Annotated in this window: 48 protein-coding genes (2 of these 48 cut by a window edge); 36 read left to right on the top strand and 12 right to left on the bottom strand. The window is 72.5% G+C overall.

The window, feature by feature from the left end:
• A protein-coding gene (locus AC07F3_RS07225; RefSeq protein WP_479111308.1) for a sensor histidine kinase crosses the window boundary here: on the top strand, positions 1 to 1,195 show its 3' portion. The gene continues 1,289 nt to the left of window position 1, outside the view; the window shows 1,195 of its 2,484 coding nt (coding positions 1,290-2,484); its start codon lies off the left edge, out of view; it ends in the stop codon at positions 1,193 to 1,195.
• Here the strand turns inward: AC07F3_RS07225 and AC07F3_RS07230 are convergent.
• A complete protein-coding gene (locus tag AC07F3_RS07230; protein ID WP_053726109.1) occupies positions 1,128 to 1,742 on the bottom strand; it encodes a response regulator transcription factor in 615 nt (204 codons plus the stop codon). The genes AC07F3_RS07225 and AC07F3_RS07230 overlap by 68 nt on opposite strands.
• 351 nt (positions 1,743 to 2,093) lie before the next feature.
• Between AC07F3_RS07230 and AC07F3_RS07235 the strand changes: the two genes are divergently transcribed.
• From AC07F3_RS07235 to AC07F3_RS07250, 4 genes are all read left to right on the top strand, one after another.
• Positions 2,094 to 2,429: a DUF6059 family protein gene (locus tag AC07F3_RS07235; protein WP_479111310.1), complete on the top strand. Its 336-nt coding sequence runs from the start codon at positions 2,094 to 2,096 to the stop codon at positions 2,427 to 2,429.
• Positions 2,430 to 2,530: 101 nt separating this feature from the next.
• Positions 2,531 to 4,246 carry a fatty acyl-AMP ligase gene (locus tag AC07F3_RS07240; RefSeq protein WP_479111312.1) on the top strand — a complete coding sequence of 572 codons (1,716 nt, stop codon included), beginning with the start codon at positions 2,531 to 2,533 and terminating at the stop codon, positions 4,244 to 4,246.
• 4 nt (positions 4,247 to 4,250) lie between these two features.
• Positions 4,251 to 5,984 (top strand): acyl-CoA dehydrogenase, encoded by a 1,734-nt coding sequence (locus AC07F3_RS07245; protein ID WP_479111314.1) that lies wholly within the window; start codon positions 4,251 to 4,253, stop codon positions 5,982 to 5,984.
• A complete protein-coding gene (locus AC07F3_RS07250; protein ID WP_479111316.1) occupies positions 5,981 to 6,817 on the top strand; it encodes a 4'-phosphopantetheinyl transferase family protein in 837 nt (278 codons plus the stop codon). Before AC07F3_RS07245 ends, AC07F3_RS07250 begins: the two co-directional genes overlap by 4 nt.
• Before the next feature lie 191 nt (positions 6,818 to 7,008).
• Here AC07F3_RS07250 and rpsT read toward each other — a convergent pair whose 3' ends face one another.
• Positions 7,009 to 7,275, bottom strand: a complete 267-nt coding sequence (gene rpsT, locus AC07F3_RS07255; protein ID WP_114035358.1) for a 30S ribosomal protein S20 — start codon at positions 7,273 to 7,275, stop codon at positions 7,009 to 7,011.
• Positions 7,276 to 7,501: 226 nt separating this feature from the next.
• On the opposite strand from rpsT, the gene lepA reads away from it, so the two are divergent.
• Positions 7,502 to 9,367: a translation elongation factor 4 gene (lepA, locus tag AC07F3_RS07260; protein WP_479111318.1), complete on the top strand. Its 1,866-nt coding sequence runs from the start codon at positions 7,502 to 7,504 to the stop codon at positions 9,365 to 9,367.
• Between the two features lie 236 nt (positions 9,368 to 9,603).
• A complete protein-coding gene (locus tag AC07F3_RS07265) occupies positions 9,604 to 11,487 on the top strand; it encodes an AMP-dependent synthetase/ligase (RefSeq protein ID WP_479111320.1) in 1,884 nt (627 codons plus the stop codon).
• Positions 11,488 to 11,493: 6 nt separating this feature from the next.
• Here AC07F3_RS07265 and AC07F3_RS07270 read toward each other — a convergent pair whose 3' ends face one another.
• A complete protein-coding gene (locus AC07F3_RS07270) occupies positions 11,494 to 12,081 on the bottom strand; it encodes a response regulator (RefSeq protein ID WP_479111322.1) in 588 nt (195 codons plus the stop codon).
• Between the two features lie 11 nt (positions 12,082 to 12,092).
• The gene (locus tag AC07F3_RS07275; protein WP_479111915.1) at positions 12,093 to 16,175 is read right to left on the bottom strand and encodes a HAMP domain-containing protein; all 4,083 of its coding nucleotides are present in this window, start codon (positions 16,173 to 16,175) and stop codon (positions 12,093 to 12,095) included.
• A gap of 210 nt (positions 16,176 to 16,385) precedes the next feature.
• Here AC07F3_RS07275 and AC07F3_RS07280 point away from each other — a divergent pair, with 210 nt between their 5' ends.
• Positions 16,386 to 18,344, top strand: a complete 1,959-nt coding sequence (locus AC07F3_RS07280) for a SpoIIE family protein phosphatase (RefSeq protein ID WP_479111917.1) — start codon at positions 16,386 to 16,388, stop codon at positions 18,342 to 18,344.
• Between the two features lie 52 nt (positions 18,345 to 18,396).
• Positions 18,397 to 19,629, top strand: coding sequence for a radical SAM family heme chaperone HemW (gene hemW / locus AC07F3_RS07285; protein WP_479111324.1), 1,233 nt, complete (start codon positions 18,397 to 18,399; stop codon positions 19,627 to 19,629).
• Positions 19,630 to 20,035: 406 nt separating this feature from the next.
• Here hemW and AC07F3_RS07290 read toward each other — a convergent pair whose 3' ends face one another.
• Together AC07F3_RS07290 and AC07F3_RS07295 are read right to left on the bottom strand one after the other, a co-directional pair.
• Positions 20,036 to 20,854: a DUF3097 domain-containing protein gene (locus AC07F3_RS07290; RefSeq protein WP_479111326.1), complete on the bottom strand. Its 819-nt coding sequence runs from the start codon at positions 20,852 to 20,854 to the stop codon at positions 20,036 to 20,038.
• A 197-nt stretch (positions 20,855 to 21,051) separates the two neighbouring features.
• The gene (locus AC07F3_RS07295) at positions 21,052 to 21,774 is read right to left on the bottom strand and encodes an MBL fold metallo-hydrolase (protein ID WP_479111327.1); all 723 of its coding nucleotides are present in this window, start codon (positions 21,772 to 21,774) and stop codon (positions 21,052 to 21,054) included.
• A 155-nt stretch (positions 21,775 to 21,929) separates the two neighbouring features.
• On the opposite strand from AC07F3_RS07295, the gene hrcA reads away from it, so the two are divergent.
• The 8 genes from hrcA to AC07F3_RS07335 all read left to right on the top strand — a co-directional run bounded on the left by hrcA (position 21,930) and on the right by AC07F3_RS07335 (position 29,155).
• On the top strand, positions 21,930 to 22,949 hold the full coding sequence (gene hrcA, locus AC07F3_RS07300) for a heat-inducible transcriptional repressor HrcA (RefSeq protein WP_479111329.1): 1,020 nt from the start codon (positions 21,930 to 21,932) through the stop codon (positions 22,947 to 22,949).
• The gene (gene dnaJ / locus AC07F3_RS07305) at positions 22,950 to 24,086 is read left to right on the top strand and encodes a molecular chaperone DnaJ (protein ID WP_114035367.1); all 1,137 of its coding nucleotides are present in this window, start codon (positions 22,950 to 22,952) and stop codon (positions 24,084 to 24,086) included.
• Positions 24,087 to 24,273: 187 nt separating this feature from the next.
• Positions 24,274 to 25,365 (top strand): nitronate monooxygenase, encoded by a 1,092-nt coding sequence (locus AC07F3_RS07310; RefSeq protein ID WP_479111331.1) that lies wholly within the window; start codon positions 24,274 to 24,276, stop codon positions 25,363 to 25,365.
• Positions 25,362 to 26,105 (top strand): 16S rRNA (uracil(1498)-N(3))-methyltransferase, encoded by a 744-nt coding sequence (locus AC07F3_RS07315; protein ID WP_479111333.1) that lies wholly within the window; start codon positions 25,362 to 25,364, stop codon positions 26,103 to 26,105. Before AC07F3_RS07310 ends, AC07F3_RS07315 begins: the two co-directional genes overlap by 4 nt.
• A 74-nt stretch (positions 26,106 to 26,179) precedes the next feature.
• On the top strand, positions 26,180 to 26,719 hold the full coding sequence (locus tag AC07F3_RS07320) for a hypothetical protein (protein WP_479111335.1): 540 nt from the start codon (positions 26,180 to 26,182) through the stop codon (positions 26,717 to 26,719).
• Between the two features lie 103 nt (positions 26,720 to 26,822).
• Positions 26,823 to 27,182 (top strand): histidine triad nucleotide-binding protein, encoded by a 360-nt coding sequence (locus AC07F3_RS07325; protein WP_479111337.1) that lies wholly within the window; start codon positions 26,823 to 26,825, stop codon positions 27,180 to 27,182.
• 24 nt (positions 27,183 to 27,206) lie between these two features.
• The gene (locus AC07F3_RS07330; protein WP_479111339.1) at positions 27,207 to 28,118 is read left to right on the top strand and encodes a ribonuclease Z; all 912 of its coding nucleotides are present in this window, start codon (positions 27,207 to 27,209) and stop codon (positions 28,116 to 28,118) included.
• Between the two features lie 23 nt (positions 28,119 to 28,141).
• On the top strand, positions 28,142 to 29,155 hold the full coding sequence (locus AC07F3_RS07335) for an adenosine deaminase (RefSeq protein ID WP_479111341.1): 1,014 nt from the start codon (positions 28,142 to 28,144) through the stop codon (positions 29,153 to 29,155).
• Positions 29,156 to 29,602: 447 nt separating this feature from the next.
• Here the strand turns inward: AC07F3_RS07335 and AC07F3_RS07340 are convergent, their stop codons facing one another.
• Positions 29,603 to 30,910, bottom strand: a complete 1,308-nt coding sequence (locus tag AC07F3_RS07340; RefSeq protein WP_479111343.1) for an MFS transporter — start codon at positions 30,908 to 30,910, stop codon at positions 29,603 to 29,605.
• Positions 30,911 to 31,288: 378 nt separating this feature from the next.
• On the opposite strand from AC07F3_RS07340, the gene AC07F3_RS07345 reads away from it, so the two are divergent.
• The 6 genes from AC07F3_RS07345 (at position 31,289) to AC07F3_RS07370 (ending at position 37,384) form a co-directional block, all read left to right on the top strand.
• Complete coding sequence (locus tag AC07F3_RS07345; protein WP_479111345.1) at positions 31,289 to 32,584, top strand: enolase C-terminal domain-like protein; 1,296 nt, start codon at positions 31,289 to 31,291, stop codon at positions 32,582 to 32,584.
• 231 nt (positions 32,585 to 32,815) lie between these two features.
• Positions 32,816 to 33,916, top strand: a complete 1,101-nt coding sequence (locus AC07F3_RS07350; protein ID WP_479111919.1) for a PfkB family carbohydrate kinase — start codon at positions 32,816 to 32,818, stop codon at positions 33,914 to 33,916.
• 274 nt (positions 33,917 to 34,190) lie between these two features.
• Complete coding sequence (locus AC07F3_RS07355; RefSeq protein ID WP_479111346.1) at positions 34,191 to 35,228, top strand: PhoH family protein; 1,038 nt, start codon at positions 34,191 to 34,193, stop codon at positions 35,226 to 35,228.
• 13 nt (positions 35,229 to 35,241) lie between these two features.
• Positions 35,242 to 35,739 (top strand): rRNA maturation RNase YbeY, encoded by a 498-nt coding sequence (gene ybeY, locus AC07F3_RS07360; RefSeq protein WP_114035375.1) that lies wholly within the window; start codon positions 35,242 to 35,244, stop codon positions 35,737 to 35,739.
• Complete coding sequence (locus tag AC07F3_RS07365; protein ID WP_479111349.1) at positions 35,736 to 37,034, top strand: hemolysin family protein; 1,299 nt, start codon at positions 35,736 to 35,738, stop codon at positions 37,032 to 37,034. The genes ybeY and AC07F3_RS07365 overlap by 4 nt, the downstream gene beginning before the upstream one ends.
• The gene (locus AC07F3_RS07370; RefSeq protein ID WP_479111351.1) at positions 37,031 to 37,384 is read left to right on the top strand and encodes an MmcQ/YjbR family DNA-binding protein; all 354 of its coding nucleotides are present in this window, start codon (positions 37,031 to 37,033) and stop codon (positions 37,382 to 37,384) included. Before AC07F3_RS07365 ends, AC07F3_RS07370 begins: the two co-directional genes overlap by 4 nt.
• Positions 37,385 to 37,388: 4 nt before the next feature.
• On the opposite strand, the gene AC07F3_RS07375 is transcribed toward AC07F3_RS07370, so the two are convergent.
• Positions 37,389 to 38,810, bottom strand: coding sequence for an MFS transporter (locus AC07F3_RS07375; RefSeq protein ID WP_479111353.1), 1,422 nt, complete (start codon positions 38,808 to 38,810; stop codon positions 37,389 to 37,391).
• 138 nt (positions 38,811 to 38,948) lie between these two features.
• Here AC07F3_RS07375 and AC07F3_RS07380 point away from each other — a divergent pair, with 138 nt between their 5' ends.
• The 7 genes from AC07F3_RS07380 (at position 38,949) to era (ending at position 46,155) form a co-directional block, all read left to right on the top strand.
• Positions 38,949 to 39,770 (top strand): helix-turn-helix transcriptional regulator, encoded by an 822-nt coding sequence (locus tag AC07F3_RS07380; RefSeq protein WP_479111921.1) that lies wholly within the window; start codon positions 38,949 to 38,951, stop codon positions 39,768 to 39,770.
• A gap of 215 nt (positions 39,771 to 39,985) precedes the next feature.
• Entirely contained in the window at positions 39,986 to 40,330 is a 345-nt protein-coding gene (locus AC07F3_RS07385) for a cytidine deaminase (protein WP_479111355.1), read from the top strand.
• A gap of 801 nt (positions 40,331 to 41,131) precedes the next feature.
• On the top strand, positions 41,132 to 41,617 hold the full coding sequence (locus AC07F3_RS07390; protein ID WP_479111357.1) for a hypothetical protein: 486 nt from the start codon (positions 41,132 to 41,134) through the stop codon (positions 41,615 to 41,617).
• 340 nt (positions 41,618 to 41,957) lie between these two features.
• A complete protein-coding gene (locus AC07F3_RS07395) occupies positions 41,958 to 43,277 on the top strand; it encodes a beta-xylosidase (RefSeq protein WP_479111358.1) in 1,320 nt (439 codons plus the stop codon).
• 62 nt (positions 43,278 to 43,339) lie between these two features.
• The gene (locus AC07F3_RS07400; protein WP_479111360.1) at positions 43,340 to 44,287 is read left to right on the top strand and encodes a DUF916 domain-containing protein; all 948 of its coding nucleotides are present in this window, start codon (positions 43,340 to 43,342) and stop codon (positions 44,285 to 44,287) included.
• 28 nt (positions 44,288 to 44,315) lie between these two features.
• A complete protein-coding gene (locus AC07F3_RS07405) occupies positions 44,316 to 45,101 on the top strand; it encodes a hypothetical protein (RefSeq protein WP_479111362.1) in 786 nt (261 codons plus the stop codon).
• Between the two features lie 100 nt (positions 45,102 to 45,201).
• The gene (gene era / locus AC07F3_RS07410) at positions 45,202 to 46,155 is read left to right on the top strand and encodes a GTPase Era (RefSeq protein WP_479111363.1); all 954 of its coding nucleotides are present in this window, start codon (positions 45,202 to 45,204) and stop codon (positions 46,153 to 46,155) included.
• Positions 46,156 to 46,209: 54 nt separating this feature from the next.
• Here the strand turns inward: era and AC07F3_RS07415 are convergent, their stop codons facing one another.
• From AC07F3_RS07415 to AC07F3_RS07425, 3 genes are read right to left on the bottom strand one after another with little or no spacing between them, the layout of a single operon-like run.
• Positions 46,210 to 47,028 (bottom strand): GNAT family N-acetyltransferase, encoded by an 819-nt coding sequence (locus AC07F3_RS07415; protein ID WP_479111365.1) that lies wholly within the window; start codon positions 47,026 to 47,028, stop codon positions 46,210 to 46,212.
• A gap of 54 nt (positions 47,029 to 47,082) precedes the next feature.
• A complete protein-coding gene (locus AC07F3_RS07420) occupies positions 47,083 to 47,349 on the bottom strand; it encodes a protealysin inhibitor emfourin (RefSeq protein ID WP_479111367.1) in 267 nt (88 codons plus the stop codon).
• A 46-nt stretch (positions 47,350 to 47,395) separates the two neighbouring features.
• The gene (locus tag AC07F3_RS07425) at positions 47,396 to 48,460 is read right to left on the bottom strand and encodes a M4 family metallopeptidase (protein ID WP_479111369.1); all 1,065 of its coding nucleotides are present in this window, start codon (positions 48,458 to 48,460) and stop codon (positions 47,396 to 47,398) included.
• Between the two features lie 366 nt (positions 48,461 to 48,826).
• Here AC07F3_RS07425 and leuA point away from each other — a divergent pair, with 366 nt between their 5' ends.
• Both leuA and AC07F3_RS07435 read left to right on the top strand, forming a co-directional pair.
• Positions 48,827 to 50,584, top strand: a complete 1,758-nt coding sequence (leuA, locus tag AC07F3_RS07430; RefSeq protein ID WP_479111371.1) for a 2-isopropylmalate synthase — start codon at positions 48,827 to 48,829, stop codon at positions 50,582 to 50,584.
• 711 nt (positions 50,585 to 51,295) lie between these two features.
• Positions 51,296 to 52,033, top strand: coding sequence for a TerB family tellurite resistance protein (locus AC07F3_RS07435; RefSeq protein ID WP_479111373.1), 738 nt, complete (start codon positions 51,296 to 51,298; stop codon positions 52,031 to 52,033).
• 16 nt (positions 52,034 to 52,049) lie between these two features.
• Here AC07F3_RS07435 and AC07F3_RS07440 read toward each other — a convergent pair whose 3' ends face one another.
• A complete protein-coding gene (locus AC07F3_RS07440) occupies positions 52,050 to 52,502 on the bottom strand; it encodes a hypothetical protein (RefSeq protein WP_479111375.1) in 453 nt (150 codons plus the stop codon).
• Positions 52,503 to 53,097: 595 nt separating this feature from the next.
• On the opposite strand from AC07F3_RS07440, the gene AC07F3_RS07445 reads away from it, so the two are divergent.
• The 4 genes from AC07F3_RS07445 to AC07F3_RS07460 all read left to right on the top strand — a co-directional run.
• A complete protein-coding gene (locus tag AC07F3_RS07445) occupies positions 53,098 to 53,319 on the top strand; it encodes a hypothetical protein (protein WP_479111377.1) in 222 nt (73 codons plus the stop codon).
• 183 nt (positions 53,320 to 53,502) lie between these two features.
• The gene (locus tag AC07F3_RS07450; RefSeq protein ID WP_479111379.1) at positions 53,503 to 55,680 is read left to right on the top strand and encodes an MMPL family transporter; all 2,178 of its coding nucleotides are present in this window, start codon (positions 53,503 to 53,505) and stop codon (positions 55,678 to 55,680) included.
• 16 nt (positions 55,681 to 55,696) lie between these two features.
• On the top strand, positions 55,697 to 56,884 hold the full coding sequence (locus tag AC07F3_RS07455) for a sensor histidine kinase (protein WP_479111381.1): 1,188 nt from the start codon (positions 55,697 to 55,699) through the stop codon (positions 56,882 to 56,884).
• Positions 56,881 to 57,497: the 5' portion of a response regulator gene (locus AC07F3_RS07460; RefSeq protein WP_479111383.1), read on the top strand. 79 nt of this gene lie beyond the right edge of the window; only the first 617 of its 696 coding nucleotides appear in the window; it begins with the start codon at positions 56,881 to 56,883; the stop codon falls past the right edge of the window. The genes AC07F3_RS07455 and AC07F3_RS07460 overlap by 4 nt, the downstream gene beginning before the upstream one ends.

A 57,497-nucleotide genomic window follows, 5' to 3' on the forward strand; every position in this document is an offset into this window, starting at 1 on the left:
CTCGGCCGAAGGCTGGTCCTACGCGCCCTACGCGCACGGGCTGTGCACCGTCGAACTCTGTCTGCTCGGCTGCCTCGCGCTCCAGCTCGCCGAGTCCTTCCACCGGCGCTTCGCCTGGGGGGCGCGCTGGACGGGACGGCTGCGGTACGGGGCGCTGGGGGCGCAGGCGCTGCTCCAGTTCGTGCCGTTCCTGGTGTACGGCAGGGCGTGGGCGGGCATTCCCGGCTTCCTCGCCGGATCGGCGCTGCTCGCGCTGCCGGCGGTGGCGGGCTGGCCGGTCCTGGTGCTGGTCACCGTGGCGAGCGACGCCGCGCAGTACGCGGTCGGGGTCTCGGCGCAGGACGTGATCTACGAGACCGCGTACACCCCGATCTGCGCCGTGGTCGTCTTCGGGCTGACCAGGATGGCCCAGCTGGCCTGCGAACTCCACCGCTCCCGCGCCGGGATCGCCCGCCTGGCCGTCACCACCGAGCGCCTGCGGTTCGCCCGTGACCTGCACGATCTGCTCGGGTTCAGCCTGTCCGCGATCACGCTCAAGTGCGAGCTGGTACGGCGGCTCGGGCCGGACCGGCCGGAGCAGGCGCGGCAGGAGCTGACCGAGGTGCTCGGCATCGTCCGGGACGCGCTCGGCGATGTGCGGACGGTGGCGGGCGGCAGTCGGAGCATGTGTCTGAGCGCGGAGGCCGAGCACGCCATGGCCGTGCTCTGCGGTGTGGGCATCCACGCCACCGTCCGGCTCGACTGCGGTGAGCTGCCCGGCGACGTGGAGACCGTGTTCGCCACGCTGGTGCGCGAGGGCCTGACGAACATGCTGCGGCACGGCCGGCCGAAGTGGTGCGAGATCACCGCCGAGCGGACGGCGGGCGCGGTGCGGCTGAGTCTCGTCAACGACGGGGCGGACCGGCCGGGCGATCCTTTTCTCGCCTCGCGGCTCGGCGGGGGCAGCGGGATCGGCAATCTGACGTCGCGGATCGAGGCGGTCAACGGGCGGCTCACGGCGGGCCCGCGGCCGGACGGCCGGTTCGAGCTCAGGGCCGAGGTCGAGCTCCGGGCGGCCCGGGGGCAGGGCGGAACGCCCTGCGGAAACGTTTCGGCCGGGGCTGATGCGGCAGCCCCGGGCCCGGTCGTCAGACCGAGTGCAGCCAGCCGGCCTCGCGGGCGATGCGGATCGCGTCGACACGGTTACGCGCGTTGAGTTTGCTGACGGCCGACGTCAGGTAGTTGCGTACGGTGCCGGACGAGAGGTGGAGGCGGGACGCGATCTGGCCGGCCTCCATGCCCTCGGAGGCCAGCTGGAGCACCTCCCGCTCGCGGTCGGTGAGCGGCGACGGGCCCGAGTCGAGCGTGGCGAGCGCCAGTTGCGGGTCGATGACGCGCTCGCCCGCCGCCACCTGGCGGATCGCGGCGCAGAGGCTGTCGGGGTCGGAGTCCTTCGGCAGGAAACCGGAGACGTGGGCGGCCAGCGCCCGTCTGAGGTTCCCGGGTCTGCCCAGGCTGGTCAGGATGAGCGTGCGGCACTCCGGTACCGAGGTGTGCAGTCCGGCGGCGGCGGTGATTCCGTCGGTGCCGGGCAGGTCGATGTCGAGGACGGCGACATCCGGCCGCATCGCCATCGCGGTCGGCACGATGTCCGTGCCCGACGACAGCTCGGCGACCACTTCCAGGTCGGACTCCAGTTCAATGAGCGACACCAATGCCTTGCGCAGCATATGCATGTCTTCGGCAATCAGAACTCGCACCATGGTGCCCCCCGTTGTGCTGGATCATGAGTCGGTCGCACGGGCATGCCCGCCGGATCCTGCCCCGAACGCGCCACAAGACGCTGCCCGTGGTGGTCGATCGGATCCGCCGGTCACGTCCTAGCGATTATGCAATAGGCCGTGGCCGCCACCGGAGGCCGAGACCAATTAGGCACATGCCGTTTCAGGACCGGTACGTGTGGTTCCGCACCCGCGCCTTTCAGCCAGAACCCGACCACGGCTCAAGTGGCCGCTCCCATCCTCCCTCCACCCAGGCGCCGTCCGGCGGCCAGGGGGAAGGGAGAGGTGACGTGAACATGAACGGACACCCCAGCTCGGAAGGTGTTCTCTGACATGGCCGTCCGGAAGAACCCCGACGTACCGGACGGCCCGGACGGCTCCGCCGGCCGCCGCAAGGGCACATGGCGCCGCCTCATCGGCCGTTGTCTGCGACCGGTGGGCGAGGCGCTCATGGTCCACGGTGGCGTTGACATGTATCTGACCGCCGCCGACGGGAACAGGGCCCGGCGGCGCTCGCTCGACAGCGGGTTCCGCCTCATGCTGCGCACCGACGCGGACGGCCCGCCCCCGGGCCACCCCGAACGGCTGCGCCCCGACGTCCCGCTCACCCGCCAGGAACTCCTGCTCCTGCAGGACCTGTTGAACGAGGCGCCCGGACACAGAAGGTGAGCGGCGGCGCCGCCCAGAACAGTTGATCTTCGAGTGCAGGTCGAGGGGCCGAGCGGAGAGTAGGAGGACCAACCATCCGTCCGAGCACCAGGGAGCAGAGGATGACCCCAGCCACGAGCTTCACGCAGGCACTGGCGGCGCGGTTCGCCGACCGAGCCGCACGGACCGCTCTGCTCTGCCTGGACGGTGACGGCGACGCCGACCGGCTCACCTACCGGGACCTCGACGTACGGGCCAGATCCGTCGCGGCCGCGCTGCTGCGCCGCCGCGCGGCCGGCGCGCCCGTGCTGATCTCCATGGACGGCGGCCCGCACACCGTCGCCGCCCTCGTGGGCTGCCTGTACGCGGGCGCCGTCGCCGTGCCGGTGCCGCCGCCGGACGGCTCGCGCGCCGCCGCCGAGCGCACCGCCGCGATCGCCGCCGAGACGGACGCCGCCGTCATGCTCACCGAGTCCGCGCACGCCCCCGAACTGTCCCGCCGCCTCGCGGACGCCGGACGCTCCTCGGTGGTGTGCCTGGCCGTCGACTGCCTGCCCGACGACGGCGCGGACTGGCGGCCGCCCGCCCTCGACGGCTCCGACCTCGCGCTCCTCCAGTACACCTCCGGGTCCACCGCCGCCCCGCGCGGTGTCCAGGTCACCCACGCCAACCTCCTCGCCACCATGGAGAGTCTGCGCACCGCGCTCGGCACCGACGAGGACGCCCGCATCGGCGGCTGGCTCCCGCTCCACCACGACCTCGGCCTGATCGGCCAGCTCCTGCACCCGCTCTGGCTCGGCGCCACCGCCGTCCTGATGCCCGGGCGCCGGTTCGCCACGGCCCCCCTGAGCTGGCTGCGCGAGGTGGCCCGGCACCGCGTCACCGTCACCGCCGCCCCCGACTCCGCGTACGTCCGCTGCCTGGCCGAAGCCACCGACGAGGACCTCGCGGGCCTGGACCTGAGCGCGCTCGCCACCGCCGTCAACGCCTCCGAGCCGGTCTCCGCCGTCACCCTGTCCTCCTTCGCCCACCGCTTCGCCGCCGCGGGCCTGCGCCCCGGCGCGCTCGCCGCCGGGTACGGCCTCGCCGAGGCCACCCTCCTGGTCAGCCTCGCCGACCGGCTCCCGCCCGCACCGGCCACCGTCTCCGCCGAGGCCCTGGAGCGCGGCGAGCTGAGCCCGCCGGTGCCCGGCCACCCGGTGCGCACCCTGGCCGGCTGCGGACCCGCGCGGGGCGTCACCGTACGCATCGTCGACCCGGAGAGCTCGGCCGTGCTGCCCGAGGGGGCCGTCGGCGAGATCTGGGTGCGCGGCGAGGCCGTCGCCGACGGCTACTGGCGCCGCCCCCTGGAGACCGCCGCCGCCTTCGGCCACGCCACCGCCTGCGGCGAGTACGGCTTCCTGCGCACCGGCGACCTCGGCGCGCTGCGCGACGGCGAGCTCTACCTCACCGGCCGCATCAAGGACGCCCTCCTCGTCGACGGCCGCACCCTGCACCCGCAGGAGGCCGAGCGCCAACTCGCCCAGTCCGGCGCCCCGTTCGGCTCGGCCGTGGTGCTGGCCGCGCCCGCCGAGCACGAGGAGATCGTCGCCATCCAGGAGATCCGCGGCGCCGGCTGGAGCCGCGGCCAGCTCGCCGACCTCGCCGAGCGGGTCCGCGGCTGCCTGCACCAGGAGTTCGGCGCCTCGCTCGGCGGCGTGGTCCTGGTCCGCCCCGGCACCGTGCGCCGCACCACCAGCGGCAAGGTCCGCCGCTCGCTCATGCGCGAGCTCTACCTGCGCGGCGAACTGCGCCCGCTGTACGCCTCGGCGCCGCCGTACGCCGCAGAAGGAGGCTGAGCCCATGCCCACCGCCACCGTCCGAGCCGCCGGCCCGGACGTACGCCAGCGCGCCGAGCGGCTCGAATTCCGCTTCGGCGACCCCTGCGACCCGGCCAACCCGCTGGGCTTCCGCGCCCTGCTCGCCGCCGACGGGGACAGCGAACTCCTCGCCGCCGCCGAGGAGTTGCTGGACGAGGAGGGGTTCGGCGCCGAATTGGTGCCGGTCTCCCTCGGCGGCCGGCTGCGCGACGCCGACCAGCTGATGCGTCTGCTGCGCCCGGTCTTCCGCCGCGACGTCGCGCTCGCCTTCGGCTACGGCATCACCTCGCTGTTCGCGGCCGCCCCGGTGTTCGCCGCCGGGTCGCCCGCCCAGCGCGAGCGCGTGGCCGGGCTGCTCGTGTCGGGGGGCCGCGCGGCCATCGTGCACCGCTCGCTCGCCCACGGCACCGCGATGCTGCGCGGCGAACTCACCGCCATGGAGTACTCCGGCGGCTTCGTCCTGGACGGCCGCAAGGACGTCGTCATCAACGCCGAACGCGCGGGCGCCGTCGTCGCCTACGTCCGCACCGACCCCGCCCCGGGCCCGGCGTCCCACTCGGTGTTCCTGCTCGACCCGGACCAACTCCCGCCGGACGGCGTGCGGTTGCTCAAGCGCACCCCCACCACGGGCATGCGCGGCTGCCGCTTCGCCGGGTACGAGTTCGACGAGTGCGAGGTGCCGGGCGCGGCGCTGGTCGGCGAACTCGGCGCGGGCGTCCGCCTTTCGCTGCGCACCTTCCAGCTCAACCGCACCCTCATCACCGGCGCCGTCATCGCCTCCGTGGACACCGTGCTGCGCGCCGCCGTGCGGTCCGCGCTCGCGGGCGGCACCCTCGGCAGGCGCCAGCGCGGGGTGCTCGCCGGGGTGTTCGCCGATCTGCTCGCGGGCGACGCCATGGCCACCGCCGTGCTGCGCGCCCTGTCCCTGCTGCCCGGAGCCGCCCATCTGGCCGCGGCCGAGCTCAAATACCTCGTACCGGACCTGCTGCGGGACGACCTGGAGGAGCTCGCCACCGTGCTCGGGGCCGGCGGCTACAGCCGCGACACCGACCAGGGCATGCTCAGCAAGCTGCTCCGCGACCTGCCGGCCGCCGGGCTCGGACACGCCGGGACCGCCTCCTGCCAGGCCGTGGTGATCCCCCAACTCCCCATGCTGGCGCGGCACTTCTGGGGAACCGAGGCGGAGCCGCCCGCCGCCCTGTTCGACCTCGGTGAACCGGTGCCGCACCTCGACATCGGCGGCCTCGAAGTCGCGGGCGGCGGCGACTTCCTGGCCGCGTCCCTCACCGCGTCGGCCGGACGCCTCGCGGGGTCGGCGGCCGAGGGCCCGTACGGCGAGGTGCTCGCCGCGATGGCCGCCGCCTTCCACGCCGACCTGCTCGCCGTGCGCGAGGCCTGCCTCCTGATCGAGCCCGGCGACCGGGCCGCGCTCGCGAGCCCCGCCACCGCCGCCCTCGCCGACCGGCACTCCGTGCTCTCGGCCGCCGGGGCGGCGCTGGCCGCCTGGGAGCGCCACCGTCACGGCGCCGGATTCCTCGCCGACCCCGCCTGGCTGGCGCTCGCGCTGCACCGCTACGGGCGCAGGCTCGGCCTCACCCTTCCTCCGCTGCCACCGGACTGCGTCGACCGGGTGGCGGAGGAGCTGCTGGCGCGATTCCGGGCCGGCCGCAGTTTCGATCTTCACGACGCGCCTCTGGCGGAAGCAGGTACCCCATGAGCCCTCTCAAAAGGACGGGCATCGCCGAACCCCTTCTGATGCCGGGACCCGACAGCCCATGGAGCCGGGTGCGGCAGGCCATGGCATGGCACGGCCATGTCGTGGTGCACGCCAACTGGCGGGACTGGCTGCCGGCGGCCATCGCCGACCCCCAGCTGCGCCCGCTGCTCGGCGCCCGGGACTGGCAGCGGCTCAACAACCTCCAGGACCCGGAGGCCCGCGACCGCTTCGCCGCCTCCCGGCTCCTGGTCAAGCACACGGCGGGCGCGGCCCTCCAGACCCCGCCCGAGACCGTCGAGCTGGCCTCCAAGGCGGGCGGGCGCCCCTATCTGCGCGGCTGCGACCAGATCGAGGTCAGCCTCAGCCACACCCGGGACCTCCTGGTGGTGGGCCTCAACCGGCGCGGCCGGGTCGGCGTCGACACCGAGCTCGCCGACCGCCGCATCCAGTACTCCGCGGTCCAGCGCCATCTGTGCACCCCCGCCGAGCGCCGCTGGCTCGGCGATCTCGACGAGGCCGAGCAGCAGCGCCGCCTGGTGCGCACCTGGACCCTGAAGGAGGCGTACACCAAGGCGCTCGGCCAGGGCATGCGGATGGGCTTCACCCAGTTCGGCTTCGACGCGGAGGGCACCAGCCTGCTCACCCCGCAGGGCGGGCCCGCCTCGCACGGCGAGTGGGCGTTCGCCACCTTCGAGCTGGACGGCGGCTATCTGGTGGGGGTGGCCTGCCACGACGCGGGGCTGCGCGACGAGGGCGACACCGCGGTCTCCACGATGCTCGACGAGGGCTTCCTCGGCGAGGTCGTCGAGCTGGTCGGCCGCGCCCCGCACTGAGCGGCCCCGGGCAGCACGAAGGCCCCGTTCCGTCCTGGGGAAGGATGGAACGGGGCCTTCGCGTTGCTTCTGGATAGCGCCGCGCCCGCGTGGCGAACGCGTCCGCGCGCGGCACTGAGCTGCCGTCGGGGAGCGGTAGAGGGGCCGCTGGGTCCCGTCGGGCGGGTCGATCAGATGAAGCGGGTTACGTCTTAGCCCTGGAGGGCGGCAACCTTGCGCGCCAGCGCCGACTTCTTGTTGGCGGCGGCGTTCTTGTGGATGACACCCTTGCTGACGGCCTTGTCGAGCTTCTTGGAGGCCTCGCGAGCGGCCACGGTGGCCTTCTCGAGGTCGCCGGCCGTGACAGCCTCGCGAGCCTTGCGGATCGCGGTCTTGAGCGAGGACTTGACGGCCTTGTTGCGCAGGCGCGCCTTCTCGTTCGTCTTGTTCCGCTTGATCTGGGACTTGATGTTCGCCACGAAAGAGCCTTTGCAGGTTCGATGATTCGATCTTAGGTCGCGCCCCGCCGCCACAAGGGTGACGAGACACAGCTGTCCACGGTACCAGCCGCCCCCCGACCAGCCCAAACCGAGCACAGGCCCGCGGGCGTGGGACCATAGAGGCTGCTACTTACGTATCGAACCGTCGTCGACCCGAGACGAGGCGCCGCGATTCGACCGCGCGTCTCAAGAATCAGGACCCTGCGTGCCCGCGACTCCTCCCCACGTGCCCGAGCCGAGCCGTACCGACCCGGCGCTGATCCGCAACTTCTGCATCATCGCGCACATCGACCACGGCAAGTCGACCCTTGCCGACCGGATGCTCCAGCTGACCGGCGTGGTCGAGCAGCGGCAGATGCGCGCTCAGTACCTCGACCGCATGGACATCGAGCGCGAGCGCGGCATCACGATCAAGTCCCAGGCGGTCCGTCTGCCGTGGGCCCCCACCGAGGGCCCCGGCCAGGGCCGGGCCCACATCCTGAACATGATCGACACCCCGGGTCACGTGGACTTCACGTACGAGGTGTCGCGCTCGCTGGCCGCCTGCGAGGGCACGGTCCTGCTGGTGGACGCCGCCCAGGGCATCGAGGCGCAGACCCTGGCCAACCTGTACCTGGCCATGGAGAACGACCTCACCATCGTCCCGGTCCTCAACAAGATCGACCTGCCGGCCGCGCAGCCCGAGAAGTTCTCCGAGGAGCTCGCGAACCTCATCGGCTGCCAGCCGGAGGACGTGCTGAAGGTCTCGGCGAAGACCGGCGTCGGCGTGGACGCGCTCCTGGACCGGGTGGTCCGCGACGTGCCCGCCCCGGTCGGCGTCGCCGACGCGCCCGCCCGCGCGATGATCTTCGACTCGGTGTACGACTCCTACCGCGGCGTCGTCACGTACGTCCGTGTCGTCGACGGCCAGCTCAACAAGCGCGAGCGCATCCGCATGATGTCGACCGGCGCCACGCACGAGCTCTTGGAGATCGGCGTCTCGTCCCCCGAGATGACCCCGGCCGACGGCATCGGCGTCGGCGAGGTGGGCTACATCATCACCGGCGTGAAGGACGTCCGTCAGTCCAAGGTCGGTGACACCATCACCAGCCTGCACAACGGGGCCACCGAGGCGCTGGGCGGCTACAAGGACCCGAAGCCGATGGTCTTCTCCGGTCTGTATCCGCTGGACGGCTCGGACTACCCCGACCTGCGCGAGGCCCTCGACAAGCTCCAGCTCAACGACGCCGCCCTGGTGTACGAGCCCGAGACCTCTGCGGCCCTCGGCTTCGGCTTCCGCGTCGGCTTCCTCGGCCTGCTGCACCTGGACGTGATCCGCGAGCGCCTGGAGCGTGAGTTCGGCCTCGACCTGATCGCCACCGCGCCGAACGTGGTCTACCGGGTCGTCCTGGAGGACGGCAAGGAGGTCACGGTCACCAACCCGAGCGAGTTCCCCGAGGGCAAGATCTCGGACGTGTACGAGCCGGTCGTGCGGGCCACGATCCTCGCGCCCAGCGAGTTCATCGGCTCGATCATGGAGCTCTGCCAGACCCGCCGCGGCACCCTGCTCGGCATGGACTACCTCTCCGAGGACCGCGTCGAGATCCGCTACACGCTGCCGCTCGCGGAGATCGTCTTCGACTTCTTCGACCAGCTGAAGTCCAAGACGCGCGGCTACGCCTCGCTCGACTACGAGCCCACCGGCGAGCAGGCCGCCAGCCTGGTCAAGGTGGACATCCTGCTGCACGGCGACAAGGTGGACGCCTTCTCCGCCGTCTGCCACAAGGACGCGGCCTACGCCTACGGCGTCCGCCTGGTCGCCAAGCTGCGCGAGCTCATCCCGCGGCAGGCCTTCGAGGTGCCGGTGCAGGCCGCCATCGGCTCCCGGGTCATCGCCCGCGAGACGATCCGCGCCATCCGCAAGGACGTCCTCGCCAAGTGCTACGGCGGCGACATCTCCCGCAAGCGCAAGCTCCTCGAGAAGCAGAAGGAGGGCAAGAAGCGGATGAAGATGGTGGGCTCCGTCGAGGTCCCCCAGGAAGCCTTCATCGCGGTGCTCTCCAGCGACGAGTCGGGCGGCAAGAAGAAGTAGTACGCAGAGGATCACCGGTCCTCCGCACCACCGACACCAACGGACCCCCACGCCTTCGCGCGGGGGTCCGTTCGTTATGAAACCACTCTCCGTTGCCCCTTACGCGCCGGGCGGCGGCGCTCTACTCTGATCACGGCCCGATGGTTACTCGCCAGTTAAACAAGCGTCGGACAGCCAGAGCACTCGGACAACCAGCCAGTCGCGCAGCCTTGCCGCAGGCCAGCCCGGAGGACGTCGTGAGCGACACACAGACCTTGATCGAGAATCGGCCGCCGTCCGTGGCGACCCTCTTCGTCCAGCGCGTGGACGCCACGCCGGACGCGGAGGCCTACCGCTACCCGGTACCGGCCGCGGGCCAGGCCCCCGACGAGTGGAAGTCGCTGAGCTGGGCCCAGGCCGCCGAGCGGGTCTACGCGATCGCCGCGGGCCTGGTCGACCTCGGGGTGCGCCCCGAGGAGCGGGTCGCGCTCGCCTCCTCCACCCGCGTCGAGTGGATCCTGGCCGACCTCGGCGTGATGTGCGCGGGCGCCGCCACGACCACGATCTACCCCTCCACCAACGCCGAGGAGTCGGCGTTCATCCTGGCCGACTCCGAGAGCCGCGTCCTGATCGCCGAGGACGCCGCCCAGCTGGCCAAGGCCCGCGAGCGCCGCGCCGAGCTGCCCGACCTCAGGCACGTCGTGGTCATCGATCCGGCCGGCGCCGAGCCCGCCGAGGGCGACCCGGAGGGCTGGGTGCTCAGTCTCGCCGAGGTCGAGGCGCGCGGCGCCGCCCATCTGGAGAAGAACCCCGAGGCGGTCCGGGAGCGGATCGCGGCCATCACCGCCGACCAGCTCGCCACCCTCATCTACACCTCCGGCACCACGGGCAGGCCCAAGGGCGTACGGCTGCCGCACGACAACTGGTCGTACATGGCCAAGGCGACCGTCGCGACCGGGCTGATCACCAGCGAGGACGTGCAGTACCTCTGGCTGCCGCTCGCGCACGTCTTCGGCAAGGTGCTGACCTCCGGCCAGATCGAGGTCGGCCACGTGACGGCCGTCGACGGCCGGATCGACAAGATCATCGAGAATCTGCCGGTGGTCCAGCCCACCTACATGGCCGCGGTGCCCCGCATCTTCGAGAAGGTCTACAACGGCGTCGCGGGCAAGGCACGCGAGGGCGGCGGGGCCAAGTACAAGATCTTCCAGTGGGCGGCCGGGGTGGCCCGCGAGTACGCCAAGGTCAGCCAGGACAACTTCCGCCGCACCGGCCGCCCCGGGGCGCCGTTCGCGCTCGCCGCCAGGCACAAGGTGGCCGACGCGCTGGTCTTCAGCAAGATCCGCGAGGCGTTCGGCGGACGCCTGCGGGCCTGCGTCTCCGGCTCGGCGGCGCTCGCGCCCGAGATCGGCTTCTTCTTCGCCGGCGCCGGCATCCACATCCTGGAGGGCTACGGCCTCACCGAGTCCTCGGCCGCCTCCTTCGTCAACCCGGGCGAGGCCTACCGCACCGGCACGGTCGGCAAGCCGCTGCCCGGCACCGAGGTGCGGATCGCGGACGACGGCGAGATCCTGCTGCGCGGCCCCGGCATCATGCAGGGCTACCACCGGCTGCCGGAGAAGACCGCCGAGGTCCTGGAGTCCGACGGCTGGTTCCACACCGGTGACATCGGCGAGCTGTCCGCGGACGGCTACCTGCGGATCACCGACCGCAAGAAGGACCTCATCAAGACCTCCGGCGGCAAGTACATCGCGCCCGCCGAGGTCGAGGGCCAGTTCAAGGCGGTCTGCCCGTTCGTCTCCAACATCCTGGTGCACGGCGCCGACCGGAACTTCTGCACCGCCCTGATCTCGCTCGACGAGCCCACCATCCTCGGCTGGGCCAAGGAGCAGGGCATCGCCGGCGGGTACGCCGAGATCGTGGCGTCCCCGAAGACCGTGGAGATGGTCGACGGCTACGTCAAGCGGCTCAACGAGGGCCTCCAGCGCTGGCAGACGATCAAGAAGTTCCGGCTGCTGCCGCGCGATCTCGACGTGGAGCACGGCGAGCTGACGCCCAGCCTCAAGCTGAAGCGCCCGGTCGTCGAGCGCGAGTACCGGGACCTGATCGAGGAGATGTACGCGGGCTCCCGCGAGGCCTGAGTAGAGCTAGGGGATGCCGCGGGCCCGTCTCAGGGCCCGCAGGGCCTCCTCCAGGCGGCCCATCCGGTCGCGCAGCTCCGCCACCTCGGCGAGCCCGCCCCGGGCCAGCTCGTCCTCGATCGCGCCGAGCCGCTCGGCGATCAGGTCGAACTGCTTGTGCTCGGCGGCCAGCATCCGCTCCAACTGCCGGTTCTTGCGGTGCAGTTCGAGGAACACGTTCACCTTGGCGCGCAGCACCCACGGGTCGAAGGGCTTGGTGAGGAAGTCCGCCGCGCCCGTGGCGTACCCGCGGAACGCGTAGCCGTCATCGCCGTCCGTGCCGGTCAGGAAGATGATCGGCACGTCCTTCGTCTGGTCGAGCCGCTTGATGTTGGACGCCGTCTCGAAGCCGTCCATGCCCGGCATCCGCACGTCGAGCAGCACCACCGCGAACCGCTGCCGCAGCAGCGCCTTCATCGCCTCCTCGCCCGAACGCGCCCTGACCAGCGGCTCGTTGAGGGAGCCGAGGACGGCCTCCAGGGCCATCAGGTTGTCCTCCATGTCGTCGACGAGGAGGATGCTCGCCCGGTCTCCGGGCGCTGCCTCTGCGCTCATTGCCGGTCGCCTCACGCGTTCGGTGGCGCAGCCGCGGACTCCCCGGTGCCGCTGGACTGCTCCGGGACGGACGGGGTGGATTCGGCCTGATCCGGCCGGGCCTCGGGGTCCAGCAGGCCGCAGACGACGCCGAGGAGCAGGTCCACGTCGACGGGCTTGGGCACGTACTCGTTGGCGCCCCGGGCGATCGACTTCTCGCGGTCGCCCGGCATCGCCTTCGCGGTCAGCGCGACGATCGGCAGATCGGTCCACAGCGGGCTGCGCCGGATCGCCTCGATCGTCTCGTAGCCGTCCATCTCCGGCATCATGATGTCCATCAGGACCAGCTCGACATCGGGATTGCGCTCCAGGGTCTCGATGCCCTCGCGCCCGTTCTCCGCGTACAGGACCGGCATGCCGACCCGGCCGAGGACGTGGGTGAGGGCGAAGACGTTGCGGATGTCGTCGTCCACGATCAGCACCCGCCGGCCGGGCAGGACCTGACCGGCCCGGCCCAGCTTCCACTCCTCGAGCCGTGTGCTGGTGGGCCAGCCGTCGTCCTGGTCGGGCAGCAGGACGTGTGTGTCCGAGAGCCGGTGGGAGGAGCCGAGGGTGACGTCCGGGAGGTGCTGCTCGGCCTCGCTCGGCAGGTGCCCGGGGTATCCGGGGTAGAGGACGGGCACGTACAGGGTGAAGGTGGAGCCGCGGCCCGGCTCGCTCTCGGCGATGATGCGGCCGCCGAGCAGCCCGGCGATCTCGCGGCTGATGGACAGGCCGAGGCCGGTGCCGCCGTACTTGCGGTTGGTGGTGCCGTCGGCCTGCTGGAACGCCTCGAAGATCACCGGGAGCTTCTCGGCGGCGATGCCGATGCCGGTGTCGCGGACGGCGAAGGCGAGCAGGTCGTCGGCGCCGTGCAGCACCCCGTCCTCCGGGTCCCGCAGGCGGCTGACGCGCAGCTCGACGCGGCCCGACGAGGTGAACTTGATCGCGTTCGACAGCAGGTTGCGCAGGATCTGCTGGATGCGCTGCTCGTCGGAGTACATCTCGCGCGGCACGTCCTCGCCCACCACCACCTCGAAGGCGAGCCCGCGGTCGAGGGTGAGGGGGCGGAAGGTGGCGTGGACGTAGTCGAGGAGCTTGATGAGGGGGAGCTTCTTGGGGCGGACGTCCATGCGGCCCGCCTCGATCTTCGACAGGTCCAGGATGTCGTTGATCAGCTGGAGGAGGTCCGAGCCCGAGCGGTGGATCGTCGTCGCGAACTGCACCTCCTGGTCGGACAGGTGGGCGTCGGGGTTGTCGGAGAGGAGCCGGGCGAGGATGAGCAGCGAGTTGAGCGGGGTGCGCAGCTCGTGCGACATGTTCGCCAGGAACTCCGACTTGTACTGGGAGCTGGTCGCCAACAGGGCCGCCTTCTCCTCCAGTTCGGCGTTCGAGCGCTGCAACTCCGCCTGCTGGCGCTGGAGTTCGTCCGAGCGCTCCTGGAGCTGGACCGCCAGGCGCTGCGACTCGCTCAGGAGCGACTCCGTGCGGGAGTTGGCGATGATGGTGTTGATCGCGACGCCGATCGTGTTCACGAACTGGTCGAAGAAAGCCAGGTGGACGTCGGAGAAGCGGGAGAAGGAGGCGAGCTCGATCACGCCGAGCAGCTTGTCCTCGAAGAGGATCGGGATGATGACGACGCTGGCGGGGGAGGCCTCGCCGAGCCCCGAGTTGATCTTGATGTAGTCCGGCGGCGCCTCTTCGAGCAGGATCCGCTTCTTCTCCAGGGCCGCTTGGCGGACCAGGCCGTGGCCCGGCATGCCCGTCGTGTCCACGGTCGCGCCCTGCGCCGAGCCGTACCCCGCGATGAAGGCGAGGCCCTTGGCGGAGCTGGTGATGCGCGAGGGCGCGCCCTCGTTGTCGGGGTCGGCCAGGAAGAAGGCGCCGTACTGGGCGTTCACCAGCGGCGTGAGCTCGCGCAGGATCAGGTCGGCGACCTCCATCAGGTCCCGGTGGCCCTGCATCAGCCCGGCCAGCCGGGCGAGGTTGGACTCCAGCCAGTCCTTGGCGCGGGTCGTCTCGCGCAGGTTGGACACCATCAGATTGATGTTGTCCTTCAGCTCGGAGACCTCGCCCCGGGTCTCCACGGTGATCGAGCGCGACATGTCGCCCTGCGCCACGGCCGAGGCGACCTCGGCGATCGCGCGGACCTGGGTGGTCAGGTTCAGGGCGAGCTCGTTGACGTTCGTCGTCAGGCGCTTCCACGTCCCGTACACGCCCTCGACCCGCGCCTGGCCGCCGAGCTGGCCCTCGCTGCCGACCTCGCGGGCCACGCGGGTGACCTCCGAGGAGAACGAGGACAGCGTGTCCACCATCGTGTTGATGGTGGTCTTCAGCTCCAGGATCTCGCCGCGCGCGTCCACGTCGATCTTCTTCGACAGGTCGCCCTGGGCCACCGCCGTGGCCACCTGGGCGATGTTGCGGACCTGTGAAGTCAGGTTGTCCGCCATGTAGTTGACGTTGTCGGTGAGGTCCTTCCACACCCCGGAGACGCCAAGGACCTGGGCGCGGCCGCCGAGCCGCCCGTCGGTGCCGACCTCGCGGGCCACCCGGGTGACCTCGTCGGCGAACGCGCGCAGCTGCTCCACCATCGTGTTGACGGTGTCCTTCAGCTCCAGGATCTCGCCCCGGGCGTCCACCGTGATCTTCTTCGACAGGTCGCCGTTGGCGACGGCGGTGGTGACCTGGGCGATGTTGCGGACCTGGGAGGTCAGGTTGGAGGCCATGAAGTTGACGTTGTCCGTGAGGTCCATCCACACCCCCGACACGCCCCGCACCTGGGCCTGGCCGCCGAGGTTGCCCTCGGTGCCGACCTCGCGGGCGACGCGGGTGACCTCGTCGGCGAAGGCGGAGAGCTGGTCGACCATCGTGTTGATGGTCGACTTCAGCTCCAGGATCTCGCCCTTCGCCTCCACGGTGATCTTCTTGCCGAGGTCGCCCTGCGCGACGGCCGTCGACACGAGCGCGATGTTGCGGACCTGTGAAGTCAGGTTGTCCGCCATGAAGTTGACGTTCTCCGTGAGGTCCTTCCAGACCCCGGACACCCCGCGCACCTGGGCCCGGCCGCCGAGGTTGCCCTCGGTGCCGACCTCGCGGGCGACGCGGGTGACCTCGTCCGCGAAGGCGGAGAGCTGGTCGACCATCGTGTTGATCGTCGACTTCAGCTCCAGGATCTCGCCCTGAGCGTCGACGGTGATCTTCTGGGAGAGGTCGCCGTTGGCGACGGCGGTGGTGACCTGGGCGATGTTGCGGACCTGGGAGGTCAGGTTGGAGGCCATGAAGTTGACGTTGTCCGTGAGGTCCTTCCAGACCCCGGACACCCCGCGCACCTGGGCGCGGCCACCGAGCCGCCCCTCGGTGCCGACCTCGCGGGCCACGCGGGTGACCTCGTCGGCGAACGCGGACAGCTGGTCCACCATCGTGTTCACGGTCAGCTTCAGTTCGAGCAGCTCGCCGGTCGCCTCGACCGTGACCGTACGGGTCAGATCGCCGCGGGCCACCGCCGTGGTCACGGCCGCGATGTCACGGACCTGGGCGGTCAGCCGGGAGGCCATGGTGTTCACGGCCTCGGTGACGTCGCGCCAACTGCCGCTTAGGCCCTGCACCTTGGCCCGTCCACCGAGCCTCCCCTCGGTGCCGACCTCGCGGGCCACCCGGGTCACCTCGCCCGTGAACAGCGAGAGCTGGTCGACCATCTTGTTGACGGCCCGCCCGAGCCGGCGCAGATCACCGCGCAACTGCCGGTTGCCGTCGTGCAGATCGACCCGCTGGGTCAGATCGCCGCCCGCCACCGCGTCCAGGACCCGCGTCGCGTTCGCCGCCGGCACCACCAGGGCGTCGAGCAGGGTGTTGGCGTGGCCGATGTCGGCGGTCCAGGCGCCCTGCCCGGGGCTGGCCGCGAGCCGCTCGTCGAGCCTGCCGTGCCGGACCACCTCGCGGCGCACCCGCATCAGCTCGTCGGTGAAGTGCTGGTTGCGCACCGCCACCTGGTTGAAGAGCGCGGCCAGTTCGGCCGGCATGCCCTCGTGGACCTCTTGGAGCCGGACCCGGAAGTCGCCGTCGCGCAGGGCCGTCATGGCCGCGAGCAGGGGCCGGAGCTCCGCCGCCCGCACCCATCCGACCTCGTCCGTCGGCATAGCACTGTCTCTGTTCATGCGGGCCCACTTCGGTGACTCGGTGCTTATGGGCCCGCTCAGTCTGTCACTCTGTCGGTGTCGTGAGCGGCGCATTCGCGAGAACCGGTCAGGAGCGACACCGTGGCACCCTCACCAGCGCAGCGGGAGAGCATGAACGGCCTGTATCCCCCGACTTCCTACGACCCGGCCGAGACGGCGAAGGCGCCCCCGGGCGACGCCCCCGCCCCCGTCCCGGCGAACCCCCCGGCGGCGCGCGGCGCCCTTCCGAGCGCGCGTACCAGCCTGCCGGGCAACCCCCTCGCGCCGGGAGCCGCCCGACGGTTCATACGGGCCGCGCTGGCCGACTGGGCCGGGATCCGCCCGCCCGGAGAGCCCCAACTCGCCGAGTTCACCGAGCAGTTCGCGTACGAGGCGTCCGTCGTCGTCAACGAGCTGGTCACCAACGCCGTCGTCCACGCGGGCACCACCGTCGACGTCCTGTGCCGACTGGAGAGCGGCGAGGAGCCGGAACCCGCCGCCCTCGTCATCGAGGTCTCCGACCACCATCCCTCACGCGCGGTACGCAGCGAACCGCAGTCGGCCCGGGACGAGGGGGCCGCCTACGAGTACGGGCGCGGACTCCAGGTCGTCGCCGCCCTCGCCGAATGCTGGGGCATCACCTACCGCACCGGGCTCAAGACCGTCTGGGCCCGCCTCACCGTGGACGAGCAGGAGCCACCCGAACAGGTCGGCGCCCACCGTGACGAACTCCTCCAACGCGGCCTGCGCGTCGCCGAGATCCTCGCGCCGTCCCCGTACCGCACGCCGCGCCGGCACGACCGCGACTGGGTCAACCGGGGCGCCCTCTCCTTCCTCGCCGAGGCCTCGGACCTCCTCGCCGGGCAGTTCGACGAGGACATGATCGCGGCCCTCGCCGGACAGCTCCTGGTGCCGCGGCTCGCCGAATGGTGCGCGATCTGGCTCGACGAGGACGCGGGCGGGCCCCTGGCCGCGCCCCGCCTGGCCCGGGTCTGGCACGCGCGCGAGTCCGCCATCGAACCCCTGCGGGCCGCCGTCGAGAAGGAGCCGCCCCGGCTGCCCGCCTCCGCGCGCGGCGGCCCGGTCCCGATGCCGTGGCCCCGGGCGCCCGAACTCGGTGGCGACGGCACGGCCCTGGCCTACCGCCTCGTGGCGGGCGGCAGCGAGATGGGCGTCCTGCTGCTCGGCCGGGCCGGCCTCGTGCGGCTGCCCGACGAGGTCACCGGCCTGATCGAGGACTTCCTGCGCCGGGTGGCCCTCGCTATCGGCGCGGCCCGCCAGTACACCCGGCAGGCCACCATCAGCAGGGTGCTCCAGCGCGGGCTGCTGCCCACCCGGGTCGCCGAGATCCCCGGCATCGACAGCGCCTTCGTCTACCAGCCGAGCAACGAGGCGCTGGCGGGCGGCGACTTCTACGACGTCTTCCCCGGCGCCGACGGACGCTGGTGCTTCGCGCTCGGCGACGTCCAGGGCAGCGGCCCCGAGGCCGCCGTCGTCACCGGCCTCGCCCGGCCCTGGCTGCGACTGCTGGCCCGCGAGGGGTACGCGGTGCACGAGGTGCTGGACCGGCTCAACCAGCTGCTCGTCGACGACGCCACCGAAGCGGCCGAGGCCGCGGTCCGGCTCGCCACCGCGGACCCGGCCACCGGCACCGGGGCGCCGGACGACTCCCAGGCCCGCTTCCTCTCCCTGCTGTACGGGGAACTCGTGCCGGACGACGCCGGCGGCTCGGTGCGCTGCACCCTGGCCAGCGCCGGGCACCCGCTGCCGCTGCTCCTGCGGCCGGACGGCTCGGTCCGGCCGGCGGCCGACCCGCAGATCCTGCTCGGCGTGGTCGAGGGCGTGCGCTACGAGAGCGAGAGCCTGCGCCTGCTCCCCGGCGACACCCTGCTGTGCGTGACCGACGGGGTGACCGAGCGGCGCTCGGGGCCGCGCATGTTCGACGACGCCGACGGCCTCGCCACCGAGCTGGCCGGCTGCGTGGGCCTGACCGCGTCCGGGGTGGCCGCACGGATCAAGCAGGCGGTGCACGACTTCGGGGACACCCCGCCCGCCGACGACCTCGCCCTGCTCGTGCTCCGGGCGAGCTGAGGGCGGACCGGGCCCGGTAGGGGGAGCGCCGGGCGTGCCGGACAATGGGGGCATGCCTTCCGTACTGCCCGATGGTGAGCCCATGCCCGAGGACGGGTCGCTGCCCCGTGCTGCCCTGGAGGGCGCGGGGGACCGGCCGCTCGGGTTCTACCTGCACGTTCCGTACTGCGCGACGCGCTGCGGCTACTGCGACTTCAACACGTACACGGCGAGCGAGCTGGTGGGCAAGGGCGGTGTCCTGGCCTCCCGCGACAACTACGCGGACATGGTCGTCGAGGAGATCCGGCTGGCCCGCAAGGTGCTTGGCGAGGACCCGCGCCCGGTGCGGACCGTCTTCGTCGGCGGCGGCACGCCGACCCTGCTCGCCGCGGCCGACCTGGTGCGCATGCTGGCGGCGGTGCGCGACGAGTTCGGGCTCGCCGAGGACGCGGAGGTCACCACCGAGGCCAACCCGGAGTCGGTGGACCCCGCCTATCTCGCCGAGCTCCGGGCGGGCGGCTTCAACCGGGTCTCCTTCGGCATGCAGAGCGCCCGGCAGCACGTCCTGAAGGTCCTCGACCGCACGCACACGCCGGGCCGCCCCGAGGCGTGCGTCGCCGAGGCGCGCGCGGCGGGCTTCGACCACGTCAACCTGGACCTGATCTACGGCACCCCGGGCGAGAGCGACGACGACTGGCGGGCCTCGCTCGACGCGGCCGTCGGCGCCGGGCCCGACCACATCAGCGCGTACGCCCTGATCGTCGAGGAGGGCACCCAGCTCGCCCGCCGCATCCGGCGCGGCGAGGTGCCGATGACGGACGACGACGAGCACGCGGACCGGTACCTCATCGCGGACGAGGTGCTGGGCGCGGCCGGGTACTCCTGGTACGAGGTCTCGAACTGGTCCACCACCGAGGCCGGACGCTGCCTGCACAACGAGCTGTACTGGCGCGGGGCGGACTGGTGGGGCGCCGGGCCGGGGGCGCACAGCCACGTCGGCGGGGTGCGGTGGTGGAACGTGAAGCACCCCGGCGCCTACGCGGCTGCCCTGGCCTCCGGCCGCTCGCCCGGGGCGGGTCGGGAGGTCCTGGCGGGGGAGGACCGCCGGGTGGAGCGGATCCTGCTGGAGCTCCGCCTGCGCGAGGGCTGCCCGCTGGACCTGCTGCACCCCGCGGGCCTCGCGGCGGCCCGCCGCGCCGCGGAGGACGGCCTCCTGGACGCGCCCTCCTTCGCCTCGGGGCGGGCCGTGCTGACCCTGCGGGGGCGGTTGCTGGCGGACGCGGTCGTACGAGCCCTGGTCGACTGAGGCCCACCACTCCGCCAACCGCGGGGCCCCGCGCCCCCTCCACCCCGGGGGCCGTGCACGCCCGCTCACGCAGTTCCCCGCGCCCCTTAACCCCGTTCTGTCCGCGGGCCGTGCGTGGCTGGTCGCGCAGTTCCCCGCGCCCCTAAAACCCGCTCTTCTCCGCAGGCCGTGCGGGGTTGCTCGCGCAGTTCCTCGCGCCCCCAACCCCGATGCCGTCCGTCGACCGTGCCTGGTTGCTCGCGCAGTTCCCCGCGCCCCTAACAGCACTGGTGCTGGCCTGCATGGGCATCTTTAGCCCGTCCGGCGTTTGAGGACGAGCGCCGTTCAGGCGCGAACGGGGTCTGGGGCGGAGCCCCAGGAGCGCACTTCAACCCCCGGAGGGTCTCGGGGAGGGGCGGGGTGGGGGCTACGGCACGGTCACGAAGTCGATCAACCGCTCCACCGACCCCAGCAACGACGCGTCGAGATCCCGGTACGACGACACCCCGGACAGGATGCGCGCCCACGCCGCCCCCGTGTTCTCCGGCCACCCCAGCGCCCGGCACACCCCCGTCTTCCAGTCCTGCCCCCGCGGCACGACCGGCCACGCCGGGATCCCCACGGACGCCGGTTTCACGGCCTCCCACACGTCGATGTAGGGGTGTCCGACGACCAGCACGTCGGGGTGGGTGACGGACGCCGCGATGCGGGACTCCTTGGAGCCCGGGACCAGGTGGTCGACCAGGACGCCGAGCCGCGCGTCCGGCCCGGGGGAGAACTCGGCGACGATCGCCGGAAGGTCGTCGATGCCCTCCAGGTATTCGACGACCACGCCCTCGATGCGCAGGTCGTCGCCCCACACCTTCTCGACGAGCTCGGCGTCGTGGCGCCCCTCGACGTAGATCCGCCCCGCCCGGGCGACCCGGGCCCGCGCGCCCGGCACGGCGACCGACCCGGAGGCCGTGCGGGTGGGGCGTACGGGCGCCGACGCGGAGGGGCGTACGAGCGTGACCACCTTGCCCTCCAGGAGGAACCCGCGCGGCGCGAGCGGGAAGACCCGATGCTTGCCGAAGCGGTCCTCCAGGGTGACCGTCGGGCCCTCGGCCGTCTTCTCGCAGCGGATCACGGCTCCGCAGAATCCCGTGGAGACCTCCTCGACGACGAGGTCCGTCTCGGCAGGCACCTCGGGAACAGGCGCCTGCTTCTTCTTCCAGGGCGGGGTGAGGTCAGGGCTGTAGCTGCGCATGGGCCTCATTATTGGGGTCGGCCGGGGGTCCGGGGGTTGACCCCCGGGGGATGCAGCCAGGGCGGGGTGAGGTCAGGGCTGTAGCTGCGCATGGGGCTCATTATTGGGGTCGGCCGGGGGTCCGGGGGCGGCTCCCGGGGGATGCGGTCAGGGTGGCGGGGGCAGCCCGGGGGTGAGGGCCCCCGGAAGCGTGGCTGTTACGACTGGCCGAAGCGCGCGGCGAGTTGGTCCCGCTGGGCGCGGACGAACGCCGTGTCCACCACCGCCCCGTGCCCCGGCACGTACACCGCGTCCTCGCCGCCGAGCGAGAGCAGCCGGTCCAGGGCGGCGGGCCAGCGCGACACCACCGCGTCGGAGCCAGCCTGCGGCTCGCCCGACTCCTCGACCAGGTCGCCGCAGAAGACGATCTCGGGCGAGCCGCCGCTCGCCGGGACCAGGAGCGCGAGGTCGTGGCCGCTGTGCCCGGGGCCGACGTTGGCGAGCAGCACCTGACGGCCGCCCAGGTCCAGCGTCCACTCGCCGCTCACCGCGTGGTGCGGCACCACCAAGAGATCGGCCGCCTCGGCGGCCTCCCCGGCGGGCACCCCGTGGCTCACCGCGTCCGAGCGCAGCTCGTCGCCCCCCAGGGCCCGCTCGATGCCGACCGCCCCGTACACCTCGGCGCCGGAGAAGGCGGCCGTGCCCAGAACGTGGTCGAAGTGGGGATGGCTGAGCGCGATGTGGGTCACACGGCGGCCGAAGAGGGCCTCCGCCTGAGAGCGGAGTTCGGCGCCCTCGCGGAGCGTCGCGCCGGTGTCGTACAAGAGGAGCGAGCCCGCGCCGGCCACCAGCGCGGCCGTGGCGTCCCAGCGCGGCAGGCGCCTGCGCCCCACCCCGTCACCCAGCCGCTCCCAGCCGAACTCTTCCCAACTGACGTCCATGACGCGACGCTATCCGCAATCGACCGGCGTCGCCGCACGGTAGCGTGGTCGGCCGCCCTTGCTAGGGGCGTACCGGTCGGCCGTACACTGGCCGGGGGATTGCTGGCACTCGAACACAGTGAGTGCCAAGAAGACGGCTACTGGAGGTGTGCGCGATGCTCAGTGAACGCAGGCTCGAGGTGCTGCGCGCCATCGTCCAGGACTACGTCGGCACCGAGGAGCCGGTGGGGTCCAAGGCCCTCACCGAGCGGCACGCGCTGGGGGTCTCCCCGGCCACCGTGCGCAACGACATGGCGGTGCTGGAGGAGGAGGGCTTCATCGCCCAGCCCCACACCAGCGCCGGCCGCATCCCGACCGACAAGGGCTACCGGCTCTTCGTCGACCGGCTCGCGGGCGTCAAGCCCCTGTCGTCGCCGGAGCGCCGGGCGATCCAGAACTTCCTGGACAGCGCGGTCGACCTGGACGACGTCGTGGCCCGTACGGTGCGGCTGCTGGCGCAGCTGACCCGGCAGGTCGCGGTGGTCCAGTACCCGTCGCTGACCCGCTCGACGGTGCGGCACGTGGAACTTCTCTCACTCGCCTCGGCCCGGCTGATGCTGGTGCTGATCACGGACACCGGCCGCGTCGAGCAGCGCATGGTGGACTGCCCGGCGCCGTTCGGCGAGGCCTCGCTCGCGGACCTGCGGGCCCGGCTCAACGCACGGGTGGTGGGGCGCCGCTTCGCGGACGTGCCGCAGCTGGTGCAGGACCTGCCGGAGTCCTTTGAACCGGAGGACCGAGGAACCGTTTCGACGGTCCTCGCCACCCTCCTCGAAACCCTGGTCGAAGAGACCGAGGAGCGGTTGATGATCGGCGGCACCGCCAATCTCACCCGCTTCGGACACGACTTCCCGCTGACCATCAGGCCGGTGCTGGAGGCGCTGGAGGAGCAGGTCGTGCTCCTCAAGCTGCTCGGCGAGGCCAAGGAATCGGGCATGACCGTACGCATCGGGCACGAGAACAACGCCCACGAGGGACTGAACTCCACGTCCGTCGTATCGGTCGGCTACGGTTCCGGCGGCGAGGCGGTCGCCAAACTCGGCGTGGTCGGACCGACCCGCATGGATTACCCCGGAACGATGGGAGCGGTACGCGCAGTGGCACGTTACGTCGGACAGATCCTGGCGGAGTCGTAAGTGGCCACGGACTACTACGCCGTACTCGGCGTGCGCCGCGACGCATCACAGGACGAGATCAAGAAGGCCTTCCGGAGGCTCGCGCGGGAACTCCACCCCGACGTGAACCCCGACCCGAAGACCCAGGAGCGGTTCAAGGAGATCAACGCCGCTTACGAGGTCCTCTCCGACCCGCAGAAGAAGCAGGTCTACGACCTCGGCGGGGACCCGCTGTCGTCGTCGGGCGGCGGCGGGGCCGGCGGCTTCGGCGCGGGCGGCTTCGGCAACTTCTCGGACATCATGGACGCCTTCTTCGGCACGGCGTCGCAGCGCGGACCGCGCTCGCGGACCCGCCGCGGCCAGGACGCCATGATCCGCCTGGAGATCGACCTCAACGAGGCGGCCTTCGGCACCACCAAGGAGATCCAGGTCGACACCGCCGTGGTGTGCACGACCTGTTCGGGCGAGGGAGCTGCCCCCGGCACCTCCGCGCAGACCTGTGACATGTGCCGCGGCCGCGGCGAGGTGTCCCAGGTCACCCGGTCCTTCCTGGGCCAGGTCATGACCTCGCGGCCCTGCCCCCAGTGCCAGGGCTTCGGCACCGTGGTGCCCACCCCGTGCCCGGAGTGCGCGGGCGACGGCCGCATCCGCTCGCGGCGCACCCTCACCGTGAAGATCCCGGCCGGTGTCGACAACGGCACCCGGATCCAGCTCGCGGGCGAGGGCGAGGTCGGCCCCGGCGGCGGCCCCGCCGGCGACCTGTACGTGGAGATCCACGAGCTGCCGCACGACGTGTTCCAGCGCCGGGGCGACGACCTGCACTGCACGGTCACCATCCCGATGACGGCGGCGTCGCTCGGCACCAAGGTGCCGCTCCAGACCCTGGACGGCATGGAGGAGGTGGACATCCGCCCGGGCACCCAGTCCGGCCAGTCCATCCCGCTGCACGGCCGCGGCATCACGCATCTGCGCGGCGGCGGCCGGGGCGACCTCATCGTGCACGTCGAGGTCCTCACGCCCAGCAAGCTGGACCCCCAGCAGGAGGACCTGCTGCGCCAGCTGGCCAAGCTGCGCGGCGAGGAGCGCCCCACGGGCCAGTTCCAGCCCGGCCAGCAGGGCCTGTTCTCCCGCCTGAAGGACGCGTTCAACGGCCGGTAGGCCGTGAAGAGGGGCCACGGGGTGTTCCCCGTGGCCCCTCTTCGTCGTTCGGGCGCGTTTTCCGCCGTCCGCAGAGCGGAATCCAGCCGTCCGGCGCGCGCGGCCCGCGCGCGAGGTGGCCGGACTCACCCGCCCCGGGCGGAAGAGGCGATTCGGTGCGAGAGCTACGTCGTGGCACGATGCGGGCATGGCTTTGACCGATCTCTGCCGGTATCCGATCGTGCAGGCGCCCATGGCGGGCGGCGCCTCCGGTCCGGCGCTGGCCGCGGCCGTCTCCGAGGCCGGGGGGCTCGGCTTCCTCGCCGCCGGGTACAAGACCGCCGACGGCATGTACCAGGAGATCAAGCAGGTGCGGGGGCTGACGAGCCAGCCCTTCGGAGTCAACCTGTTCATGCCCCAGGACCCGCACACCGACCCCGCCGCCATCGAGGTCTACCGCCACCAACTGGCGGGCGAGGCCTCCTGGTACGAGACCCCCCTGGGCGACGCCGACTCCGGTGGCGACGACAACTACGAGGCCAAGCTGGCGATCCTGCGCGAGGACCCGGTCCCGGTCGTCTCGTTCACCTTCGGCTGCCCCGAGCGAGCGGTGCTCGACGCCTTCGCGAAGGTGGGCACGTACACGATCGTCACGGTCACCACGCCCCAGGAGGCGCAGGCCGCGCAGCGGGCGGGGGCCGACGCGGTCTGTGTGCAGGGCGTCGAGGCGGGCGGCCACCAGGGCACCTACCAGGACGATCCGCAGGTCGGCGGGGCCCGCATCGGACTGCTCGCGCTGATCGGCCTCGTCCGGGAGGCGGTCCAGCTGCCGATCGTCGCGACGGGCGGGCTGATGCGCGGCGCGCAGATCGCGGCGGTGCTCGCTGCGGGCGCCGACGCGGCCCAGCTGGGCACGGCGTTCCTGGTGTGCCCGGAGTCGGGCGCGAACGTGCTGCACAAGCAGGCGCTGACCAACCCCCTCTTCGTCCGTACGGAGTTGACGCGCGCGTTCTCCGGGCGGCCCGCGCGGGGCCTGGTGAACCGTTTCATGCGGGAGCACGGGCCGTACGCCCCCGCCGCCTATCCGCAGGTGCACCAGCTCACCTCGGGCCTGCGCAAGGCCGCGGCCGAGGCGGGCGACCCGCAGGGCATGGCGCTCTGGGCGGGCCAGGGCCACCGGCTGGCCCGGGAGCTCCCGGCGGGACGGCTCGTCGAGGTGCTGGCCGCCGAACTGGACGACGCGGCGGCCGAGTTGACCGCGAAACTGCAGAACCTGAACAACACGAGGAGTACGTCATGACCGCCCCGGTCTTCGTTGTCGACAAGGTGCCGGCCGGCGGTGAGTTCGTCCTGGACGGGCCGGAGGGCCGGCACGCCGTCTCCGTCAAACGGCTGCGCGCCGACGAGCGGGTGACCCTCACCGACGGCGCCGGGACCTGGGCGGACGCCGTGGTCGTGGCGGCCGAGGGCAAGGACCGCCTGGTCGTACGGGTCACCGCGCACGCGAGCGAGGAGGAGCCGCCGGTACGCGTCACCGTGGTGCAGGCGCTGCCCAAGGGCGACCGGGGTGAGGTCGCCGTGGAGACGATGACCGAGACGGGCGTCGACGCGATCGTGCCGTGGCAGGCCGCGCGCTGCATCACCCAGTGGAAGGGCGAGCGCGGCGCCAAGTCCCTCGCCAAATGGCGCGGTACGGCCCGCGAGGCCGGCAAGCAGTCGCGCCGGGTGCGCTTCCCGGACGTGCGCGAAGCGATGACCACGAAGCAGGTCGCGGCGCTGCTCGCCGAGGCGGACCTGGCGGTGGTCCTGCACGAGGACCGCGACGCGGGCTCGGGCGCGCTGGCCACCGCCGAACTTCCCGAGCGCGGGGAGATCGTCCTGGTGGTGGGGCCCGAGGGCGGGGTCTCGCCGGAGGAGCTGGCCACGTTCGCGGAGGCGGGCGCGAAGCCGTACCGGCTGGGCAGCAGCGTGCTGCGCACGTCGACGGCGGGCACGGTGGCGGCGGCGGTCCTGATGTCCCGGACGGGCCGCTGGGCCTGAGCCCGCGCCGGAAGCGGCCGGGATGGCCGCAGGGGGTCTACCGCGCCGGGGACGACGGTGGCACGCTGGCGCCCATGGGGGCCACGAGGTCACACCGCCCGGCACAGCACACCGCCCGCCGCAGGGCCTACCGGACCCTGCCCGCCCTGGCCGCGGCCGCGCTCGCGATCGGCGGCGCGGCCGCCTGCGACCCGGCGGGCGGGCTCAACTCCGCGGCCGTGGCGGTCACCACGGACCAGGCGGCCACCGCCGCTCTCCAGCGCCAGCACGTCGACATCAAATGGCTGACCTGCACGGCCGACCTCAAGGGCGGCCCCAGCGCGACCCCTTCGGCCGGCAGCGCCACCCGGCAGGTCGCCGACGTGAACTGCCAGGGTGAGACCAAGGACGGCCGGCCGATCACGGTCAAGGGGACGGTCACCCAGGAGATCGGAGGCCGCTGTGTGAAGGGCGACCTGACGGCCAAGGTCGCCGACCGGACCGTCTTCCGCGCCAGTGTCCTCGGCGACTGCAACGGGCCCGCCCCGACGACCGGACCCGCCACCCACCACCCGGGCGGAAACCCCACCGTCACGGTGACCGTGACGGTCACGGAGTCCTTCCGCGGCAAGTAGCGCACGGCGGACGCCCCGGGCCCCCGCCGTGCTCCCGTACCCGGCCGGAACGCGTTGAGTAGCATGCGGTTACCTGATCAACGCGACCAAGGAGGACCGGACCGTGGCCGGAGAGCCGCAGGCCGACTGCCTGTTCTGCAAAATCGTCTCGGGCGATGTCCCGGCGACCGTCGTGCGGGAGACCGAGACGACCGTGGCCTTCCGCGACATCAACCCCCAGGCGCCCACCCACGTCCTGGTCATCCCCAAGGTCCACCACCCGGACGCCGCCTCCCTCGCGGCCGCCGAACCCGCGATCCTCGCGGACGTGCTGCGCGAGTCCGGGGAGGTCGCCCGCGAGGAGAAGATCGACCAGAGCGGCTACCGGGTCGTCTTCAACACCGGCAGCGGCGCCGGGCAGACCGTCTTCCACGCCCACGCGCACGTCCTGGGCGGCCGCGGCCTCCAGTGGCCGCCCGGATAACCCGGAACAGCAGGCCGACTCACCGTGTCCGTACGTGAATTGGTGGTGCTCGGCACCGCCAGCCAGGTCCCCACCCGGCACCGCAACCACAACGGCTATCTGCTGCGCTGGGACGGCGAGGGCATCCTCTTCGACCCCGGCGAGGGCACCCAGCGGCAGATGCTGCGGGCCGGGGTCGCCGCCCACGACATCGACCGGATCTGCGTCACGCACTTCCACGGCGACCACTCGCTGGGCCTGGCCGGGGTGATCCAGCGGATCAACCTGGACCGGGTCCCGCACCCGGTCACCGCGCACTACCCGCTCAGCGGCGAGCACTTCTTCGAGCGGCTGCGGTACGCCACCGCCTACCACGAGTCGGTCCGGCTCGGGCAGGAGCCGGTCGCGGGGGAGGGCGCGGTCCTCGCCACGACGGCCGCGTACACCCTGGAGGCCCGCAGGCTCTCGCACCCCGTCGAGTCGTACGGCTACCGGCTCGTCGAGCCGGACGGGCGGCGCATGCGGCCCGACCTGCTCGCCGAGCGCGGCATCAAGGGTCCCGACGTCGGGCGGCTCCAGCGCGAGGGCGAGCTGAACGGCGTCACCCTCGACGAGGTCAGCGAGGTCCGGCGCGGGCAGCGGTTCGCCTTCGTCATGGACACCCGGCTGTGCCCGGGCGTGACCGCGCTCGCGGACGGCTGCGACATGCTGGTCATCGAGTCGACGTTCCTCGACGGCGACGTTCAACTCGCCGTGGACCACGGCCACTTGACGGCAGGTCAGGCCGCCGCGGTGGCGCGTGACGCGGGCGTACGCCACCTCGTCCTGACCCACTTCTCACAGCGGTACTCCGACCCGGAGGAGTTCGAGCGGCAGGCCCGTGCCGCCGGATTCGAGGGCGAACTGACGGTGGCCGCCGACCTGGTCAGGGTCCCGGTCCCCCCACGCACCACCTGAAGCACCACCCCTAGGAAGCCCCCATGCCCCTCCCCAAGGCCGAACTCCACCTCCACATCGAAGGCACCCTCGAACCCGAGCTGGCCTTCGAGCTCGCCGCGCGCAACGGCGTCGAGCTGCCGTACGCCGACACCGAGGAGCTGCGCAAGGCGTACCTCTTCGACGACCTCCAGTCCTTCCTCAACCTGTACTACTCGCTGATGACGGTGCTGCGGACCGAGGACGACTTCGCCTCGCTCGCGGACGCCTATCTGACCCGGGCCGCGGCCCAGGGGGTGCGGCACGCCGAGATCTTCTTCGACCCGCAGGCGCACACGGCGCGCGGCGTGTCCATCGGCACGGTCGTGGAGGGGCTGTGGCGGGCCCTGTCCACGAGCGAGGAACGCCACGGCATCTCGACCCGGCTCATCCTCTGCTTCCTGCGCGACCAGTCGGCGGAGTCGGCGCTGCTCACCCTGGAGGCGGCGCGGCCGTACCTGGACCGGATCACGGGCGTCGGGCTCGACTCGGCGGAGGTCGGCCACCCGCCCGCCAAGTTCCGCGAGGTGTACGAGGCCGCCGCCGCGCTCGGGCTGCGCCGGGTCGCGCACGCGGGGGAGGAGGGGCCGCCGGCGTACATCACCGAGGCGCTCGACGTGCTGGGCGTCGAGCGGGTCGACCACGGCCTGCGGGCCCTGGAGGACCCGGACCTGGTGGCCCGCCTGGTCCGCGACCGCGTCCCGCTCACGCTGTGCCCGCTGTCGAACGTACGCCTGCGCGCGATCGACACGCTGGAGGAGCACCCGCTGCCCGCGATGATGGACGCGGGGCTGCTGTGCACGGTCAACTCCGACGACCCGGCGTACTTCGGGGGGTACGTGGGTGACACGTTCCACGCGGTGCACGAGGCGCTGGGGCTCTCCCGTGAGCGGCTCAGGGAACTTGCGCGGAACTCCTTCGAGGCGGCGTTCCTTGAGGACGAGGAGGGGCGGCGGGCGGCCTACCTCGCGGAGGTCGCCGCCTACGACTTCGACGCCCCCGAGCCCCCAACCCCCTGAGGCTCCGCCCCTGGGGGTGGTGTCCCCCGGCCCCTGTTTCCGCCAGGGCGGGGCGGGCGCGGGAGCCCGTCCGCGGACCGTGCGTGGCTGGTCGCGCAGTTCCCCGCGCCCCTAACCCCTCGTCTGTCCGTCCACCGTGCTCGCTTCTCGCGCAGTTCCCCGCGCCCCTATCAGTACTGGTGCGGGCCGGTGCTGGCATCTTCAGCCCGTCCGGCGTTTGAGGACGAGCGCCGTTCAGGCGCGAACGGGGTCCGGGGCGGAGCCACGGGAGGGGTGCAGGGGACGCAGTCCCCGCCGGGGGGCTGGGGGCGGAGCCCCCAGGGGTCCTTCAACCCCCGGAGGGTTTAGGGAAGGGGCGGGGAGGGGCCGACCGGGGTCTGGGGCGGAGCCCCGGGCAGCCGGGCGGCTCAGCCGCGGCCGAGCGACCAGCCCCCGTGGGGAAGGGGCTCAGGACGCGAGGACCTTGCGGCGCCGCCTCGCCCGCGAGCGGATCGGAATCTCCGCAACCTCCTGCTCCGGCACCCCGATCTGCGGAAGCAGCCCGGACGACGCCCCGGCCCGCCCCGCGACAACCGCCGCCGCGGGTCCACCCCGGCGCCGGATGGAGCCCGGCACCAGCGGCCGCCCGGCCGCGCTCAGCGCCACCGCACTCATGGGCGCCGCGATCAGCAGCAGCAGGCCGCACAGGACGAACCCCATGCCCCGGTACCCCGCGTACTCCGAGAGCAGGCTCCCGGTGAGCGGCCCGCAGGCCACCCCGAGCGAGGAGGCGGAACCGGCGAGCACCGCCCAGCGCCCGCGCGGGTCGAGCGACGCGGACAGGCCGATCAGGTAGGAGAGGACCACGGGGTAGAAGACGTTCCAGAGGATCTCGCCGGTGGCGAAGGACACGAGCCCGTGCGCCGACGAACTCGCCACGATGCAGCACGCGATGAGCGCCGTGCCCACCCCGATCGGCACCGCACGCCCCAGCCGCGCTCCGAGCGCCCCCGCGCCGAGCACGCCGAGCAGCCCCGCGCCGAGACCCGCCGCGAACACCATGCCGACGGTGACCTCGGTGAGACCGGCCTGGGTGAGACCGATCCGCCCGCTCACCCCCCACAGCGCGTTCTGCGCGAGCGACCAGCAGAGCATGGTCGCGGCGAGGACCGTACCGGAGCGGCGGTGGGGGAGCCGAGCACCCGGGGCCCCGACGGCCTCCACCGGCCGGCTCGTGCCGTACGTGTCCGGGAGGTGACGCGTCGCGGGCCACACCAGCGCCGCGACGAGAGCGATCGCCGCGAGCGGGGTGGCGTGGCCGCCGCCGAGGTGAGGGATCGTCAGGTAGAGCGCTCCCGCCGTGGCGGAGACCGAGAGCAGCCCCAGCGTCGAGGTGCGGTGGGGGTCGCGCTGGGCGGCGATACCGGCCGCCGCCACCGCGGTGGCCGTGCCGGAACCGAGCCCGCCGACCACCGCGCCCGCCACGACGAGCGGGACCAGGGTGGTGAGGGCGGCGCCGCCGTACCCGGTGATCGCGAGGATCAGGCCGAGTCCGGCGAGGCGGCGCGGGCCGTGCCGCTCCACCCGGTAGGCCAGGGTGAAGCCGGCCGTCGCCGAGCTCAACAGCAGCGTGGAGCCGACCAGTCCGGCCTGTGCGGGGGAGAGCCCGAGGCCCGCGGAGAGGCGGCCGACGACGGTGGGAAGGAGGTACGCGGCGAGGTAACCGGCGGTGAAGACGGCGACCAGGGGCCAGGCGGCACGAGGGCGTGCGGACATGGGCGTTCCAAGGAACAGTGCCCGTGGGGCAGGGAGGTCAAAGAGGGGGGATGCGCCCGGTGTTGTACGGGAACGCGGGCCCAATTTGTATCAAGCGTCCCGAGTGCGCGAAAAGCCGAGAGAGAGTGATCTGGATCACATTCTGTTTGCTGTGGAATCCGTCGGGTAAATGAGCGAATTTCCCGCGGCCGCAGGAGAGTTGGGGCCGCCTGGAGAGGGGCGGCCCTTGACGCCCTTCCGTTCACATATCTAGTCTCCATTTGCATTCACGGACGCATTCACGGACGTATGCGCGAACGCATTCACGGACACGTTGCTGGACGAATCGATGGACGCATCGCCGGACGGGCGGCGTGCGCGAGAAGAGACGAGGACGCCGTGCACGGACAGCGGATCGCCGAGGTGCGGCTCACTCCGGTCCTCATCTGCGACCCCCCACTCCTCAACGTCCAGGGCGTGCATCAGCCCCATACGCCCCGCCTGATCGTCGAGGTCGTCACCGCCGAGGGGGTGACCGGGGTCGGCGAGACGTACGGCGACACCGCGTATCTCGAACTGGCCGGCCTGTACGCCAACGCGCTGGTCGGGCACGACATCGCCGACCTCAACGGGCTGTTCACACTGATGAACATGATCGGGGTCGATGGCTCCCGGGTCGACGAGGCGGTCGACGTCGGCGGGCTGCGCGGTGCCCGGACCGCCGACAAACTGCGGCTGTCCGTCGTCTCCGCCTTCGAGGTGGCCTGCCTCGACGCGCTCGGAAAGGTGCGGGGCGTGCCCGTCCACAGCCTGCTCGGCGGCAAGGTCCGCGACAGCGTGGAGTACAGCGCGTACCTCTTCTACCGCTGGGCCGAACACCCGGGCGGCGCGGGCGAGAAGGACGGCTGGGGCGCGGCCCTCGACCCCGCCGGGATCGTCGAACAGGCCCACCGCTTCGTGCGCGAGCACGGCTTCGGCTCGTTCAAGCTCAAGGGCGGCGTCTTCCCGCCCGAGCAGGAGGTCGCCGCGATCCGAGCCCTGGCCGCCGCTTTTCCCGGGCGACCGCTCCGTCTGGACCCCAACGGCGGCTGGACGCCCGAGACCTCGCTCAGGGTGGCGGCCGAGCTCGCGGACGTACTCGAATACCTGGAGGACCCGACGCCGGGCACGGCCGCGATGGCAGAGGTGGCGCGGGGGACGGGGGTGCCGCTCGCCACCAACATGTGCGTCACGGCCTTCCCCGAGATCAGGGAGGCGTTCCTGACCGACGCCGTCCAGGTGGTGCTGTGCGACCACCACTACTGGGGCGGGCTGCGCACCACCCGTGAACTCGCCGCGATCTGCCGGGCGTTCGGGGTGGGCCTGTCCATGCACTCCAACACGCACCTGGGGATCAGCCTCGCCGCGATGACCCAGGTCGCGGCGACCGTCCCCAACCTCGACCACGCCTGCGACAGCCACTACCCGTGGCAGACCGAGGACGTGATCACCGCCCGGCACGTCTTTCGCGAAGGACGCCTGACCGTGTCCGACGCCCCCGGTCTCGGCGTCACCCTCGACCGCACCGAACTCGCCCGGCTGCACCGGCGCTGGCTCGACGACGACGGCACCCTGCGCGACCGCGACGACGCCGCCGCGATGCGCCGGGCACCGGAACACGCCGATTGGACGAGTCCGGAGCTGCCGCGCTGGTAGCGGCACCTGGCGGGCGCGCATCGGGCAGACTTGCCTGATCTGTACGCGAACGGAGAGCCCGCCGTGACGACACCACCCAGCAGAGAGCAGCCGCCCCGCCCCGCGCACCACGAGCCCCAGCGGCCCTGCCCCGACCCCGTGTCCGGCCCCGCCGGGCGGAACCCCGCGGCGGGCGCCGGGGTCCCGGCCGGGCGGCCCCGCCCCGACGACTCGCTGATCGAGCACCAGCACGTGCCGGGCGCCGAGCCGCGCCGGGCGGCCCGGGTCGACCCGCTCGACGGGCTGCGCGACCCGCGCGACCCGGCCTGCGACGTCTTCCTCACCGGCACGGTCTTCCTCGACATCATCTTCACCGGGCTCGACTCCGCCCCGGTCCGCGGCACCGAGTCCTGGGCGCGCGGCATGGGGTCGAGCCCCGGCGGCGTCGCCAACATGGCCACCGCGCTCGCCCGGCTCGGCCTGCGCACCTCGCTGGCCGCGGCCTTCGGCGACGACCACTACGGCGAGTACTGCTGGGACGCGCTCGAACAGGGCGAGGGCATCGACCTGTCGCTGTCGCGCACCGTGCCCGGCTGGCACTCCCCGGTCACCGTCTCCATGGCGTACGAGGGCGAACGCACGATGGTCTCGCACGGCCACGAGGCGCCCCACGAACTGTCCGCGCCCAACTGCCCGCCGCGCGCCCGGGCCGCGGTCGCCTCCCTCGAACCGGGCCGCCGCGAGGAGTGGATCGCGGACGCCGCGCGGGCCGGGGCGCGGATCTTCGCGGACGTCGGCTGGGACGACACCGGCCGCTGGGACCTGGCGGGCCTCGCCGACCTCGAACACTGCGAGGCGTTCCTGCCGAACGCGGCCGAGGCGATGCGCTACACCCGCACCGACTGCCCGCGCGCCGCCGCCCGCGCCCTGGCCGAGAAGGTGCCGCTCGCGGTGGTCACGCTGGGGTCCGAGGGCGCGTACGCCGTGGACGCGGCGACGGGTGAGACGGCGGACGTCCCGGCCATCGAGGTGGAGGCGCTCGACCCCACCGGGGCGGGCGACGTCTTCGTGGCGGGCTTCGTCACCGGCACCCTGGCGGGCTGGCCCCTCGCCGACCGGCTCGCCTTCGCGGGGCTCATCGCGGCGCTGTCCGTGCAGGAGTTCGGCGGGTCGCTCTCGGCGCCGGGGTGGGCGGAGATCGCGGGCTGGTGGGAGAAGGTCCGCACGCTGCGGAACCAGGACCCGTCCGCCCTGCGCCGCTACGCCTTCCTCACCGACCTCCTCCCGGGCGCCGCCCGGACCTGGCCGCTGCGCCGAGCAGTTCCCACCCTGGGCTTCCGCCACCCGGCCTGACCCCGCCTCCGGCGAAATCCAGCCCCTCCGGCGTTTGAGGAGCGGGGGCGCGGGGGCGGAGCCCCCGGAAGCGGTCCGCTGACGAACGACGACAGAAGGACGACAGGGGGCTGTGGGGCTCAGCCCCAGCGGGCCCGGCGGGGCACCCCGCCAGGAAGCAGGGTGGAAAACCTCTCGGTCGCCCGCGCGGCAAGTCGTACGCTTGGTATCCCAGAGGCTCTCGAGCGGCGAGAACCCTGCAACGGGAGGTATGTGCAGGCCACAGAGCCGGCCCATGACTCAGACACCCACACACCCGCAGGCGCACGCCCAGATCACCATCCCGGCCAAGCACCCCATGGTGACCATCCTGGGTTCGAGCGACTCCCTGCTGCGCGTGATCGAGAAGGCCTTCCCGTCGGCCGACATCCACGTACGGGGCAATGTGATCAGCGCCGTGGGGGACGCGACGGAAGTCGCCCTCATCCAGCGACTGTTCGACGAGATGATGCTGGTGCTCCGCACCGGACAGCCGATGACGGAGGACGCAGTGGAACGCTCGATCGCCATGCTCAGAGCGAACGGCAGCGCGGCCAACGGGGACGGTCACCGCGAGACACCCGCCGAGGTGCTCACGCAGAACATCCTCTCCAGCCGCGGCCGCACGATCCGGCCCAAGACCCTCAACCAGAAGCGGTACGTCGACGCGATCGACAAGCACACGATCGTCTTCGGCATCGGACCGGCCGGCACCGGAAAGACCTACCTCGCCATGGCGAAGGCGGTCCAGGCCCTCCAGTCCAAGCAGGTCACCCGGATCATCCTGACCCGCCCGGCCGTGGAGGCCGGAGAGCGCCTGGGCTTCCTGCCCGGCACGCTCTACGAGAAGATCGACCCGTACCTGCGCCCGCTGTACGACGCGCTGCACGACATGCTCGACCCGGACTCGATCCCGCGGCTGATGGCGGCGGGGACCATCGAGGTGGCCCCGCTGGCCTACATGCGCGGCCGCACGCTCAACGACGCGTTCATCATCCTCGACGAGGCGCAGAACACCAGCGCCGAGCAGATGAAGATGTTCCTGACCCGGCTCGGCTTCGACTCGAAGATCGTCATCACGGGTGACATCACCCAGGTCGACCTCCCCAACGGCACGAAGAGCGGTCTGCGCCAGGTCCAGGACATCCTGGAGGGCGTCGACGACGTGCACTTCTCCCGGCTCACCTCGCAGGATGTCGTACGGCACAAGCTCGTCGGCCGTATCGTCGACGCGTACGAGCAGTACGACAGCCGCCAGGACCAGAACGGTCAGAGCGGCCGGAACGGGAAGTAGAGCAGAGCGCACCATGTCGATCGACGTCAACAACGAGTCCGGAACCGAGGTCGACGAGCAGGCGATCCTCGACATCGCCCGCTACGCGCTCACGCGGATGCGGATCCACCCGCTCTCCGAGCTGTCGGTGATCGTCGTGGACGCCGAGGCCATGGAGCAGCTGCACATCCAGTGGATGGACCTGCCGGGTCCGACCGACGTCATGTCCTTCCCCATGGACGAGCTGCGCCCGCCGTCGAAGGACGACGACGAGCCCCCGCAGGGGCTCCTCGGCGACATCGTGCTCTGCCCCGAGGTCGCCAAGAAGCAGGGCGAGGACGCCGAGACGCAGCACTCCATGGACGAGGAGCTCCAGCTCCTGACCGTCCACGGCGTGCTGCACCTGCTCGGCTACGACCACGAGGAGCCGGACGAGAAGGCCGAGATGTTCGGCCTCCAGGCGGCGATCGTGGACGGCTGGCGTGCGGAGAAGGGCCTGACCGGCCCCTCCCCGGCGCCGACCGTCTCATGACCGGGCAACTGATCGCGGGTGCCGTCGCCCTGGTCGTCGTCGCCTGGCTCGCCGCCTGCGCCGAGGCGGGCATCGCCCGTACCTCCTCCTTCCGCGCGGAGGAGGCGGTACGGACCGGGCGGCGCGGCAGCGCCAAGCTCGCCCAGATCGCCGCGGACCCGACGCGCTACCTGAACGTGGCCCTGCTCGTGCGGGTCGCCTGCGAGATGGCCGCCGGGGTCCTCGTCACGTACGTCTGCCTCGACGAGTTCGCCCGGACGTGGGCCGCGCTGCTCGTCGCCATCGCGGTGATGGTGCTCGTCTCGTACGTCGCCGTCGGCGTCTCGCCCCGCACCATCGGGCGCCAGCACCCGCTGAACACCGCCACGGCGGCGGCGTACGTGCTGCTGCCGCTGGCCAGGATCATGGGCCCGATCCCGCAGCTCCTGATCCTGCTGGGCAACGCGCTCACCCCCGGAAAGGGCTTCCGCAAGGGGCCGTTCGCCTCGGAGGCCGAGCTGCGGGCGATGGTCGACCTCGCCGAGCAGGAGTCGCTGATCGAGGACGACGAGCGCCGCATGGTGCACTCGGTCTTCGAGCTGGGCGACACCCTGGTGCGCGAGGTCATGGTGCCGCGCACCGACCTCGTCTGCATCGAGCGCTACAAGACGATCCGCCAGGCGCTCACCCTCGCGCTGCGGTCCGGCTTCTCCCGGATTCCGGTGACCGGCGAGAACGAGGACGACATCGTCGGGATCGTCTATCTGAAGGACCTGGTGCGCAAGACGCACATCAACCGGGACTCCGAGGCCGACCTCGTCTCGACCGCCATGCGGCCCGCCGCCTTCGTGCCCGACACCAAGAACGCCGGGGACCTGCTGCGCGAGATGCAGCAGCAGCGAAGCCACGTCGCGGTCGTCATCGACGAGTACGGCGGCACCGCGGGCATCGTCACCATCGAGGACATCCTGGAGGAGATCGTCGGCGAGATCACCGACGAGTACGACCGCGAACTGCCGCCGGTCACCGAGCTCGCGGACGGCTGCTTCCGGGTGACCGCCCGGCTCGACATCGGCGACCTGGGCGAACTGTTCGGCTTCGACGAGTTCGACGACGAGGACGTGGAGACCGTCGGCGGGCTGCTCGCCAAGTCGCTCGGCCGGGTGCCGATCGCGGGGGCCACGGCCGTGGTGGAGCTGCCCGACGCACGGCGGCTGCGGCTCACCGCCGAGTCCCCGGCCGGCCGCCGCAACAAGATCGTCACCGTGCTCGTGGAGCCGATGAAGGACGACGACGAGAAGGGGCGCACGGAGTGACACCGCAGCAACTGAGGGCGTTCTGCCTGGAGTTCAACGCCGTGACGGAGGAGTTCCCGTTCAACCCGGAGACCTCCGTCTTCAAGGTGCTCGGGAAGGTGTTCGCGCTGAGCGCCCTGGACGGAGAGCCGCTCACCGTGAACCTCAAGTGCGACCCCGACGACGCGGTCAGGCTGCGTGAGGAGCACGCCGCGATCGTGCCGGGCTGGCACATGAACAAGCGGCACTGGAACACCGTGACCGTGGCCGAGCTCCCGGACCGGCTGGTCCGGGAGCTCGTCGAGGACTCGTACGACCTGGTGGTCGCCGGTCTGCCGAAGGCCGAGCGGCTCCGGCTCGACCGGGCCTGACCCCTCAAACCCGCGCGCGGTCGCGCAGCCCGAGGACGACCGCCAGCAGCGCGGCCGCCGCGACCACGATCAGCGCGTCGATCGCCAGGACCGTGCGCACCCCGTCGAAGAGCGAGGCCTGCGTGGTGGCGAGGACGCCGAGCAGCGGGATGCCCACGGTGAGGCCGACCTGCTGGGTGGTGGTGACCAGCCCCGTCGCCAGGCCCTGCTCCTCGTTCGGCACCCCGCTGGTCACGGTCACGCCGTACGAGATGATCGCGCCGAGGTGGCACATGCTGGCCAGCGAGACGGCGACGGTGGCGAGCACCGCGCCGGACCCGGTGCCGAGCCCCAGCAGGGCGGCCACGAACAGGCCCTGGCCGAGCAGCGAGCCGACCAGCACGCGCCGGGCGCCGAAGCGGCCGATGAGCCTGGCGGCGTACGCACCGGCGAAGGCCGAGGCGATGCCCTGGATGCCGAAGACCAGACCGGTCTCGAAGGACGACAGACCCAGGATCTCCTGGAGGTAGAGGGTCAGCACGAAGACGACCGAGGACATCATCGAGAAGGTGACCAGACCGCCCAGGTTGCCCCAGGCCACCGTGCGGCGCCGCAGCATCGGCAGCGAGATCAGCGGGGCCTGGGCCTTCGACTCGACGACGACGAAGGCGGCCAGCAGGGCGAGGCCCACGAGCAGGGTGCCCCAGACGTCCGCGCCGCCGAAGCCGCGCTGGGCCGCCGTCGACAGGGCGTAGATCACCGCGAGCAGACCGCCGGTGACGGTGACGGCGCCGGGGACGTCCAGGCGCGGCCGCTCGGGGGTGCGGGACTCGGGCAGCAGCCCGGGGGCCAGGGCCAGGACGACCACCGCGAAGGCCACGAGCAGCCCCATCGTGGAGCGCCAGCCCAGGGTGTCGGTCATGACACCGCCGAGCACCATGCCGGTGGTGTAGCCCAGCGAGAGCAGCGTGCCGGAGATGCCGAGCGCCTTCTCGCGCTGCGGGCCCTCGGGGAACGTGGTGGTCAGCAGGGACATGCCGGTCGGCACGATGACGGCGGCGCCCAGGCCTTGGAGCGCGCGCCCGGTCAGGAAGGACGCCGGGTCCCAGGCAAGGGTGGCGAGCAGCGACGCCGCGCCGAACAGCGCGAGGCCGGTCAGGAACAGCTTCTTGCGGCCGAAGAGGTCGGCGATGCGGCCGAACAGGAGCAGGAACCCGCCCGAGGGCAGGGCGAACGCGGTGACCGCCCACTGGAGCGCGGACTGGCCGAGGCCGAGGTCCTTGCCGAGCGCGGGGAGCGCCACGTTCAGTACGGAGAAGTCGAGCGCCACCATGAACTGGGCGGCACAGAGCACGAAGAGGACCAGCTTGGCCCGGCCGCTGAGCCGGTCGTCGTGGGGAGCCGCCGTGTGCGGCCCGGGGATGGTCGTGTGGGTGTCGATCGCCATGGCCACCACCTTCGCGGCCCGGGAATGCCCGTGGAGAGTGGGAACTTATCCTGTTGGTGGCACCACCAGGCAGCCGAGGGGGAGTTCGTGGCCACACCGATCGACCAGCACCGCCGCAGCGAGCTGCGCGAGTTCCTGATGAACCGGCGTGCCCGGGTCACCCCCACCCAGGCCGGGCTGCCCGACGGCGGGGCCCGCCGCCGCACCCCGGGGCTGCGCCGCGAGGAGGTCGCCGTGCTCGCCGGGGTCGGCGTCTCCTGGTACCAGTGGCTGGAGCAGGGCCGCGACATCACGGTGTCCCCGCAGGTGCTGGACTCGGTGGGCCGGGTGCTGCGGCTCACCAGCGCCGAGCGCCGCCACCTCTACGTGCTCGCCGGGCTCAATCCGCCGGCCCTTGAGGTCGACCCGGCCAGTGTCGACATGTGCCACGGGCTTCAGCGACTGATCGACGCCTGGATGCCGTTCCCCGCGCACATCATGGACGCGTACTGGAACACGGTCATGTACAACGACTCGGCCGCGCTGGTGCTGGGCATGCGCCCCGAGATCGTGCAGAACTGTCTGATCGCGTTCTTCACCGACCCCATCTACCGCGCCCGCGCCAAGCGTTGGGACGAGATCGCCTGCACCGTCGTCGCGCAGTTCCGGGCGGCCTGGTCGGAGCGGCCCGACGACGAGGGGTTCCGGGCGGTCGTCGAGCAGGCCAAGGAGCTGAGCCCGGAGTTCGTGGAGCTGTGGGAGCGGCGCGACGTGCAGCCCGGCGGCCTGCTCGGCAAGGAGCTGGAGCACCCGGTGGTCGGCGCGCTGCACGTCGAGTCCACCCAGCTGCGCGTCCCGGCCCGCCCGGACCTGATGATCGTGCTGCACACCCCACTGCCGAACACCGACACCGCCGAGAAGCTGGAGTGGCTGACCTCCCCGGAGGGCCGCCGCGGCTCGATGTACCCGATCGCGGGCTGAGCGCCGCCCGGGCGGGCCGTCATGGACCTCATGCGGGGCCGGCCCGTCGCGCTGGGTGCGGCCGCCCGGCAGACGAGTAACTTCGACGCGGCCGGGCGCGGCCCCGGCGGCCGAGTTCAAGACCGTCACGGCCACCGTCGCCAAGAAGGCGGACCAGGCGATCCAGGGCTGAGCCCCCGGGCGGCCTCGGCCCCGGCACTCCTTATGCTCGGGGCATGACACAGAGCACCGAACTCGACCCCGAGGACCGCAAGATCATCACGCTCGCGCGCAGCGCCCGGGCCCGCAACGGCGTGGCCGAGGGCGCCGCCGTGCGTGACGAGACGGGCCGCACGTACGTCGCCGGAACGGTCGAGCTCCCCTCGCTGAAGCTGTCCGCCCTCCAGACCGCCGTCGCCATGGCGGTGGCCAGCGGCGCGAAGTCCCTGGAGGCGGCGGCCGTGGTGACCGAGGCGTCCGCCCCCACGGCAGCGGACACGGCAGCGGTACGCGACCTGGGCGGCCCCACCACCCCCATCCTGCTGGCCACCCCCACCGGCGACCTCCAATCGAGAACCTGACCCCACCCACCCCCGCACCCTGCCAGGGGCGCGAGCACCGGGCACGGTCCGCACCCGGCGCCGAAGGGCAAGCTCGCACAACCGGCCCCCGGGAGACGCACCCTGCCAAGGGGCGCGGGGAACGGCGCGAGCACCGGGCACGGTCCGCGGCCGACATCGAACCGGTCCCGCGCCGCGGGCAAGCTCGCACAAGCGGCCCCCGGTAGACGCACCCTGCCAGGGGCGCGGGGAACGGCGCGAGCACCTGGCACGGTCCGCACCCGACATCGGACCTGCCCGGCGCCACGGGCAAGCCCGAACAATGGGCCCCCGGTAGACGCACCCTGCCAGGGGCGCGGGGAACGGCGCGAGCACCGGGCACGGTCCGCGGCCGACATCGAACCGGTCCCGCGCCGCGGGCAAGCCCGAACAATGGGCCCCCGGTAGACGCACCCTGCCAGGGGCGCGGGGAACGGCGCGAGTACCCGGCACGGCCCGCGGCCGACATCAAACCTGCCCCGCGCCGCAGGCACCCCGCGTGAAGAATCAACGCGATGCCCCTTGCAATCCCAAGCCACCCGCGCATCAATGGACGACAGTCGATCCGACGGCCCGTCAGATTCGCGGGCGGGCCGGCATGGGGTGCAGAGCCGCAGCCCCGGGCCGGAGTCGGACGCGCTCCCTCCGCGCAGCTACCGCAGCCCTTGCATCGCCATGCCCGCACGCCCGCGCACCCGTGCACGCGGGCCGCCGGGGCGTGCTGCGCGGTCGTGTGTCGATGACGCGGCAGACGATCAACTCCCTGTAACGGGAAGGGGAACCATGCGTAAGAGCACCAGAAGGCCGGTCGCGCGGGCCGCACTCGCGGTGGGGGCGGTGGCCGTCGCGGGCCTCGCCTTCGCGCCGAGCGCGGCCGCCGTCTCGCCGGGCTCGGCGACCGCCACGTACGACTGCGGAGCCTGGGGCGGCGGCAGCGCCACGCTCACCGCGACCCAGAGCGGCACGGCCGCGACCGTCACGCTGACCTCGGCCGTCACCACCCCGGTCGCCGTGGGCGCCAACCAGATCAGCGCCAACCTGACCCTCGCGGGCGGCGCCGGTGGCGCCACGGTGTTCAGCGGCAACGCCAACCCCGCCCTGAGCGCGGGCGACCCGGTCACCATCGGCCCGCTGAACGGTACCGTCGCCTCCGGTGACAGCCTCGACTCGTACTTCGACGGCACCGCCCTGAAGATGACGATCTTCGGGATCACGGTGAACTGCGACGCGACGACCTCACAGGCACCGGGCCCGTTCGTCTTCGACTGACGCGCACCGGGCGGCCGGGCGAACCGACCACCACCAAGCGGAACGCACCACGCGCCCCGCAGCATCCAGAACGCGGAACCGTGCAACACGCAGAGCAGAACGCAGAACCGCGCATCGCAGAACGAGCCGGTGCCGTCCCGGGCGGCGCCGGCTTTCGTGTGGCCCGGTGCGGGTGCCAATACCTCCAAGTGGCCTGAAATGCCAGGATCTTGACAGCATCTGATGGGTCATCAGTTGCTGCGCCAGGATGGCATTGACTTCTTTTCGCCCCCAGCCGTCAATGGGCCCCTGCCGGCGCAGCCGAGCCGCGCTGTGCCACTTCAGGAAGGGGGGCAAGCCCATGTCGGAAGGTCGAAGACGGCGTCTGGCCGCCGTGTTGGGAGCGGTCGCACTCGCCGCCGGAACCGGCGCGCTCGCCGCACCCGCGAGCGCACTGGCCGCGACGCCCGTCGACTTCGCCACGCACTGCATCCCGCCCGCCGTCGCGGGGATCCCGCCGATCGACGGCACCACGAACGCGACCATCACCGTCGACAACGCGGCACCCAGGGTCGGCGACAAGGTCACCGTGACCTACACGGTGAACAAGCCCGCCGCCAGCAACCCGGTCGACATCGCCCTGCCCGCCGACATCATGACCCCGACCGGCAAGGTCGTCCTCGCGGGTGCCCAGACCGGCACGGTGGACGTGGCGGGCCCGAAGAAGAACGACCCGGTGCCCGGCAAGGGCGCGTTCCCGGCGTTCTCCATGAGCGGCAGCTTCACCGCCACCAAGGCCGGTGCGATCACCCTGTCGCCCGGCGACTACAACATCCACACCAGCTACATCATGGAGCTGGACACGCCCTGCACGGTCACCAACCCGCCCGCGCCCGTCTCCGGGACGGTCAACGCCACGGACGGCGGCGGACAGGTCAACCAGCGCACGATCAGCGCGACCCCGGCCGCGGGCAACGCCGGTGACCGTACGACCGTGACCGGGACCAAGTTCACCCCGAACGCGGACGTCACCGTCGCGGGCTGGAACGGCACCGCCACCACCGCCGACAAGATCACCTTCAAGTCGGACGCGAACGGCGGCTTCACCGCCCGGCCGAAGATCACGGACCCGGCGACCACCGGGATCGTGGCCTACGAAGGGGCGGCCTGGGACCCGGCGCACGGCGCGGGCCCGGTGGCGTACAAGGTCAACAGCGGACCGCCGCCCACCGGACCGAGCCAGAAGCTCAACGCGGCCGTGAACGCGGGCACCCTGGCGATGTCCCAGGCCGGTGACAGCGTCGACCTCACCGCGGTCGACTTCGGCAAGGGCGGCGCCTCCACCGGCGGCCTGAAGACGGTGACGGTCCAGGACTTCCGCGGCGGCCCCGCGGGCTGGTCCCTGACCGGCAAGGTCACCGACTTCACCGGTCCCGGCGGTTCCATCGACGCGGGCAGGCTGAGCTGGACACCCGCCTGCGTCACCAGGCCCGGCTCCCCGTCCGTGTGTGCCGCGGGCTCGGCCGGCAGTGTGGGCGGCGCGGGCGCGACCCTCGCCTCCACCCCGAACGCGGCGCTGACCGGCGGCGAGTTCACCGTGGACGCGAAGCTCTCGCTCGACGTGCCCGCGTTCACCGCGCCGGGCGCCTACAGCGGCGTGCTGACCCTCACCCTCACCTGACATCCACCCCGTGGGCCGGGCGCGCACCCGGCCGGCCCACCCGTCCCCGGGGGTCCAACGCCGTGCGCAAGCTGTCCGCACTCCTCCTGGCCGCCGTGCTCGCCCTGCTCGCCGCGCCGCCCGCCCGCGCCGCCGACAACGGCGACTGGTCCGTCTTCCCCGCCTCCGCGGGCGCCGCCCAGCGCCCGTACTTCTACCTGTCCGCCGCCCCCGGCGCGACCCTCGACGACCAGGTGACCGTGGCCAACAAGACGTCGGCGCCGCTGCGCTTCCGCCTGTACGGGGCCGACGCGTACAACACCGAGCGCGACGGCGGGTTCGCGGTGCGCACGGAGAAGGAGCGGCAGAGCGGCGTGGGCGCCTGGGCCGCACCGGCCCGGAGCGCGATCACCGTCCCGGCCCGGTCCGCGGTCACCGTGCCCTTCACGCTCACCGTGCCGCCCGACGCCGAGCCCGGCGACCACGTCGGTGCCCTGGTCGCGCTCGACGACCGCGTGGCGCCCGGCCCGGCCGGAAAGGGCAAGGTCGCCGTCGGCGTCCAGCAGGCCGTGGGCGCCCGGATCTACCTGCGCGTGGGCGGCCCCACCCTCCCCGCGCTCGCCGTCGAGAACGTCTCGCTCGCCCAGCACCGGCCGCTGGTGCCCGGCCTGGGCGAGAGCCGCACGGACATCACGTACACCCTGCACAACCGGGGCAACGTCACACTCAATCCGAAGGTCGACCTGAGCGCGACCGGACTTTTCGGCCGGACGCTGCTCAGCCGCGGCCTGACCAAGGTGCCCTCCGAGCTGCTGCCCGGGCAGCAGGTCACGCTCACCGAGACGTGGCACGGCGCGCCCCAACTCGACTGGGGAGACGTCAAGTTGACGGCCAGCGCGAAGGACGCGCGGGGCTCGGCGGCCGCCTCGTTCCTCGCCCTGCCGTGGCTCGCCGGGGCGGTCCTGCTCGCGGCGGCCCTCGCCTTGGTGGCCCAGCGCGTCGTGCGCCGTCGTATCGTGGCCCGGTCATGACACGTACGGCAGGTGAGGGGCAACCGTCATGCGGACGGGGCGCAGGGAAAAGCTGACGGGCTACGCGGTGGTGCTGGCGGCGCTGGTCACGGTCGCGGGATGCGGCGGCCCGGACGAGGCGGCGGCGACGAAGGCCACGCCCGCCCAGGGCGCCGCCAAGCCTGCCGTCGGGGGGCAGCCCTTCACCAAGGCGCAGACCGACGCGGCCCTGCTCGCCGCGCAGGACGTGGGCGCGGGCTGGGCCGAGGACCAGGACCCGGGCGACAGCCCCTCCGCGGACGTCAGCGGCGGCGACAATTCGGACGTCGGTGCCGAAGGCGGGGCGGACGGCGCCAACAGTGCGCAGTGCGACACGTACATGGAGACGTGGAACGGCCCCAAGGACGGCCAGGCCGCGGCCAGTTCGAGCCGCGACCTCGCCAAGGAGTCCGGCACCGAGCACCTGACCTTCCGCGTGGTGGCCTATCCGTCCGTCGCGGAGGCGACCAAGGCGGTCGCCTCCGCCCGCGCGCTGCCCGCCGCCTGCGACGGGGGCTCGCTCGACTTCAACTGGGGCGGGCCCGAGAAGAGCGAGGTCAAGCCCGAGGACGTGGCGAAGCTGGGCGACGAGTCGGTCGGCATGCGCGTCACGGCGCCGCTCGCCTCGGTGCCGGGCACCGAGCTGCACATGCAGGTCCTGTCCGTCCGCGAGGGGGCGAACGTCTCCACGGTGACCTACGCGGCCCAGACCCCGGCGGACCCGGCGCTGCTCCCCGCCCTCCTGGCGAAGGCCGCCGCCCGCCTCCACACCCTGGCCCAGGGCGGCACGCCCTAGCCCCCGGTGGGCCCGGCCGCGAGGGGCGGGTGGCCGCCCGAGGAGGGCCGTTTCCGGTGGGCTGGGCGGCGGGGGGTCCAGGATCGGGGAGAATGGCGGCATGAGCGCTCGTACCCCTGCCGCTGACACCGCCGCCGAACCCACCCACCGGGCCGGCTTCGCCTGCTTCGTCGGTCGCCCCAACGCGGGCAAGTCCACCCTCACGAACGCTCTGGTCGGGCAGAAGGTGGCCATCACCTCCAATCGCCCGCAGACCACCCGGCACACCGTGCGCGGCATCGTGCACCGGCCGGACGCCCAGCTGATCCTGGTGGACACCCCCGGCCTGCACAAGCCGCGCACCCTGCTCGGCGAGCGCCTCAACGACGTGGTGCGCACCACGTGGGCCGAGGTCGACGTGATCGGCTTCTGCCTGCCCGCCGACCAGAAGCTCGGCCCCGGCGACAAGTTCATCGCCAAGGAACTCGCCGGGATCAAGAAGACCCCCAAGATCGCGATCATCACCAAGACCGACCTGGTCGACTCCAAGACCCTCGCCGAGCAGCTCATCGCCGTGGACCAGCTCTCCAAGGAGCTCGGCTTCGAGTGGGCGCAGATCGTGCCGGTGTCGGCGGTCGGCGACCGGCAGGTCCAGCTCGTCGCGGACCTGATCATCCCGCTGCTGCCCGACAGCCCGCCGCTCTACCCCGAGGGCGACCTCACCGACGAGCCCGAGCAGGTCATGGTCGCCGAGCTGATCCGCGAGGCCGCCCTCGAAGGCGTACGGGACGAGCTGCCGCACTCCATCGCCGTCGTCGTGGAGGAAATGATTCCGCGCGAGGACCGGCCCGCGGACAAGCCGCTCCTGGACATCCACGCCAACGTCTACATCGAGCGTCCCAGCCAGAAGGGCATCATCATCGGCCCCAAGGGCAAGCGCCTGAAGGAGGTCGGCATGAAGTCCCGCAAGCACATCGAGGCGCTGCTCGGCACGCCGGTCTTCCTCGACCTCCACGTGAAGGTCGCCAAGGACTGGCAGCGCGACCCCAAGCAGCTCCGCAAGCTCGGGTTCTGACCCGGGCGCACCGCGTACGCCCGGAGGCCGGGGCACGGCGTGCCCCGGCCGTCCTCAGGCGTCGGCCGGTTCGGCGATCAGGGCCGTGCCCGCCGGGCGGAATCCCAAGGTCGCGTACATCCGGGCCACGTCGGCGTCGCCCGCCGACAGGAACACCGTCCGCACGCCCCGCTCCCGCGCGTCCGCGACCAGCGCCGCGGTGACCGCGCGCCCGAGCCCCCGGCGCCGCGCGGCGGGCAGGGTGCCCACCCCGACGATCTCGGTGACCGGGCCCACCGGGTTGTGCATCCCGGAACAGAGCGGCAGCCCGTCCTCGAACGCCGCCGCCAGGGCCGAGCGGCCCGCGCCGATCCGCTCGGCGACCTGTTCGGCTCGGCCGTCCCCGGCGTGGGCGGTGATCGCGGCGGCCAGCTCGGCCGGGCCCGCGGGGCCGATGCCGGTACCGGGCGCGGCGAACGCCAGATGCGGCACGACCAGCGCCGCGTGCAGCAGCGGATCGGCCGCACCCAGGACGCGCACCAGCGGGTGGGGCTCGGCGGCGGGTGCGTCGGCGTCCAGGACCATCAGCGGGTGCTCGTGCACCGCGAGGCCCGACTCCTCGACCGCCGCGCGAAGCCCGGGGCTCACCTCGGCGACCCACTCGAAGGCCTCGGGCGCCCCGAGCGCGCGCTGGCGGGCCCGCACCGCGTCCACGTCGGCGGCCGTCACCGGCCCCGTGTGACCGAGGGTGGGCCGCGCGTAGTAGTGCCAGCCCGCTCCCTCGCGGACGAACAGGGTCAGCGGACCGAAGTCCTCGGCGCGGGCCGAACTCCGGGGCGCCGCGTCGTAGTAGTGCTCAAGATCGTCCAACTGGGTACGGGCAGACAGGCTCATGGTGCGCATCCAAGCAGCACCGTGCCCGGCCCGCATCCGGCTTTCTCGCGTCGGCTACGCGCCCTCCTTCAACACCCTTGTGATCAGCTCCCGTTGGGCCTCGGTCAGGTGCGGATCCGCGCAGTGCACCGTGCGGCCGTCCACCGTGATCTCGTAGTGGAAGCCGTCCGGCACGCCCGGTGACGGCTCCGGGCAGCCCCCGGCGAGCGCGGCCCGCGCCAGCGCCCGCCACTCGGCGGCATCGGGCCGGCCCGAGGTGTCGATCTCGGCCCGGCGCTCGATGCCGGCGAATCCTCCTGAGCGGCACACCTTGATACGCATGGCCTCTGTCTAGCAGCCCCGGTCCGCCGCGTCAGGGGTTACCGTCTCAGGAGGCCGGAACCCCCACCTGCGACCACGCTTTCAGGACGGCCTGGTACTCGGCGCCCTCGCCGTAACGCGCCTTCGCGGCGGCCACCGTGAGCTTGGCGAAGTCCTTGAACATCGCCTGCTTGCCGAGCTGCCCGCCGGTCAGCACGTCGTACCAGATCTGCCCGGCCCGCTCCCAGGCCTTGCCGCCGAGCGCGTCGGCGACCAGGTAGAAGGCGTGGTTGGGGATGCCGGAGTTGATGTGCACCCCGCCGTTGTCGCGGCCCGTGGTGACGTAGTGGTCCATCGTCGCGGGCTGCGGGTCCTTGCCGAGCTGCGGGTCGTCGTACGCCGTGCCCGGTGCCTTCATCGAGCGCAGCGCCTCGCCGCGGACGCCCGGCGCGAGCAGGCCCGCGCCGATGAGCCAGTCGGCCTGCTGGGCGTCCTGGTCCAGGGAGTACTGCTTGACGAGCGAGCCGAAGACGTCCGACATGGACTCGTTCAGGGCCCCCGGCTGGCCGAAGTAGGTCAGGTTCGCGGTGTGCTGGGTGACGCCGTGCGTGAGTTCGTGGCCGATCACGTCGACGGGCAGGGTGAAGTCCAGGAAGATCTGGCCGTCACCGTCGCCGAACACCATCTGGGTGCCGTTCCAGAAGGCGTTGTCGTAGCTCTGGTCGTAGTGCACGGTCGCGTTGAGCGGCAGGCCGCTGCCGTCGATCGAATGGCGCTGGTACGCCGTGAGGTACAGCTCGAAGGTCGCGCCGAGCCCCGCGTACGCGCGGTTCACGGTCGCGTCCTGGACGGGCTGCTCGCCCTCGCCGCGGACCCGGGTCCCGGGCAGCGTGGTGGAGTGCTGGGTGTCGTAGACGGTGCGCTGCGGCTGGTCGGCGGCCGCGCCCGGAGGCGGTGTGAGCGGGTCGGCGCCGAGGACGGTGGTCAGCCGGCGTCCGGTGCGCTGGGCGGCGTCCGCGATGAGGGTCCGGCGGGCGATCCGGGCGAGCGCGGGGTCCTCGGCCTCGATGAGCCGGTCGAAGACGTGGGGCGGGACGATGGTGCAGAAAACCGGGTTGGTGGTGGCGTCCATGCCGGGAAATGTGGCACCGGGTCACGGGGCTGTCACTACTCGCCACCATGATTGTGAAGCGTGCTTTCCCTACGACCGTTCCCGGCCATTTCCGCCGCGAACGGCGGAGGCCTTCCCGGCCGGGCCGCGAGCGATCGAGGCATACGTCACCTTTTGTCCGAATCGAGGCGGTCATCCCGCATACTGATACGGGACCGCCGCTCCCGTCGCCCCTCGGCTAGGCTGCGACATCATGCGTATCGGGCTGCTTCTCCTTAGCTGCCGCGGCGAGGGCCTGTAGTCGTAGGCCGACACCCTCCCCGCGGGATCTGGTGTTGCGCTCGACGGTCGGCCGTCCCTCTCTCACCGTTCGAGGAGCCGCACGCCATGTCCCAGCCCGTTGGTCGCCCCACTCCCGTCACCAACGCCACCCAGGCGCAGAAGCCGTCCGGGATGCCGATCCACAAGTACGGTCAGTACGACGCCGTGGACATCCCCGACCGCACCTGGCCGAACGGCCGGATCACCAAGGCCCCGCGCTGGCTGTCGACCGACCTGCGGGACGGCAACCAGGCGCTGATCGACCCGATGAGCCCGGCCCGCAAGCGCGAGATGTTCGACCTGCTGGTGCGCATGGGCTACAAGGAGATCGAGGTCGGCTTCCCCTCGTCCGGCGAGACCGACTTCAACTTCGTACGCTCCATCATCGAAGAGGGCGCGATCCCCGAGGACGTGACGATCTCCGTCCTGACCCAGGCCCGCGAAGAGCTGATCGAGCGCACCGTGGAGTCCCTGCGCGGCGCCCACCGCGCGACCGTGCACCTGTACAACGCGACCGCGCCCACCTTCCGCCGGGTCGTCTTCCGCGGCACGAAGGAGCAGGTCAAGCAGATCGCCGTGGACGGCACGCGGCTGGTCATGGAGTACGCGGACAAGATCCTGGGCGACGAGACGATCTTCGGCTACCAGTACTCGCCGGAGATCTTCACCGACACCGAGCTGGACTTCGCGCTGGAGGTCTGCGAGGCGGTGTGCGACGTGTGGCAGCCCGAGGAGGGCCGCGAGATCATCCTCAACCTGCCCGCCACGGTGGAGCGTTCGACCCCCTCGACGCACGCGGACCGCTTCGAGTGGATGAGCCGCAACCTGTCGCGCCGCGAGTACGTGTGCCTGTCCGTGCACCCCCACAACGACCGCGGCACGGCGGTGGCGGCGGCCGAGCTGGCGATCATGGCCGGCGCCGACCGCATCGAGGGCTGCCTGTTCGGCCAGGGCGAGCGCACCGGCAACGTCGACCTGGTGACCCTGGGCATGAACCTGTTCAGCCAGGGCGTGGACCCGCAGATCGACTTCTCCCAGATCGACGAGATCCGCCGCACCTCCGAGTACTGCAACCAGATGGAGATCCACCCGCGCCACCCCTACGCGGGCGACCTGGTCTACACCGCCTTCTCCGGCTCCCACCAGGACGCCATCAAGAAGGGCTTCGACGCGATGGAGGCGGACGCCGCCGCCGCGGGCAAGACGGTGGACGAGATCGAGTGGGCGGTCCCGTACCTGCCCATCGACCCGAAGGACGTCGGCCGTTCCTACGAGGCCGTCATCCGGGTCAACTCGCAGTCCGGCAAGGGCGGTATCGCCTACGTCCTGAAGAACGACCACAAGCTGGACCTGCCGCGCCGGATGCAGATCGAGTTCTCGAAGATCATCCAGCAGAAGACGGACTCCGAGGGCGGCGAGGTCACTCCCGACGCGATCTGGTCGGTCTTCCAGGACGAGTACCTGCCCAACCCCCAGAACCCGTGGGGCCGCATCCAGCTGCGTTCCGGCCAGACGACGACGGACAAGGACGGCCGCGACACCCTGACCGTCGAGGCGGTCGTCGACGGCCGGGACACGGTCCTGACCGGCACCGGCAACGGCCCGATCTCGGCCTTCTTCGAGGCGCTGGCCGCGACCGGGGTGGACGCGCGGCTGCTGGACTACCAGGAGCACACGATGAGCGAGGGGGCGTCCTCGCAGGCCGCGTCCTACATCGAGTGTGCGATCGACGGGGTCGTGCTGTGGGGGATCGGGATCGATGCCAACACGACTCGGGCGTCCCTGAAGGCGGTCATCTCAGCCGTCAACCGGGCCGCCCGCTAACCCCGCGCCGGGCACCCCGCCGTCGCCCGGGGGGTGCCCCGCCCTGCCGGGGGCCCCGCGGCCCCCTTGCGGGTGCCCCCTGCCCGGGGGTGCCCCCCGGCCCCCCTGCCTTCCGCGACCTGGACCGGTTGCGGACGCCGTTTGCGCAGTTCCCCGCGCCCCTGATTCGCTTTTGTCCGCGAGCCGCGGGTGGCTGGTCGCGCAGTTCCCCGCGCCCCTAACCTGCCTTCGTCCGCGGGCCGTGCGTGGTTGTTCGCGCAGTTCCTCGCGCCCCTCACCCGTCTTCGTCCGCGGGCCGTGCGTGGTTGCTCGCGCAGTTCCTCGCGCCCCTAAACCCGTTTCGGCCTCGGAGCGTGCGTGGTTCCGCGCCCCTCACCCACTTTCGTCCGCGGGCCGCGGGTGGCTGGTCGCGCAGTTCCCCGCGCCCCTGGCGGTACTGGTGCTGGTCGGCATGGGCAACCTCAGCCCGTCCGGCGTTTGAGGACGAGCGCCGTTCAGGCGCGAACGGGGGTCTGGGGGCGGAGCCCCCAGGAGTCCTTCAACCCCCGGAGGGTCTCGGGGAGGGGCGGGGTGGGGAAACTCCCACCCCCACAGCGACACCTTTTGGCCATCAGGACGCTCTCCCCCTTCCGGGGTGCTGACGCCACATCATGGATGTGGCTAACATCACGTCAACGCGGCAACGTTGCCGGAGCGTTACGGAGGTGCGCGGTGCGGCCAGCACGGGGACAGAACAGTACGAACCTCACCGGGACGCAGCCCGCGTCCCGCCTCCGCCCCCGCCTCTGGTCCGTCCGCACCGCCTGGCACACCGTCGGTGACGGCGAGTTCTTCTGCCCCGACTGCGGCGGTGACCGGAACTACCAGCGCCGCACCGGCCGCAGGCGCCTGACCGTCCTGGGCGTCCCGCTCGTCAGCCGCGGCACGGCGGGCCCGGTGGTCGAATGCGCCGCCTGCCAGGGCCACTTCGGGACGGACGCCCTGGACCACCCCACCACAACCCGCTTCTCCGCGATGCTCCGCGACGCCGTGCACACCGTCGCCCTCGCCGTCCTCGCGGCGGGCGGCACCTCGTCGCGTACGGTCACCGGCACCGCCGTCGCCACGGTCCGGGCGGCCGGGTTCGACGACTGCACCGAGGAGCAGCTGGTCGCCCTCATCGAGGCGCTGGCCGCCGACACCGGCCGCTTCCTCGCCGACCCGGTCGGCGAGACCGACCCGTGCGGTGCGGCCCTGGCCATCGAGCTCCACGAGGCCCTCGAACCACTGGCCCCGCACCTCGCCCCCGCCGGCCGCGAGTCGATCCTGCTCCAGGGGGCCCGTATCGCGCTCGCGGACGGCCCGTACAGCCCGGCCGAGCGCGAGGTGCTCAGCACGGTCGGCGGGGCGCTCTCGCTCTGCGCGGACGACACCGCCCGGCTGCTCGCGGCGGCCCGCACCCCGTCCTGAGCGCGCCGCCCGGGGCTCAGTCCTTGAGCCGGTACTCGCAGAGCTTGTCCGACTTGCCGTTCTGGTTGTCCGCGACCTGCTTGCCGTCGACCTTGATGGTGCAGGGGGCGGCCTGGAGCATCCCGCTCCCGTCCGGGCGCTTGATCGATCCCGGTACCACCGACACCGTGTGACCCACCTTCAGCTCGGCGCCCTCCAGCGTCACGGACTCGGTCTTCGTCCAGGGCAGCGTCACCTGCTCGAAGTGATTGGTGTTCCCGATCCACATCACTTGGGACGGGCCCGCGCCGCCCACCTCGAAGACCACCTGGTGCGCGACGCCCTTCTTGTCCGGCGCCGTCCCCTTGGCCCCGCTGCCCGCCGAGGCGCTCGCCTCGGCCGCGCCGTCGTCCTTCTTCTCGCTTCCGCACCCGGTGAGCAGCGCGGCCGCCGCGAGCAGGGTGAGGGCCAGGGTGCCTGTCTTGCGCATGTTCGTACGTCCCCGTTGCTGAGCTGATCGGTATCGGTCCCGTGGGAGACCGTAGATCACGCCATCGAACGCACGGCCACCGCTCGCGCGAGCCCGCGCCAATCCTCGTACCGCAATGCGCCGTTGGGCCTCCGCCGCAATCCGCAGATCCTGAACACCCGCTCGAAGAAACCTTGCTCGGGACGGTTCGCCTCTCGATCTGTAGCGGATTTCTTTCGCCCGTCCTGCGAATTGTTCGTTCGAATTTTCCTCCTGGTATTCGGATATTGAAGTGCAGGTCCGTCCGCTGTCCGGACCGCCCAATGCCCTTGTGTGGGACGGGTGTTGCCGTGGTCGAGCGAGGGGCCAGCCCCAGGGGTAGTACGGGAAAGGGGAATCCGAGATCCACGCCATGGCGGTGGCGGAGGGAAACGTGGTCCCGGAGTCGGTCGCAGGCGAATTGCGGGGTGCGCGCGCCCGGTCCGGAATTACGCGGCCATCGTCGGGCTCGGTCCGATTCCGTACCCGAACGAAAAAACTGGGGTCATTGATCCACAGGCGGCGCCGGACACCCGATACTGCGGTCGGCCCTGTTCACACTGCCGGAGGGAAAGCCATGACCGCAGTCCCGCCCGTGGGTTCGTACGTCGTCGACACCGGGAACGGGAGACTGGGCCAGGTGATGGGGCGGGAGGGGCCCTACCTCCAGCTGCGGCCCTTCGGCGGTGGCCGCGAGTGGGAGTGCCGCCCCGAGGCGGCCCGCGCCGCGACCCCGTCGGAGCGGCTCAGGGCGGCGACGGCGTACGCGAACGCGCGGAGCCGGGGCGAGGTGCCCTGAGCCGCACTCCCTGGAGAGCGGGCGCGTTACTCCCGGGGGAGTAACGAGGGCTCCGCGCACCCCCGGGGAGGTACGGACGATCTCGGTCGCGGGCGCGACGAAGCGGGCCCGCCGCGACGGGACGCTGGGAACAGCCGGGCAGGCCGCGAGGGCCTTCCGGAACCCAGCCGGAGGGGGCCCGTCATGGGGTCGACCAGATCAGCACCGCCCGGGGCGCCGCCTGTGAAAGCGCCAACTGCCGCACGGCGGCGGGCCGTTCCCTGGGGTGTGCTCGCGTTGTGGGTGATCGTGCTCGCTGTCGCCGGGTCGTTCGCGGGGAGGCTGGGGGACGTCCAGCGCGACCAGACCACCGACTACCTTCCGGCCGGCGCCGACTCCACTCGGGCCGCCGCCCTCCAGGACAGGTTGCCCGGCGGCGAGATCACCAGCCTGGTGCTCGTCTACCACCGCGACGGCGGGCTGACGGCCGCCGACCGGGCCACGGCAGCCCAGCAGCTCGCCTCGATCACCGTCGCGCCGGGCACCGGGCCCGCCAGGTCGCCCGCCCGGCTGGGCGATGCCAAGGACCCCAAGGAGTTCGCGGCCACCCAGCACGGACCCGGCCTGCCGTCCAAGGACGGCGCCACCCTCATGTACACGGTGTCCACGGCGGCGCCCGCCAAGAACGACGACGCGAAGAAGGCCTTCGTCGACGACGTACGGGCGCACACGCCCGACGTGGCCGGGATGAGCGTGCGGGTCGGCGGGGACGGCGCCCTCGACGTCGACGCGCGCGGCGTGTTCGGCTCCCTCGACGGCACGCTGATGCTGGCGACCGGCCTGGTGGTCGCGCTGCTCCTGATCCTCACCTACCGCAGCCCCGTGCTGTGGCTGGTGCCGCTGGTCGTCGTCGGAGCAGGCGCGGTGTGCGCCCGCGCCGCCGTGTACGGCCTCGCCTCCTGGACCGGGATCACGGTCACCAGCCAGAGCGCGGGCATCATGACCGTCCTGGTCTTCGGCGCGGGCACCGACTACGCGCTGCTGCTCGTCGCCCGCTACCGCGACGAACTGCGCCGCACCCCGCTGCCGTACGACGCGATGCGCGCCGCCCTGCGCGGCTGCGGGCCCGCCCTGCTCGCCTCGTCCGGCACGGTCGTGGCCGGGCTGGTCTGCCTGCTCGCCGCCGACCTCAACAACATCAGGGGGCTCGGCCCGGTCGGCGCGATCGGCGTGCTCTGCGCGCTCGCCGCGATGCTGACGCTGCTGCCCGCGATCCTGGTCCTGCTCGGGCGGCGGGTGTTCTGGCCGCTGATCCCGGCGTACGGCAGCGAGCCGAGGCGGCGGGGCCGCGACCTGTTCGCCGCGATGGGAACCTCGGCAGGCAGGCGCCCAACCGCCGTACTGCTGACGGGAGTTGTGCTCCTGGGTGCTCTCGCGCTCGGTGCGTTCAACCTGCCCGGCGCCCTCAAGCAGCAGGACAGCTTCACGACCAGGCCCGAGTCGACGGTGGCCATGAGCACGCTCGCCGCCGCCTTCCCGGACCGGGGCAGCCGGCCCATCGAGGTCATGACCCCGACCGGCCGGGCCGACCGTACGCTCGCCGAGGCGCGGGCCGTCGAAGGCGTCGCGAGCGCCGAACGGGGCCGCAGCGGCGGCGGCTGGACCGAGATCGCCGTTACCGCGAAGGCCGCCCCCGAGTCGGCGGGCGAGAACGCCACCATCGGGCGGCTGCGGGCCGGGCTCACGGGCGCGCACGTCGGCGGGGCCGGCGCCCAGGCCCTCGACCTGGCCGACACCAACTCCCACGACCGGCTCGTGGTCGTCCCGCTCGTCCTCGCCTCCGTCCTGCTGGTCCTCGCCCTGCTGCTGCGCAGCCTCGTCGCGCCGCTGCTGCTCGTCGCCGCCGTCGTCGCGGTGTGGGGCGCGGCCCTCGGCATCGGCGGGCTGCTCTTCGGGCCGGTCCTCGGCTTCTCGGGCCTCGACCCGGGGCTGCCGCTGCTCACCTTCGTCTTCCTGGTGGCGCTCGGCGTGGACTACGGCATCTTCCTGATGCACCGCGCCCGCGAGGAGACCCTGCGCGGAGCCGGACCGCGCGAGGCCGCGCTGACCGCGCTGCGCACCACCGGCGGCGTGATCGCCTCGGCGGGCACGGTGCTCGCCGCGACCTTCGCGGTGCTGGCCTCGCTGCCGCTGGTGATGTTCGTCGAACTCGGCACGATCATCGCGGTCGGTGTGCTCCTGGACACCTTCCTCGTCCGCACCTACCTGGTGACCAGTGCCAATGTGCTCCTCGGACGCGGGGTCTGGTGGCCGGGCGCCCTGTCCCGCGCCCCGGAACCGGCCGCCGACGAGCCGTCGGCGCTGGTCGACTCTCCCCGATGAGGACGAGGATGGCAGGGTGGCACACGTGAACGGATCGATGGGCCCGGGGGAGCGGCTGACGGCGATGCTGCACCGCGACCCCGGGGAGAGCGCGCATCCGCTGCGGGCCGACGCGGTGCTCGCCGCCGGCGCCGGGCTTCTGGGCGCCGCCATCGCCTACGCGGACACCGCGCTGCGGCCGGACGCGCTCGGCTGGGCGCTGCTCGCCGGAGCCGCGCTCGCCCTCGTGGCGCGGCGTCGTCGGCCGATGGCGGCCCTCGCCGTGATCGTGGCCTGCATCGCCCCGTACCAACTCCTCGACAACGCCCACATGGGGCCCATGCCGATCGCGATGACCGCGCTGTACACGGTCGCCGCGACCGGCACGGTCCGCCGGGCGGTGACCGTCGGCGCGTGCGTCGTGGGCTTCGCCGTCACCGGCATGTCGTTCAACGGGGTCCACCGGGTCTTCGACGTGTTCCGGACCTCCGGCTGGCTGGTGGCCGCGCTCGTCTTCGGCGTCGCCCTGCGCAACTCCCGCGCCTACGTGGCCGAACAGCGGGCCGTCGCCGCCCGCGAGACCGAGCGCAAGCTCACCGAGGAACGCCTGCGCATCGCCCGCGACCTGCACGACCTGCTCGCCCACAGCATCACCCTGATCGGGGTGCGCACCTCGGTCGCCGCCCATGTCCTGACCGCCACCCCCGACCGGCTCGACCGGGCCGCGGTCGCGGCCGCCCTCGACTCGATCGCCGACACCTGCCGCGAGGCCCGGGCCGAACTGCGCACCACGCTGACCGTGCTGCGCGCCGACGAGCACGGGCCGCTGCCCGATCTCACGGGGCTGCCCGATCTGGCCCGTACCGCGAAGGCGGAGCTCACCGTGGCCACCGGCGGTGCGCACGTCCCGCCCGCCGTGGGCGCGGCCGCCTACCGGATCGTCCAGGAGTCCCTGACCAACGCCGTGCGTCACGCGGGCCCCGACGCCGCTGCCCGGGTGCGCGTCGAGGCGGTGGACGCGGTGCTCGAGGTCACCGTCACCGACGACGGCCGGGGCGGCGCCGCCGGGGGGTCCGGCTTCGGGATCGTCGGGATGGGGGAGCGGGCCCGCAGCGTGGGCGGCACCTTGGAGGCGGGGCCGCGCCCCGACGGCGGCTTCGAGGTCACCGCGCGCCTGCCGCTCGTACCCCGCCCGGACGACCGCCCCCTGGAGGCCACCGCATGACCGCCGTTCCGGACGAGCGCGACCGGGCCATCCGGGTGCTGCTCGCCGACGACCAGACGCTCGTGCGCTCGGCCTTCGCGATGCTCGTCGACTCGGCCCCCGACATGGCCGTCGTCGGCGAGGCGGGCACCGGCGCGGAGGCCGTGGCCCTGGCCCACTCGGCGCGGGCCGACGTCGTCGTCATGGACCTGCGGATGCCGGGCACCGACGGCATCGAGGCGACCCGCCTGATCGCCGCCGCCGAGGACCTCGCCGGGGTCAGGGTGCTCGTCCTCACCACGTACGACACCGACGAGAACGTGCTGGAAGCGCTGCGGGCCGGGGCCTCCGGATTCCTGGTCAAGGACACCCGCCCCGCCGAACTCCTCGACGCCATCCGCACGGTGGCCGCCGGTGAGGCGCTGCTCTCGCCCGGGCCGACGGCGAGCCTGATCGCCCGCGTCCTGCGCGCCCCGCGGCCTCTGCCGGGCGGCGGCCCCGACGCCCTCGCCCCGCTCTCCGACCGCGAACGCCAGGTGCTCACCCTGGTCGCCCGGGGCCTGAACAACACCGAGATCGCCGACGCCCTCGCGCTGAGCCCGCTCACCGCCAAGACCCATGTGAGCCGGATCAT

The organism is Streptomyces sp. NPDC045846, from assembly GCF_056431605.1.

What these genes read in the sequence shown, in the direction of transcription:
- AC07F3_RS07230 (WP_053726109.1), bottom strand. Translation starts at nt 1,742, where the DNA reads ATGGTGCGAGTTCTGATTGCCGAAGACATGCATATGCTGCGCAAGGCA.
- AC07F3_RS07235 (WP_479111310.1), top strand. Translation starts at nt 2,094, where the DNA reads ATGGCCGTCCGGAAGAACCCCGACGTACCGGACGGCCCGGACGGCTCC.
- AC07F3_RS07240 (WP_479111312.1), top strand. Translation starts at nt 2,531, where the DNA reads ATGACCCCAGCCACGAGCTTCACGCAGGCACTGGCGGCGCGGTTCGCC.
- AC07F3_RS07245 (WP_479111314.1), top strand. Translation starts at nt 4,251, where the DNA reads ATGCCCACCGCCACCGTCCGAGCCGCCGGCCCGGACGTACGCCAGCGC.
- AC07F3_RS07250 (WP_479111316.1), top strand. Translation starts at nt 5,981, where the DNA reads ATGAGCCCTCTCAAAAGGACGGGCATCGCCGAACCCCTTCTGATGCCG.
- AC07F3_RS07270 (WP_479111322.1), bottom strand. Translation starts at nt 12,081, where the DNA reads ATGAGCGCAGAGGCAGCGCCCGGAGACCGGGCGAGCATCCTCCTCGTC.
- AC07F3_RS07275 (WP_479111915.1), bottom strand. Translation starts at nt 16,175, where the DNA reads ATGACGGCCCTGCGCGACGGCGACTTCCGGGTCCGGCTCCAAGAGGTC.
- AC07F3_RS07280 (WP_479111917.1), top strand. Translation starts at nt 16,386, where the DNA reads ATGAACGGCCTGTATCCCCCGACTTCCTACGACCCGGCCGAGACGGCG.
- hemW (WP_479111324.1), top strand. Translation starts at nt 18,397, where the DNA reads ATGCCTTCCGTACTGCCCGATGGTGAGCCCATGCCCGAGGACGGGTCG.
- AC07F3_RS07290 (WP_479111326.1), bottom strand. Translation starts at nt 20,854, where the DNA reads ATGCGCAGCTACAGCCCTGACCTCACCCCGCCCTGGAAGAAGAAGCAG.
- AC07F3_RS07295 (WP_479111327.1), bottom strand. Translation starts at nt 21,774, where the DNA reads ATGGACGTCAGTTGGGAAGAGTTCGGCTGGGAGCGGCTGGGTGACGGG.
- hrcA (WP_479111329.1), top strand. Translation starts at nt 21,930, where the DNA reads ATGCTCAGTGAACGCAGGCTCGAGGTGCTGCGCGCCATCGTCCAGGAC.
- AC07F3_RS07310 (WP_479111331.1), top strand. Translation starts at nt 24,274, where the DNA reads ATGGCTTTGACCGATCTCTGCCGGTATCCGATCGTGCAGGCGCCCATG.
- AC07F3_RS07315 (WP_479111333.1), top strand. Translation starts at nt 25,362, where the DNA reads ATGACCGCCCCGGTCTTCGTTGTCGACAAGGTGCCGGCCGGCGGTGAG.
- AC07F3_RS07320 (WP_479111335.1), top strand. Translation starts at nt 26,180, where the DNA reads ATGGGGGCCACGAGGTCACACCGCCCGGCACAGCACACCGCCCGCCGC.
- AC07F3_RS07335 (WP_479111341.1), top strand. Translation starts at nt 28,142, where the DNA reads ATGCCCCTCCCCAAGGCCGAACTCCACCTCCACATCGAAGGCACCCTC.
- AC07F3_RS07340 (WP_479111343.1), bottom strand. Translation starts at nt 30,910, where the DNA reads ATGTCCGCACGCCCTCGTGCCGCCTGGCCCCTGGTCGCCGTCTTCACC.
- AC07F3_RS07355 (WP_479111346.1), top strand. Translation starts at nt 34,191, where the DNA reads ATGACTCAGACACCCACACACCCGCAGGCGCACGCCCAGATCACCATC.
- ybeY (WP_114035375.1), top strand. Translation starts at nt 35,242, where the DNA reads ATGTCGATCGACGTCAACAACGAGTCCGGAACCGAGGTCGACGAGCAG.
- AC07F3_RS07365 (WP_479111349.1), top strand. Translation starts at nt 35,736, where the DNA reads ATGACCGGGCAACTGATCGCGGGTGCCGTCGCCCTGGTCGTCGTCGCC.
- AC07F3_RS07375 (WP_479111353.1), bottom strand. Translation starts at nt 38,810, where the DNA reads ATGGCGATCGACACCCACACGACCATCCCCGGGCCGCACACGGCGGCT.
- AC07F3_RS07380 (WP_479111921.1), top strand. Translation starts at nt 38,949, where the DNA reads ATGAACCGGCGTGCCCGGGTCACCCCCACCCAGGCCGGGCTGCCCGAC.
- AC07F3_RS07385 (WP_479111355.1), top strand. Translation starts at nt 39,986, where the DNA reads ATGACACAGAGCACCGAACTCGACCCCGAGGACCGCAAGATCATCACG.
- AC07F3_RS07390 (WP_479111357.1), top strand. Translation starts at nt 41,132, where the DNA reads ATGCGTAAGAGCACCAGAAGGCCGGTCGCGCGGGCCGCACTCGCGGTG.
- AC07F3_RS07395 (WP_479111358.1), top strand. Translation starts at nt 41,958, where the DNA reads ATGTCGGAAGGTCGAAGACGGCGTCTGGCCGCCGTGTTGGGAGCGGTC.
- AC07F3_RS07405 (WP_479111362.1), top strand. Translation starts at nt 44,316, where the DNA reads ATGCGGACGGGGCGCAGGGAAAAGCTGACGGGCTACGCGGTGGTGCTG.
- era (WP_479111363.1), top strand. Translation starts at nt 45,202, where the DNA reads ATGAGCGCTCGTACCCCTGCCGCTGACACCGCCGCCGAACCCACCCAC.
- AC07F3_RS07415 (WP_479111365.1), bottom strand. Translation starts at nt 47,028, where the DNA reads ATGAGCCTGTCTGCCCGTACCCAGTTGGACGATCTTGAGCACTACTAC.
- AC07F3_RS07420 (WP_479111367.1), bottom strand. Translation starts at nt 47,349, where the DNA reads ATGCGTATCAAGGTGTGCCGCTCAGGAGGATTCGCCGGCATCGAGCGC.
- AC07F3_RS07425 (WP_479111369.1), bottom strand. Translation starts at nt 48,460, where the DNA reads ATGGACGCCACCACCAACCCGGTTTTCTGCACCATCGTCCCGCCCCAC.
- leuA (WP_479111371.1), top strand. Translation starts at nt 48,827, where the DNA reads ATGTCCCAGCCCGTTGGTCGCCCCACTCCCGTCACCAACGCCACCCAG.
- AC07F3_RS07440 (WP_479111375.1), bottom strand. Translation starts at nt 52,502, where the DNA reads ATGCGCAAGACAGGCACCCTGGCCCTCACCCTGCTCGCGGCGGCCGCG.
- AC07F3_RS07445 (WP_479111377.1), top strand. Translation starts at nt 53,098, where the DNA reads ATGACCGCAGTCCCGCCCGTGGGTTCGTACGTCGTCGACACCGGGAAC.
- AC07F3_RS07450 (WP_479111379.1), top strand. Translation starts at nt 53,503, where the DNA reads ATGGGGTCGACCAGATCAGCACCGCCCGGGGCGCCGCCTGTGAAAGCG.